The organism is Paenibacillus sp. J31P316, from assembly GCF_056269105.1.
This window is the reverse complement of sequence record NZ_JBWDNI010000019.1, coordinates 1-57,671: the sequence shown is the minus strand read 5'-3', so window position 1 is coordinate 57,671 and position 57,671 is coordinate 1. Positions and strand designations below refer to the sequence as shown.

The window sequence follows — 57,671 nt, the reverse complement described above, 5'->3', positions numbered from 1 at the left end:
ATCGACACGACGTCGGCGGATGAAGAAGAGCTTCGGCAACGACTGAAGAAGTTCTATTTCGCAAGCTGCAAGAAGATCGTGTTGGAGCGCATTCCGATGTATCAGAAACAGCTGAAGGCGACGCCGAAGTCGATCGAAATCGTCGAGTCCATCACCAAGTGGGGCAGCTGCAGCTCGAATAAGCAATTAACCTTCAATTACCGTCTGGCGATGGCGCCGATCGAGGTCATCGATTATGTCATCGTGCATGAGCTATGCCACCTTACGCATATGAACCATGACCGCTCCTTCTGGAGGCGTGTCGGGAGCGTCATTCCGGACTACAAGGAGAAGGAAGCTTTTCTGGCGCGGTACGGGCAGGCGATGACTCTTTAACGGGCTAAACCTTAAAGGCCGCGAACATTCAACACGGCGCAATAGTAGGCGCAACAGCAGGCGCAAAAAGCAGCAAGCCGGAATCCGTACGACCAGGATTCCGGCTTTTTAGGTTGGAGCTGCGAAAGCTGCCAGTTAGATTATTCAGACAAAAAATAATTTTTGAAATAGCAAGAAAATGGGATTGTATTATAAAACGCTTTCATTTACAATTTACCTATCAGACAGGCAGAGCATATGCTTGGATGATGAGTGCTTGTGTGCCAGTCTGCTTGGTGGCTTGTAAAAAAAAGGAGGCTATTTCAATGGCGGCAAAAAAAGAGAAAAAGATGTTGCTTGGCGCGGTTGCAGGCGTATTGCTCGTGGGTGTACTAGCGGGCTGCGGGGACAACAATAACAGCAGCAGCAGCAACGGGGGAAGCGATGCGGGCTCAGGGAAGAAAGTCACGCTTCGCATGATCGAGAGCTTGACGAGCCCGGCTCGAACAGCGGTATTGCAAGAAATGATAGCCAAGTTCGAAGCAGCCAATCCGAACATTAAAGTCGATTTAATTTCACCTCCTTTTGACCAAGCCGACAACAAGATCAAAACCATTCTTGGCGCCAAAGAAGAACTCGACGTATTGGAAGTGCGCGACTCCACCGTAGCCGAGTTTTCCAATAACGGCTATCTGGAGACGTTGAACGATTACGTGAAGAGCTGGCCGGATTACGCAACCGTCGTTGACGTTGCCAAATCGGTAGCCTCCTTGAACGATAACCTGTATTTTATTACGAACGGCATGTACCAACGCCAAATGTTCTACCGCAAAGACTGGTTCCAAGAGAAGGGCATTCAGCCGCCGACCAACTATGAAGAGATGGTGGCAGCCGCAGTCAAACTGACGGATCCAAGCAAGAACCGTTACGGCTTCTCGTTCCGCGGCGGCGCGGGCGCGAACGGCGTTCCGGATACGATGATTCAGAATTACAACTTCGACAACATCGATCAGGCGGATTCGACGTTCTTGAAAGACGGCAAATCGATGTACTCGACGCCGGAAGCGAAGCAAGCGCTGGATCTTTACGTGAAGCTGTATAAAGAGGGCTCTCCGAAGGATTCGATCAACTGGGGCTACCAAGAGCAGGTTCAAGCGTTCACGTCCGGCGTAACCGGCATCTTGCTGCAAGATCCGGATGCGATCCCGGCGTTGATGGAGAAAATGGATGTCAACACGATCGGTACGGCTCCGATGCCGAAAGGTCCAAGCGGCAAGGCGTTCACGGCAACGGGCGGCGCAGGCTGGGGCATTACCAAATACTCGGAGCACAAGGACGAGGCGTTCAAGCTGATCGAGTTCCTGTCGAGTCCGGAACAAAACACGTACTTCGCGATCAAAACGGCACTTATTCCGATCCATACCTCGGCAAGCAAAGACCCGTTCTTCCAAACCGATTTGTATAAAACGCTGCTCGATATGGCCAGCAAACCGGATGAATTCGTAAACCTGAAAGCCAACACGAAATACCCAGGCATCGGCCAATGGGGCCAAATCGCGATGGAAAGCGGCCAATCGCTGCTGCTCGGCAAAGCGACGGAAGAAGATACGCTCAAGAAATGGGATCAATTCTGGGCGGATCAAAAAGCAAACTTGAAATAAAACATGAATGCAAGAAGGACGATGGGTGGCGTGCAGCCACCCATCGTTACCATTTCTCACGTAAAAGGTGGTGCGGTTCATGAAAGATGATCGGCCTTCCGTTATCGGGCGATTGCAGACGAGCTTCCGCAATTCTCCGCGTGGATTCATTTTTTTCAGTTTGTTGCCCACGCTGGTGCTGATGTTGGTTTTTACATACTATCCCTTCTTGCGCGGCATTGTCATGGCATTCCAGAACTATCAGCTCTTCGATCTGACCAACGTTCACTTCATCGGCTTGGATAACTTCAAGAACATGTTCGAGGACGACAAATTCAAGCATGCCTCGATCAACAGCTTGTATTGGGTGTTTATCTCTTTGATTTCGCAGTTCGCGATCGGACTGACGGTCGCGCTGCTATTAAACAAGCGGTTCCGCGGTCGCGGATTTTTTCAGGGCTTTGTTTTCTATCCCTGGGCATTGTCCGGCTTCCTGATCGGCCTGATCTGGAAATGGATGTTCAACTCGCAGATCGGCGTTATTAACGATTTGCTGCTGCGCAGCGGCATTATTCATGAACGAATCGGCTTCTTGTCGGATCCCGACTGGGCGATGACGTCGGTCATTATCGCGAACGTATGGTACGGCATCGCCTTCTTTGCGATTATGCTGCTGGCGGCGCTGCAATCCGTACCGTCGGAGCTGTATGAGGCGGGAAGCATGGACGGCGCGAACGGCGCGCGCAAGCTGCTGAACATTACGCTGCCCTACATTATGCCGACGGTCATCACGACGACGCTGCTTCGCGCGATCTGGATATTCAACGATCCGTCGATCATCTACGGGCTCACGAACGGCGGACCTGCCGGCTCGACGCATATTCTGTCCTCGCTCATGCTCGACAAAATCATGTACAGCGGCGATTACGGCGCGGCTTCGGCGATCGGCATTCTCATGATCGGCATCCTTCTGCTCTACACGATCTTCTACTTAACCGTGACGAGATCAGCGAAATTGGGGGACTTCTAACATGCAGAGGCACCTATTTAAAGGATCGAAGGTCGTCTTCTTGGCGCTCTATTTGATCGTGATGGTATTTCCGCTCTATTGGATCGTCATCACGTCGCTCAAGCCGCAGAAAGAAATTTTCTCCTTTCCTCTGAAATATTGGCCCACTCATTTGACCTTCCAGAACTATATCAATATCATTAAAATATCCAAATTCCACATCTACATCTTCAATAGTGTGCTCATCTCGATCAGCGCCGCCGTCGTCGTCGTCGTCATTGCGGTTCTGAGCGCCTATGTGCTGGCCCGTTTCAAATTCCGCACCCATAAGCATGTCATGCTGGGATTTTTCCTGACCCAGATGCTGCCCGGGTTCGTGGCGCTCGCGCCGCTCTATCTGCTGATGTCCCGGCTCGATTTGATCAACACGCGGGCATCCCTGATCTTGATGTATACCGTAGGCTTGATTCCGTTCTCGACCATCCTGCTCAAAGGGTTCTTCGAACGAATCCCGTCCAGCCTGGAAGAGGCGGCGATGATCGACGGCTGCTCCCGCTTGTCGGCGCTTATTCGCGTCATCATGCCGGTCATGCTGAACGGGATCGCGGCAACGTTCATTTTCGCCTTCGTGCAGAACTGGAACGAGTTGTTCATGGCGGTATTGTTTATCGATGACGAATCTTTGAAAACGCTTCCCGTCGCGATGAACTCGTTCGTGATGAAGTTCGACGTCGATTGGGGCGCGATGTCGGCCGGCACCGTGCTGTCCGTTCTCCCGACCATCGCCTTGTTCGCGATCGCGCAGCGTTTCATCGTCGAAGGTCTGACGCAAGGGGCCGTCAAGGGATAAACGCCTCGCATAACGAAGAAAGGAGCATCAACGATGACAGAGAAGAACGACCGGGAGTGGCAGTACACATCGGCAGCTCACGACGCTGTCGATGCACGGCATCACGGTTCGATTAATATGCCGATCTACCAAACCAGCTTGTTCGCCTTTGAGACGTACGAGAAATTCGCCGCGGCCGGACAGAACCAGCAGAACCTTCACGTGTATTCGCGAGGGAATAACCCGACCGTGCGGTATCTGGAAGATAAGCTGGCCGAGCTGGAGCAGGCGGAAATGGCAAAGTGCTTTGCTTCGGGCATGGCCGCGATCTCGGCGGCGATCCTCTCGACGGTCAAGACCGGCGACCATATCGTCTGCATGGATCAGGCATACGGTCCGACGCGAATGCTTATCACCCAGTACCTGCAGCGGTTCGGCATCGAATCGACGCTCGTGGATGGACGTTCCATAGACAACATTCGCTCGGCGATTCGCCCGGAGACGAAGCTGCTCTATCTGGAAAGTCCGACCTCGGGGATGTTCCAGCTGCAGGACTTGAAGGCTTGCGCGGAGCTTGCGAGCAGCCGCGGCATCATAACCATCGTCGACAACTCCTGGGCGACGCCGGTTTTCCAGCGCCCCTTGGAGCTGGGCATCGATCTCGTCGTTCACTCCTGCACGAAGTATATCTCCGGGCAGAGCGACAGCGTCGCCGGCGTCGTGCTGGGCTCCGGGCGTCTGGTCAGCCGAATTGCCGAGGATGAGTATATGCTGTTCGGCGGCATCATGACGCCCGCTACCGCGGCGCAGATTACCCGCTGCCTGCGGACGCTGCCGCTGCGGATGGAGCGGCATGAGCGCAGCGCCCTGAAGGTCGCGAATCACATGCTCAGCCAGCCGTACGTAGTGGGAGTCAACCATCCCGCGCTTTCTTCGCATCCGCAGCACGAGCTGGGCATGCGGCAAATGAATGGCGCAAGCGGGCTGTTCTCGTTCGAATCCTCAGCGTCGACGGAGAAGATGCGGGAATGGGCGAACCGGCTGAAGTACTTCAAAATCGGGGTCAGCTGGGGCGGCTTCGAGTCGCTCGTCACGGTTAACCCCGCGGGCGGAAGCTGCAGGGCGGGTGCTTGCAGCTTAATTCGTCTGCATATCGGTTTGGAGAGCGCCGACGATTTGATCGATGATTTGGATCGGACCTGGGCGGCCGTGCGCGATCTGGAGCTGTAAGCCTGAAGCCTATGAAGCGGATTAGATTCGCGTAATCGAGGAGTGATGCGATGTGGCTAAAATCCAAAGACAGTCGATGCCCGAGTTGGTCTCGCAGGAAATTCAGAACTATATTGAAGAAAAAGAGCTGCAAGAAGGAGATCGGCTGCCATCGGTCGAGGCGATGACGGAGATGTTCGGCGTCGGCCGCTCTTCGCTCCGCGAAGCGCTGCGTTACCTGGAGGCGATCGACGTTATTACCGTGTCCAACGGAAAAGGAATCTACGTCCGCGACGTGGGCACGTATCGGTTTGCCGGCAAAATCAAAATCGAAAAAGAAAAGCGCTTCTTGCTTTCGATACTAGATGTACGCCGGGCACTGGAGGGCAAAGCGGTCGAATTGGCGGCGGAGCGCATTACGCCGGCGCAAATCGACGAATTGACGGCATGCTTGCAAGAATACAGCCAGCTGAAGGAAGCGGGCAAACCGACCTCCCAAATCGACCTGGCGTTTCACCGCGGCGTCATGCGGGCAGCGTCCAATCCGATCCTGGCAAGCGTGCTCGAGTCGATATCCGCCCTGTACGAGAAGTTCTTCAATGAACCGCTCGGCGACCAGAAGCTGTTCGACGAGACGTACGAATTTCACCATACGATGTTCGCGGGCATTGCGGCCCACGATCCGGAGCAGGCGCTGAACGAATTCAATAAGATGATGAATTGCATCGAGACGATTATTCGAACGTATTAAAATGGAAGCGCATTAACCGAACCGTCATACCGGTAAGCATGCCGGGCGTTGCAACCCATTCAGCCGAAAGCCAGCCGAGAAGGCTGGCTTTTCTGCATGCATGTGCCGGCTTGCTCCTTGAATAGAAGCTGAAATTTGATAGACTTCATATAAAGAAACTTCTGAAGGAGCGATCATCATGCCGTTTACCATCGTCCGAAACGATATCACCGCGATGCGGGTCGATGCGATCGTCAATGCCGCGAACACGTCGCTTCAAATGGGCGGCGGCGTATGCGGGGCGATCTTCAAAGCTGCCGGGACTCGCGAGCTGCAGCAGGCATGCGAACGTATCGGCGGCTGCGAAGTCGGCCATGCCGTCATCACGCCGGGCTTCAAGCTGCCTGCGAAGTTCATCATTCATACGCCAGGTCCGGTGTGGCGTGGCGGCAGCAACGCAGAAGAGGCGCACCTGCGCGGTTGCTATGTCAATTCGCTCCACCTAGCCGCGCAGCAGGGCTGCGAAACCGTCGCATTTCCGCTCATCTCGTCAGGGTTGTACGGGTATCCGAAGGCAGATGCCCTGCGTGTCGCAACGGACGCGATCCAAGATTTCCTGCAAGGCAGCGACATGGACGTGTACCTCGTCGTGTTCGACAAGGCAGCGGTCGAAGTAAGCGAGCAGCTGCTCGGTAACGTGGAAGCGTTCATTGACGAGCATTACGTGAACGTACTTGAAAGTGTCTCGATGCGCCGCGGTATCCTGGATGTCGAACGCCGTGCCATTGATGAAGATCGGGACGAAGGACGTTATGAAGAGGATGCAGATGGCGTAGAGGAAGCAGATAGCAGGGCGGAAGAAGCCAAAGCGTCGCCCGCGATCTTCGGATCCATATCGCTCCCGCCCGAGCTGGATGATGTCATCGGTCGTCTCGACGAGCCGTTCGCGTTGACGCTTCTGCGGCTGATCGACGCCAAAGGCCGGTCGGATGTAGAAGTATACAAGCGCGCGAATATCGATCGGAAGCTGTTTTCCAAAATCCGCAGCAACACCGCTTATATGCCCAGCAAGAAAACCGCCATCGCGCTGGCCGTCGCGCTGGAACTGAGGCTCGACGAAACCGCCGACTTGCTGGAACGCGCAGGATATGCCCTGTCCCGCAGCCAGAAGTTCGACGTTATTATTGAGTACTTCATCCTTCAGGGCAAGTACGATATTTTCGCCATTAACGAGGTCCTCTTCCATTATGACCAGCCGCTGCTGGGTTCATGAGGCGCAACCACGAGTGCGCTAGCTGCTGCGGCTCTATCTCGCGGCCAAGCGAATCCATTGTCGCTCTCGAAGCGACCTCGCCGTTTCCGTGTTCAGGTATCCTGAATTCTCGAACGATAGGAATGGAGGAGCTTAACATGAAAACGAACCTGACGGAATTGGTGTTTATTTTGGACAAAAGTGGTTCGATGAGCGGACTGGAGGCCGATACGATCGGCGGATACAACGCCATGCTTGCGAAGCAAAAGTCCATGGAAGGCGAAGCGCGCATCACGACCGTGCTGTTCGACAACAACGATGAACTGCTGCATGACCGAATCGACCTGAGAGCCGTGTCGCCGATTACCGAGAAGGAATACGCGGTTGGAGGCTCGACGGCGCTGCTGGATGCCATCGGCATCACGATCAACAAAATCGGCAGCGCCCAGAAGCATACGGCCGAGGCTTACCGGGCAGACAAGGTACTGGTGGTCATTACGACGGACGGCATGGAGAATGCCAGCCACGAATACGACTACGGCAAGATCAAAGCCATGATCGAGCGGCAAACGAGCAAGTACGGCTGGGAGTTTATCTTCCTCGGCGCGAACATCGACGCGCCGGAGGTTGCGGGACGATTCGGGATCGCCCCGAGCCGGGCGCAGAACTATCACGCCGACAGCGAGGGAACGCTTTTGAATTACGAGGTCGTCGCGGATGCGATAGCGGATTTCCGAAGAAGCGGTGCATTGGCGGAGAATTGGAGCGAGCCGATCAAGGCGGATTTCGCGGGACGCGGCGGCAATCGGAATGTCCGCAAGCCGAGAGCATAACGAGTAGGAGTTAGGATTGGAAATCAGCCACATCCGCTTAGGGATGTGGCTGAAAGCATGCTGTATGTATCGCTTCGAATTCGGACGGTATATCGAATCGATGGTTCCCTGTCGGCATTACCCTACGCGAAAGGAAGCTTGAGGCGATTGACGCGGCGTTTCCTGAGGCGTTTTCTGAGGCGTTTCCTGCGATGCTTCCGGTAGGTACGCAATCGCCAGTCCGCCAGTCACGGGATTGGTATAGACCTCGCATTCGACCTCGAAGAGGTTGCGAATGTTGTCCTTCGTCAGCACGGCTTCGGGCTTACCCTGATAGACAATGCGCCCTTTGTTGATCATGTACAAATAGTCGCAGTAGACGGCCGCCAGACTGAGATCATGGATGGCCGAGAGAATGCCGATTCCGAGCGATTTGACGATCGAGAGAATTTGCAGCTGATACTTGATATCGAGATGGTTCGTCGGTTCGTCGAGAATCATGAAGGAAGGCTGCTGGGCAATCGCCCGCGCCAGCACGACCCGCTGCTTCTCGCCGCCGGACAACGTCTGGTAGCTGCGCTCCGCATAGTCAGTCAGGTTAACGCGTGCCAGCGCATCCGCTACGATGCGATAATCCTCCGGCGTGTCGCGCTCCATCAGCTTTTTGTGCGGGGTGCGACCCATCATGACCATTTCCTGTACGGTAAAATCAAACCCCAGCTCGTTGAACTGGCCGACGACGCTCATTCGCTTCGCGATCGTCTTGGCATTCGCATTGATTACATCGTAATCATCAAGGTACACCGTGCCGTTCGACGGTTTGAGGACGCGATAGATACTCTTGAGCAGCGTGGACTTGCCGCAGCCGTTCGGTCCGATAATGCCGACGAAGCGGCCCGGGGCAACGTGCAGGGAGATATCTTGCACGATATCGTTTCCGCCAAGCGAGACGGATAGATGGCTGGCTTTGAGCTCCATGTTACTTCCCTCCGAATCCGTAATTTTTGCGAATCAGCAAGTAGATAAACAATGGGGCGCCGATGAATGCCGTAATGACGCCAATCGGAAGCTCGGTCGTCTTGAGGGCGATTCTGGCGATAATGTCGGTCCACACGAGGAACACGGCTCCGGTCAGGACGGCGGCGGGCAGCAGCCGTTTATGGTCCGTGCCGACGAGGCTTCGGACAATATGCGGAATGATGAGTCCGACGAATCCGATGATGCCGCAGGTCGCGACGATCACCCCGGTCACGATGGAGGTAATGATCATATACACCCTGCGGTAGGTCGTCAGATTAATGCCGAGCGTAACGGCGGTCTCATCGCCGAGAAGCATCGTGTTCAAGATCCGGGATTGCACGAGCATAAGGGCAAGGGAGATCACGACCACGATCGACACGAGCGGCAGAGAGCCCCACTTGGCAGCCGCCAAGCTTCCCATCGTCCAGAACGTGAGCGTGCGGATTCCTTCGACATCGTTGGCGATCGAGATAATGAAGTTGGAGAAAGAACCGCATAAAGCATCGATGACCAGTCCTGCCAGTATGAGCTTGACCGGCGAAGTCCGCCCGCCGATGCTTGCCAGCGTAAGCACGATCGCGGCGGCGATCAACGCTCCGCTGAACGCCCAGAAGGCAATGCCCATGTTTCCAAGCCATCCGGATTGGCCAAAGCCAACCAAGATCGCGAAGGTTGCACCGAGGGCAGCGCCTGCGGAGATGCCCATTAAATATGGATCCGCCAACGGGTTCTGGACGCTTGCCTGCATGACGGTTCCGCACATGGCGAGTCCCGCGCCGACGACGAGCGCCAAGAGCACGCGAGGAAGCCGGATTTCCCAGATAATGTTTGATTCCATCCCGCCGATCAGATCGGCCATATTTCCGATTTTCCATCCGGTAAGATTATAGGCGAGGATACGGAAGGATTGGGCGAACGGAATGCCCACCTGCCCAACCGATACGGCGATTATAGCGGATACAAGAAGTACTAGCACCATGATCAAGAGCAAGGAATTGAATTGCATGCGGGTATGCAGCAAACCGCGCGATGCTAAAGCAGGTTTTCGTCTAACAGGTTCAGACACGACAGCAGCCTCCAATAAGTTGAATACACAGCAAGTTGACGCAAGCCCCTTGTCAACGGAGCGGTTCCATTGTATCATCATTCATTGAGAATGAAAATCATTATTATTTAGAGGGGAATGAAATTGAACGTGCTTAATAAATCTTTGCGTTCCAGCCTTGTTGTCTGCCTCCTGGCACTTGTATGGCTCGTCTCTGCGTGCGGAAACAGCAACAATCCCAATTCGAATGGGGACACGGCAGGCAACGCCAACACAGAGACCGCGCAGCCGGCGGAAGGCGAAAGCAATGCAGCCGGTAATCAACCGGCGAATGATTCCGCTGCCAACGATGCCGCAGCTCCTGCGGCAACGCAATACCCGTTGACGGTTACGAATTTCGACAGCGCATGGGAGAAGCTCGATCAGACTTTCGATAAGACGCCTGAACGCGTCGTGGCGAATACGCAAGGCGTGACGGAGCTGCTGCTTGAGCTCGGCCTCGTGGATCGTCTCGTCGGAACCGCTGCTACCTACGGTGATCCGTATCCCGAAGTTGCGGCCGATTACGCCAAGGTACCGATGATTTCCAAGGATTATGCCAGCAAAGAGCTCGTCCTCGGCGCGAAGCCGGACTTGGTTATCGGACGCGGCGAGCTGTTCGCTGACGAAGAATGGGCGCACGGGACGGTTAAGGATCTGAATGCGCTCGGCGTGAAGACGTACCTGCAGCATGCCAGCAAGCCAGGTTCGGTATTGAATGACCTATTCACGGACATCGACGAGATGGGACAAATCTTCAATGTACAGGAACACGCCAAAGCATTCGGCGATGGCCTGAAGACGCGCCTGTCTGCGATTGACGATAAACTGGCAGCGGTTGATCAAGAAAGCAAGTTCATCTTCATGCTCGATTACAAAGGAAACAGCAGCAGCATTTTTGCCGGACCGTTGTTGGCTTACCAGGATGATGCCGTGAAGCACTTGAAGCTTGTTCCTGCGACGAACGAGCTTGCCAACGAGATTGGCGCGGAGAAGCTGCTCGCGGTGAATCCGGATGTTATTCTGTACGTCGATTACCGCGGACAGGACAGCAAGAAGATCGTGTCGGATATCTATGCGGACAAAGCGCTGGCCAATCTGACCGCCGTCAAGAACAAGCAAATCTATATCATCAGCTACAATACGTTCATGACATACAGCTTCAACATTGTCGACGGACTTGAAGAGCTGGCGAAGGAGCTTTATCCGGATCAAATGAAGTAAGCAGCTGTGCGGAGAACCCGGCTCGATCAAGAGCCGGGACTATATTTCATAGGGTAAAATAAGTCTGGAAAGCCGATTATGTTGGACAGGTTGATAATTAACGCCATTCGTATTATAATATTGAATATTGCAGGTCCGTAGCTCAATGGCAGAGCAACCGGCTCTTAACCGGTAGGTTGTGGGTTCGACCCCCACCGGGCCTATATGATTATCCGAGATCCCTCGCTAGCGGAATTCCGCGGCGGGGGATTTTTTTGTTCGTAACCCTTTTTTCTATCGACCTGTGCGGAACCTGCGCGGACCTGTGCGAACCTGCGCGAGCCTGCGCGGACTTGTACGAGCTGTGCGGACCAATGCGAACCTATGCTAACCCCCGACCTCACGAGATCGGGGGTTTTTGCGCGGATGCAGGATAGGCTGCGGCCCCAACGGCATGCGGCGGAAGCGCAAACTGGCGGCTGTTTTTACTCCCTGTGCTTACAAACCATGGAAGTTTCTAGCAATATCTTTTAAGATAGATTCATATCCTAAATTATACAGGGGGTGGGGGTATGGATTTGCTGATCATGGCGCTGCTGGCGGCCGCGTGCGCCTCGGGCCTGGTCTTATTCCGCCGCAAGACGATTCCCGTAAGCCGTCACAGTCGTCCGCCTTCTCCGGGGAAGCTGTCCGTCATTATCCCGGCAAGGAATGAAGAATGCAACCTCCCTCATTTGTTAAGCTCGCTTCAATCGCAAACCTATCAACCGTTCGAAATCATCGTGGTGGACGACGGCTCGGAAGACGGAACGAGGGCCATCGCGGAACGGTACGGCGTGAAAGTCTTGGCCGGCACGCCGCTCCCGCCGGGCTGGACAGGCAAGAACTGGGCCGTGTGGAACGGTTATAAGCAGGCGTCCGGCGATCTGATCGCGTTTCTGGATGCGGATGTCCGGCTTGCGCCGCAGGCGCTGGAGTCGCTGACAGCGGCAAGGGAACGGGCGGGAGGCGTCGTCTCCGTCGTCCCGTATCATCACACGGAGAAGCCGTACGAGAAGCTGGCGCTTATCGTGAATCTCTTGGGCTTGTTCGCTTTTACGTCGCCTTTCGAGCGGACGAATCCGACGAAGGGGCTTTACGGATCCTGCATCCTGACGACTCGGAGCGATTACGAGCAGGCGCAAGGGCATGAAGCGATCAGGTCCGAGCTGCTCGACGACCTGAATCTCGGCGCGAAGTTCATGGAAGCAGGCATTCCGGTCACGAATTATATCGGCCGCGGCATGGTCGAATTCCGGATGTACCCCGGCGGCATCCGCAGCGAGATCGAAGGCTTCGGCAAAGGAGCCGTGCTGAGCACGAGCAGGCTGAACCTGGGGACGACGCTGCTTGTTGCCGTATGGCTGGTCGGTCTAATCGCAGCGGAGCTCGCGCCTTTCGTCCTAGCTGCTTCTGCTTCCTGGTCGCTGCCGCTTATTGCCGGCTACGTGCTGTATACGGCGCAAATCTATTATTTCGTACGCTATACCGGACGGTTCGGCAGATGGATGCCTGCGCTTCATTTGCTGAGCACCGCGTTCTTCCTCTATATCATGCTGTACTCGTTGTACCGGGTCTTGTTTCTGGGACGCGTCGCGTGGAAGGGCAGGCAAATCGAAGTGGGAGGCCGGAAACGTTGATCATCCTTGCGTGGACGCTGCTGTCGTGTCTATCCGGTTCCCTGATGTTCTCGTATTGGCTCGGCCTGGCCGCCAATCATAACCTGAAGACGGTCGGCGACGGCAATCCCGGAGCGCTGAATCTGTGGCGGGCAGCGGGATATACGTATGGCTTGAGCGGAATCGCGCTTGATTTTCTAAAAGGCTACGTGCCGGTATTCTGGCTGATTGCATCCGGCTCCGTTGGAGGGATGGGGATCGTGCTTCCGTCTGCCGCCGCCGTACTGGGCCATGCGTTCTCGCCCTTCATGCGAGGCAAGGGGGGCAAAGCGATTGCCGTTACGTTCGGCGTATGGAGCGCGCTGACGGGATTCGCCGCTTCGCTTGCCTACGCCATCATTCTGGCGGTGCTGCTTGCGGGCTCCCGCCTGTTCACGAAGGGCAGGCCGACCACGCCCGATGCCGACGGCTTCCAAGTCGTGCTTGGGATGCTGCTGCTGTCGGTATTCTTGATTGTCGCTCAATATTCGCGCACGATTCTCGTCTTCTGGCTGGTCAGCTTCCTGCTGCTGGCCTACACCCACCGCAGGGAACTGCGCCGGTTCTTCGCAATTGCCGGCCGGCAACGGTCGTGAGGTGCGATAAGCCGTCCAAGTCAAGCGCGGCGTCCGCGGAAGAGGAGCAACATTAAATTCGGTTCTCCTAGCGGCTTCCAATTGTTTGCATTTCCGCTCGTCCCTATGGTAAGATGGCTTTACTTCAAATGGAACGGAGGGTTACGTGTGATAGACTTTATCCGAGTTCGCACTTTGCGCGGCTAATTGAATAGCGCCCAAGGCTCTGCCTGCGTGCAGAGGACTCAGGATAGGTCTGTCCGTTAAAGGTAACCCAGCAGCAACTGACGCGAGAAGAACAGAACCGGAAGGGTTCGGTTCCCGTGTTGCCTTTAAAGCATTCGTATAGCGCATTGCGATCGCAAGCACCTGCCGTACAGCGGGCTTCTTTCGCCGTATGCGCTCCGAAGCGACCTGCCTCCCGGAAGACTAGGAGTGATGGCTTGCATTTGACCGGCAATGGTCGTCAATGCAGCCCTCGCCGCCGATTCGAGAAGGAAAGCCCAGCGGCTTTTCGTCCGGGAGAATCCGAGTTCCTCTCTTTCGTATCCGCGAAACGCACAGGCCCGAGCGCCCGTGCGTTTTTTTATGCTCATTTTAAGCGATACTCATGTCAAAGCGTTTATCGCCATTCACGAAGGAGGAATTCCCTATATGGAAGAACAACAAGCAGCCATCAATCATAAAGCCGTTATCGTCGGCGTGAACCTGAACGACAGACCGGACTTCGCTTATTCGATGGAGGAGCTGCGCAGTCTTGCCGAAGCCAACAACATCGAGGTCGTAGGCGAGCTGACGCAAAATTTATCCAAAATCAACGGTCCCCACTATCTGGGCACCGGCAAAATCCAGGAGCTTGCCGCGCTCGCGGAGGGGCTGGACGCTTCGACCATTATCTTCAACGATGAGCTGTCGCCTTCTCAGCTGCGCAACCTGGAAGGCGCCCTGGATAAAAGAGTCATCGACCGGACGATCCTGATCCTCGATATTTTCGGTGACCGGGCACAGACTCGCGAAGCGCAGCTGCAGGTTGAAGTGGCGCAGCTGCAGTACATGCTTCCGCGGCTCGTGGGCCTGCGGGAATCGCTCGGCCGCCAAGGCGGCGGCTCGGGCCTGAAGAACCGGGGCGCGGGCGAGACGAAGCTGGAGCTCGACCGCCGGCGCATCGAGGAACGGATCTCCGGGCTGCAGGACGACCTGGAGAAGCTCGTCTCGAGGCGTCAAGTACAGCGCAAGCAGCGGCTGAAAACCGGCGCCGCCGTCGTCTGTCTCGTCGGCTACACGAATGCGGGCAAATCCAGCCTCATGAACGCGATTCTCGACCGGTATATGCCGGATAACAACAAACAGGTATTGGCCAAAGACATGCTGTTCGCCACGCTGGAAACATCGGTCCGCAGCATCGAGCTGCCGGATAACAAGTCGTTCCTGCTGACCGATACGGTCGGCTTCGTCAGCCAGCTGCCGCATCATCTCGTCAAGGCGTTTCGTTCCACGCTGGAAGAAGTCGCCGAAGCCGACCTGCTGGTTCAGGTCGTCGACTACTCCAATCCGGAATTCGAACGTCTCATCGAGGTCACCAATGCGACGTTGAAGGAGCTGGGCGCGGGTCATATTCCGATGGTCTACGCGTACAACAAGACAGACCTGACCGGCGAAGCGTACCCTCGGACGGAAGACGGCCGCGTGTATCTCTCCGTCAAGGATGGAGCGGGTCTGGAAGAGCTGGTCACGCTCGTGAAGGATCGGATCTTCCAAGACTACGTCCAGTGCGAGGTGATCATTCCGTTCGAGGAGGGCCGGTTGGTCTCGTACTTCAACGCCAATGCCCATGTGCAGGCAACCGACTATGAGCCGAACGGCACGCGTCTTACGATGGAGTGCAGGAGAGCCGACTACGAGAAATATAAGCATCTGTTCGCGGAGCCATTGGCGGCGGAATAACCGAATGGGTTATCCACTGGAGGAAGCGTTGCCGGTCAGGAATGCTTTAGCGAACGATCGATCGAATGAGCGTCACGTTCCGCGTAAAGGGGTATTAACGAACAAGAGGAGCTATGCCATGCCGGCATAGCTTCTTGCTTTGTCCAGTTGAAAGCTTAAACGCGTTCTATCGTCGTACCCGACTGGCATTCAACTCGGCATTCAAATCGCCATTCAATTAGGCATTTAAGTCAACTTCCCTGACCATCGCCGGGCGATCTTGCAAGTTGTTGCTCCAATTCCCCGTATGCTACACTTATAAGCATATGGACTCGTATAGCGGCAGAACGGCAAGGAGCCGCGGGTGGCATACGGAATTGGCGGCGCCGATGATGCGCGAAACCGTGCCGGCCCAATGTTCGCACCCGATGAAAGGGGAATGGAAACGCAGATGAGTCACTCCCAGCCTGGCGGGCATCATTACGAGCACGAGCATGGTCACAGTAACGGCCACGGTCACGGTCACAGCCATAATCATGGCGATGTATTTCATACGCATGCGCCGATCGGCAAGATGAAGCTGGCGTTTTTCCTCAGCTTCTTCATCCTGGCCGTCGAGGTTGTCGGCGGCATCATCTCGAACAGCCTGGCGCTGCTGTCCGACGCGGGTCATGTGCTGACCGATATCGCGGCGATCGGCCTGTCCTGGTATGCGATGAAGCAGTCGCTCAAGGCGCCTTCGGTCGGCTATACGTTCGGGTATCACCGATCGGGCATCCTGGCGGCATTCATCAATGCGCTGTCGCTGATCGTGATCGCGGTCATTATTTTGTGGGAGGCCGTCAGGCGGCTGCAAGCGCCGGAAGAGGTCGGCAGCACGTGGTTGTTCATCAGCGCCGGCGTCGGTCTTATCCTGAACTTGTACCTCGGATTCGGCCTAGGCTTAAATAAGGAAGACAATATGAACGTCAGGAGCGCCGTGCTGCACATGGTGGGCGATGCGGCGGCTTCGGCGGGCGTCATCGTCGGCGGACTGATCATTCATTTTACGGGGTGGTACGTGGTCGATCCCATCCTCAGCGTGGGCATCGCCGTGCTGATTGCGTTCGGGGCCTTCGGCATTGTAAAACAGACCATCCATATCCTTATGGAGGCGACGCCGAAGGACGTGGAGCTGCAGAAGGTCGCGGAGACGATCTGTTCCATACCCGGCATCCATGCCGTTCATGATTTGCATGTATGGAGCATCACGAGCGGCCGCAACGCGCTCTCCTGCCATGTGACGCTTGACGCCGCAATGACCATCGGACAAAGCCAAGCGCTGCTGAGGGAGATCGAGCATCGCCTGCTGCATCTGAACATCGGGCACTGCACGATTCAAATGGAGGATGACGGTCATCCGCATCCCAACTCGATGTTATGCGACGGATCGGAGCCTGGTCATGACCATCATCATGGGACAGACGAAGGCCATGAGCATAAATAGAGCAGAGCCCGGGCTATTAGCAAGTTGATTATCAACATCGTAAGAGATCTACGGGGTTAAATGGTAGTTGCGGATTGCTGTACGCTGCACGCAGCGTGCTCGCTTGCAAGGGAGCTGTTCCAGTGTCATGATTCCATGGCGCGCGGGGCAGCTCCTTTTCATTGGCGGCGGACAGGCTGCCAAACACTCGTTCATCTGCAGGCAATATTTCGACAAAAGAATACAATATATGATCAACGTATATTTTGTTGTTAATATTATATAATTAGTATATTATAACTAGTGCAAGAATACTTTGTGGAAGGGGATTTGTAATGAAACCTTTATTTCGCAGTTTTACGGTCTTGCTTTGTTTGGTTGTCTTGTTATCCGTATTGCCCGGTCCCGCGCCGGCGAAGGCTGTTGCCCTATCGACGGACCTGGGTAATTTCGAATCGGGAACGGATGGCTGGCAATGGGGCAGCAATGTCTCGGCTTTATCGAATGTGACGAGCAGCTTGAACGGGCCTACGACGCCGTTCGAAGGGAGCCGTATGGGCGAGCTGACGAGCACGGCCGTTCCGGGCACGACGTGGCGTTCGATCTATCAGAATTTTGCAAGCGCTCTCAATATGTCCTCGACGCCTTATTTCCACGGTGCATTCAACACCTACGGCATCAATTCCTCCCATACGCAGTTCGAAGTCAGGCTCACCTTCTACAGCAATGCCCAGACCTTCGTATCCACGCAGAACATCAGCGGCGATCAGTGGAACGAGCTCACGGTCGACCTTAGCGGCTGGAGCTACGTGAATAACATTACGAAGATCGAGATCGCATACCGCTCCGTCACGTATACGAGCAATTGGACGGCGAAGCATCAGCTCGACAATGTCGGCTTCATGCCTGCTCCGGTCGCGGGAACGATCAGCCAGGTCTCGGCCGACGCGACGCAGATTTCCGTGCAAGGCTCCTACCCGGCAACCGCGAGCGTCCAGTTCGACTTGATCGAGCTGCAGACGTACGAACAGTACAATATCGCCGGGACCTATACGGCGCACGCCACCCAGACGGTCACGCCAAGCGGCGGAACGGCGAGCTTCAGCTTGACCACGGCGCGCTACGCCTCCTCGCGCGATAAAGCGTATTCCAAATTCGCCGTCATCAATCACGCGACCAAGGCGCTCGTCGCCGCGCCGACTTACCTCACGCAATTGACGAGCTCGACCAATACGTACGCGTTCCCGGCGGCCAAGACGATCAAGGGCCTGCAGGTGCAAATGGTGGACGACGCGCAGAAGCTCGGCATCGGTCACGCGGCGCTGAACGTATCGTTCAACGAGATGTTCATGCCGGATGCGACGAACGCGATTCCGTTCGTCATGGACGGCACGACGTATTATTTCAGCCAGTCTTATATCGGCGGTCTGGATCACGACATCAAGACGCTGTCGGACGACGATATCATCGTCACCCTCATCCTTCTGATGTATAACGCGTCAGGAACGATCAATTCGAAGCTGATCCATCCGGATTATTCCGGGGCCGGCACCGTAGCGGCCGTCAATTCGACGAACGCGGACGGCGTGCGGTATTGGAAGGCGGGCGTCGAATTCCTCGCCAGCCGCTACACGAGAAGTGACGAGCTGTACGGCCGCGCGGTCAATTACATCGTCGGCAACGAAGTCGATTCCCAGATTTATTGGTACGACATGGGCAACAAGACGCTGCAGGATTTCGTCGAGCAGTACGCCCGTACGTTCCGGATCGTGAACACGGCGATCAAGAAATATTACAGCAACGCGAGAGCGTACATTTCGCTCGATCATTTCTGGAACGGCAGCGTAGGCTCGAATCCGCTCCAGACGTACAAGGGCAAGGATCTGCTGGATGAGTTCAACCGGCGCATCGCGGGCGAAGGCAACATCGGCTGGAACATCGCGTACCATCCGTATCCGGAGGATCTGTTCGATCCGACGACGTGGAACGATACGACGGCGACCAACTCGCCGACGACGACGCGGGTCACGTTCAAGAACCTGCAAGTGCTGACGGATTATATCGGGGCAAGCAATTATCTCTATAACGGGAACAAGCGGAGAGTCATCCTGTCGGAGCAAGGTTTCCATTCCTTGAGCAATTCCGCGGCGGATCAGCAGACGCAAGCGGCTGCTTATGCCTATGCGTATTACAAGGCCAGATTCACGGACGGCATCGATGCGTTCATTCTTCATCGCCATGTCGACCATGGGGGAGAAGGCGGGCTGAACCTGGGCTTATGGACCCGGGATCCGTCGAAGTCCGCTCCGGCCGCGCCGCTTGCGCAGAAGGCGATGTATAACGTGTTCAAGAAAATCGATACGAGCGAGTCCGTAAGCGTAACGGCATTCGCGAAGAGCATCATCGGCATCGCGAATTGGTCCGATGCGATTCCGGGCTACAATGCTTCGGTGCTCGACAACGGCAATGCGCCGGTGGCAGGCGTTCTGTCCTCGGTGGCTTCGATCTCGCCTACGCTCGGCGTATCCGGGTTCGAATCGTCGGCGGACGGCTGGGCGATCTCCGAATACGCGCAGTCCGCGGCCGTCGTCTCATCGTTTGCGAATGCGCCAACCACGCCATTTGCCGGAACCAAAGCGCTGGAGGTCAACACCAACAACAGCGTCACGGGCGACTACGAGGGCGGAGCAAGAGCGGAGAAGGGAATTACGAAAGTGTTCTCTACGCCGGTCAACGCGACATCCGCGCCGAAATTCCAGTTTGCGATCGACTCGTACGGGGCTGCCCCCGGCGCGACCTCCTATCAGGTGACCGTCCGCCTCTATAGCGGAACGCATGTCATTCAAGGCATCGCCTCGATGACGCCGGATTCCTGGAACAAGTTCTCCATGGATATCAGCGGTTGGGCGTACAAAGGCAGCATCGACAAAATCAAGATTTGGCACAGCGCCAACTCGACGTCGATCTGGAATGGCCGCTATCAAGTGGATCAAATCGGTTTCGGCGTCTAGAGCTAGAGTCATAAGCGTCCGAGCCGCATCAAACCGTGCAAAGCTGCCCCTGCGGGCAGCTTTTTCATTGCCTAGATATACGCAATATATTTCGTGGACAAAAAAGTATATTTTGTTTATATTAATGTATACATAATACTAATAATAGAATGAGCTTGGAGGCATAAGTGATGAAAGCAGAGAATTGGCGCGCACAATGGATATGGGCCGAAGGAACCGAAGGGGAGAATGACGTTTACGTGGAGGCGCGAAAAAGCTTCCATATCGGGACGCAGGCAAGCGCGGCGAGCGTGCGGGTGTCGGCTAATCAATCCTACTCCCTTCGCATTAACGGCACGGTAATCGGCAGAGGGCCGGCGCCGTCCGATCCGGAGTGGATCTCTTACGACGAATACGACGTTGCCTCGCATCTCCGCGGCGGCGAGAACGTGATCGCCATTCTCGCGCATAACTTCGGCACGGCCAAGATCGTTACCGAGCAGCTCCAAGGACCCGGCGGACTCATTTGCCAGTTGGATCTCACGCTCGCGGATGAGGCGGGCACGCTTCGGTCACAGTCGATCGCGACGGACGCCGCATGGAAGTGCCGCCGTTCGCCCCGCTGGATGAAGGGAGCAAGCCGCCTGCATTTATGGGGCGGTTATCGCGAAATCATCGACCAATCGAAGGAAGACGGCTGGGAACACGCAGACTATGAGGACGAAGCTTGGGCGAACGCTGTCGTCCTTGCGGATGCCGCGCAGCCGGACTCCCCGTGGCCGCGCCTCCTGCCGCGCGAAATCCCTTTTCTGCGCGAGACGCCGGTGCGGCCTGCATCCGTCTTGTCGGCGGAAGGGTTTCTGGGAGCGATTCAGTCGCCGGAAGCTATCCTTGCCGGCAGCGCCGCCGGCGGAGCCGTGACGATCGATGCGTCGGTTCCCGGCTCCTATCCGCAAATTACGTATGATTTCGGCAAGGAGATCGTCGGCTATACGACGCTTGAAGTAGAGGCAGAGGAAGGCGGCGTGCTTCAGCTGTATTATGGGGAGTCGCTCGAGGTGGCGTTGATGGATACGTTCCTTCTTCGCAAAGGATCCAACTCCCTGTACGTCCATGGGCGACGCGCGTTTCGCTACTTGAAGGCGGCGGTGCTGGCGACTCCCGTTCCGATTCGGCTGCGAAGCCTGGAGCTGGGCTTCGTTCATTATCCGTTCCCGGAAGGCGGGCGTTTCGCGAGCAGCGACGAACGGTTGAACCGGATATGGGAAACGGGGCGTTATACGACCCTCGTGAACAGCCAGCAGCATTTCGAGGATTGCCCTTATCGGGAGGCTTCGCTGTGGGTCGCGGATTCGGTCATCATGGCGAAGGTCGTCTACCAAACCTTCGGCGATACCGCGCTCGTGCGCAAATCGCTGCTGCAGGCTGCCCGCATTCAGAACGCGGACGGTTCCATCCCGGGAACCGGGCCGGGGCGCAATCAGTTTATGCTGCCGGATTTCTGCGCGCACTGGCTGTTCGGCGTCGGGGAGTATTACCGCCAGACAGGGGACATCGAGTTTCTGCGGGAGGTTTGGCCCTGCGTCGTGAAGCTTGCGGAATGGTTTGCGGCCCAAGAGGACGAGTCATCGTTGTTCGCCAATGCCGATCGCGAAGGCTGGTGGTGCTTCATCGACTGGACGGACGATATCGAACGCAGAGACCGCGTAACCGCGATCTCGTGTTTCTACTATAAATTCCTGAACGAGGCGGCATCGCTCGCCGCCCAGCTGAATGAAACGGAGCAGGCAGAGCGCTTAAGTGCCAAAGCGGCAAAGGTGCGGACGAACGTACGCGCGCAGCTTCGCGTGCCGGGAACGGTCGTCTACGCGGATTGCTTGTCCGGCAGCGGGTTGTCGGCAAGCCTGACGGCGCAGACGAATTTCGCGGCCGCCTGGTCGGGCATCATGGATGACGCGGAGACGATCGCTTTCATCGAAGACTATTACTTGAAGGAACGGCTGCCGCGCATCCGCGGCGCATTCTTCTATTTCATCGTGCTCGAGACGCTGTTCGACCATGGATTCGCGGATGAGGCCTGCCGGCAAATTCGCGACTATTGGGGAGCGATGCTCGATCGGGGGGCGACGACATGGTGGGAGACGTTCGATCCGACGCTGCCTTTCCCGACCGTGCCGAGCCCTTACTTGGGACATACGCCGACCTATCTGCATGATGCCATCCCGGTCAGCTTCTCGCATGGCTGGGGAGCTTCGCCCACGTACCTGCTCACCAAAGAAGTGCTTGGCGTAGACGTCTCGCGGATCGGAACCGGCGTCGTCGTTCTGAAGCCTGCGGCGGTCGCGGATGTGGAGTGGACGGAAGGCGTAGTCCCTACGGTATTCGGCGATATCGAAGCTTCATGGACGCGCGCGGTGGACGGCGAGATCCGGTTCCGCGCGCTGCTGCCGAACGGATTGGCTTGGACGGCGCCTAATCTGACGGAAGTCGTCTCGTCCGTGGAGGGAGACCGTGTCGTCGTAACGGGCAATGCCGCCTCGGTCAGGAAGCGGGCTGTCGAAGCGCGGTAACGGAAAGCGGACAGCCGAAGGAGCCTGCGATGCGGAAGCGCAGCATTCTACCATTGCACAGTGATTCCCATTTAACGTATACTTAATCCGAAGTAAAGGGGGGAGCACAGACGTATGACAACGGATAAGTCGGCTAAAGCACCGATGTATCAATTTATCATGGACGACATCAAGCGCAAGATCGAAACAGGCCAATTAAAGCCGCATGATCAGCTTCCGCCCCAAATTGATTTGGCCAATCAATACAATACGAGCGAGATTACGACGCGGCGCGCGCTCTCCGACCTTGTGCTGGCCGGGTACGTCTACCGAATCCGGGGCAAAGGCAGCTTCGTGCAGGAGCAGCCGGCATCGGCCGGCGTGAAAGCGATGCGTTCGATCTACTTCGTGAATAGGGATCATGTAGTCAGCAGCTTCAATCATCCTTTCTTCGCGGACATGTTCCGGGGCATCAGCGGCGTGTGCGAGAAGAACGGGATCGATTTTCATATTTGGGATATGGGCGAAGAGTATACCTTGCCCGAGGACAAGCAGGCAGGCATCGTCCTGCTTGCGAACCCCACGTTCGACCTGTCGCGCCTGACGAAATGGCAGCAGGAAGGGCGGCGTATCGTAACGGTTCATTTCTATTACCCGCATCTCGGCATTCCGTATGTCATCGTGGACAATTTGACTGGCGGTTATCTGGCGACCCAGCATCTGATCGCCCTTGGCCACCGGAGGATCGGCATCATTCTGACCGGGAAGTCGATTTTGGAATTGAACCAAGAATTCTCGCTCCGGCTGCAGGGGTACAAGCTGGCCTTGTCGCAGCACCAGATCCCGTTTGAACCGCAGCTCGTCTCCGTCGTAAACGGCGGCGTGGAAAGCGCGGAAATGGGCGAAGAGGGCTTCAAGCAATTAATGGCGCTGCCGGAGCCTCCGACGGGCGTATTCGCGACAAGCGATTATAAGGCGATGGGCGCGTTGAACGCGGCCAGGGAGCTGGGATTCATCGTGCCCGACGATGTCAGCATTATGGGGTACGACGACGTGCTCACCGGCGCTTATACCTATCCCGGGTTATCTACCGTCAATCAGAATACGCGTAAACTGGGAGAGCGCGCCGCGGAGATTCTGCTGTTCGAGCTGAAGGACTCCGATAACCGGCCGGTCAAGGATGAAATCGTGCCGACGCTGATCGTCCGGGGAAGCACGGGGCCGGCAGCGGAGTAACGGAGAAGACTAACTTGCAGGCTGAATAAGTTCGACCTATTTTCGACCCGTAAGCTGGTAATGATCATTGTTGATCATTGCCGGCTTTTTTGCTGTTCATTCGCTCAATAAAAGTATACAAAATAATGACAAAGCACGAAAAATAGGGCGAAACCGTTTAATATAGCTTGGACTAAAAAATCGTTGCAATAATTTCCACCACTATGTATACTGTGTCTTATAAAGTATACGAAATTAGTTTCCTGTACTTTGTTTGGGGGAGTGCTCGCCATCAATGTTCAGAGCAGAAAGACAAAGATGAACAAAACTAAGATGAATTGGGAGCGATTCAGGTGAAGAAAAGAAAAGTGATTGCCGCTTTCTCGAGTGCCGTGATGTTGATGTCTCTAATGGCGGCCTGCAGCAAGAACGACAATGAGGGCTCCACCAATGCGGCGAATAACGCGAAGGATTCGAACGCGCAAACGAACGGCGACACCTCGGCGAACACGCCCGCAAACACAAGCACGGACGAACAGAATTCCGCAGCCCCCGCCCGTACGGGTACGATCAACATCTCGCTGCCGAACGCTTCGGCTTCCGTTTGGAACGCTGTTGCAAGCGGTTACATGGCGAAAAACCCCGGCGTGAAGGTAACGGTCGACAATAAACCGAGCGATGGCTATAAGGAATGGCTGACGGCGCAGCTCGCGGCCGGCAAACCGGACGTCGACCTCGTCGTGAACAACGAGGTTGCGGGCTTGATGTCGAACGGTTCTTTCATGGACTTATACCCTTACTTCGATAAACAGAACCCGTATACGAACAAAGCCTGGAAAGACAGCTTGGATCTGGAGACGATGGGCATCAACATGGACGGCGTCGGTCCGGATGACCACCTGTACAACTTGAACTTCGAATCCGTGCAGATCGTATGGGTCTACAACAAGGAAATCTTCCAAAAGGTCGGCATCGCCGAAGCGCCGAAAACGTTCAACGAGCTGATCGAGGACTTTAAAAAGCTGAAAGCCGCGGGCTACACGCCGCTAGCGCTCGGTGGAGATTCCAACTCGATGTGGAGCGGACAAGCAGGCTGGCTCGTGCGGATCTACGCGGACCAATACTTGCGCGATTACATCAACACCTCGCATTCGCAAGAGCAGGATTTCACTTACCTGCCTGACATCGATAAGACATGGCAGTTCAACGCCGCAGACCCGTTCAACGATGCCAACAGCAGCGTCACCAAGAACGATCTTCGCGCGTGGAAAGCGATCAAGGATAAGGTCGGCCCTTACAAAATCGCCGGCAATCCGAAGTGGGAAGCGTACGCGGACAATCTGAAGCAATTGTTCCAGTACGTGCCGGAAGGATTCTTCGGGATGAAAGAAGACCAGGCGTATAACCTGTTCCTGACCGGCAAAGCGGCAACGATGGTCGGCACGCCTTCGTCCTACTGGCAGCTGCCGAAGGACTTCCAGGACGAGACCAAAACAGGCGGCAAAGGCGCGGTGAAGCCGTTCGACTACGGATTCTTCAACATGCCGACGATGGAAGGACCCGAAGTCATGGCTCCCGTCCGGACGATTCAAATTCCGATCGGCTTCTACGGCTTCGTGAACAAGGATGCCGCGCAAAATGAACTCGATGCGGATTTCATGATGTACGTAACGAGCCCCGAAGGCTACGGCGTCTACCTGAAAGCCATCCAGGACAGCACGGACGCGGCATTGTCGGGTGCGCCTGCACTGAAGGATATTACGCTTCCGGACGAGATGGGCAAAGCGTTCGCCGATTTCAAACCGATCGGCAACACGGAAGGCTTCTCGAGCCCAGGCAACAACCTTGCCCGCGGCCTATGGGATTATCAGCCTTCCGTTCAAGAGTGGGTCGGCACGGTTCAACGCTTCTTCGGCGGCCAGCTGACGACGCAGCAATATTTGGACCAGCTGCAAGCGAACGTCGACAAGAACTTCAATGCGGTGTTGAAAGAGCGGAACCTGGAGCTGACCGACTTGGAGAATCCGGAGCGCAAGCCGCCGGAACGCAAGAAATAAGATCCGAACCGCAAGCTGAGATCTGAACCTGCATGCAAGAAACACTGAATGCAAGCTAAGCTAACCGATCGTACGGCAGGACTTCGATCTGCATGGGCATCCGCCTGTGCAGATCGAATTTTATTCGGGCCGCATGCATGCGCGCGTTGCGCGGCGGTTCGGGTCGTTCGATCTTGAACGGATAAGGAGGGCAGACATGAGAAGAACCTTGTATACGCTGTTCGCGCTTCTGCTGCTGGCCGGACTTGTTCCGCAAGCCGCGTCGGCTGACGGCAACTGGTCCATTGACGGCGCCGGCAATATTACGTCGATTTCGATCGCGGAGGACGGGGGCCGATTGGCTATCGGAAGTTACGGGGCGGCAGCCTACGTATACGGTCCGGACGGGAAAGAGCTGTTCCAGGCCAAAGCCAACAATGTCGTGAACGGAGTAGAGCTGCTCGCGGACGGCAGGCTGCTCGCGGCATCCGACGATCGGCATGTGTATGCCTACGATGACAAGGGCGGCAAGCTGTGGGACGCCGACTTGGAACGCCAGGTCAAATCGATCTCCGCCTCCCGCGACGGCTCGGTGGTCGCGGTCGTCGTGCAGCGCGCGAGCGACGTCCAATTCCTGGACGGCGCGACGGGCGAGGTGACGGGCAAAGGAACGATCGGCACGACGATGAGAACGGTCGACGTATCGCCGAACGGGCAATGGGTCGTCGTCGCGACGACCGATCAATACCTGTACGTGCTCGACGCGCAAGGCAAGCTGCTGCACAAGATGGGGGCCTCTAACCAGATCGGGGCCGCTGCCGTATCCAACGAAGGCATCGTTGCCGCGGGGACGGCATCGAACGACGTCGAGCTGTTCGACGCCAAGGGCAAGCTGCTGAAGAAGATCGCTACGCATGACAATGTCACGGACGTCTCTTTCTCGGAGAACGCGGATGTGCTCGGTGCCTCGGATTCATCGGGCAACTATTATATGTTCGACCAAGGCGGCAAGAAGCTGTGGGAGACGAAAGTAACCAGTCCGGGGAGCAACGTGGAGCTGGACAAGGAAGGCAAGACGCTGTATGCCGGTACGGCTGACGGGCGCATGTTCGAATACGATACGGGCAAAGTGATCGAGCAAGCGCAAAACAAAGCCAAATGGACGACGATCATTACGATCGCCGCCTCGGTGCTGGCGCTGGCGATTCTGCTCCTCGTGCTGCGCACGCTGCACAAACGGAACCGTCTGGGCGTATTCAAGCTGATTTGGCGCTCCAAGCTGATCTATCTTGGTCTCGCGCCGACGTTCGTGCTGCTGCTCGTGTTCCTGTACGTGCCGGCTTTCTCGGGCCTGTTCCATTCCCTCTACGATTGGCAGCCCGGAGGCAGAACCGTCTTCGTCGGCTTGGACAATTTCAGAAGGATGTTTCATGACACGTACGTGACGAAAGGACTTGGCAATCTGGCGATTCTCATCGTAACGGGGCTGATCAAGTCGATTCTGCCGCCGCTCATTACGGCCGAGCTAATCTATCATCTCCGCAGCAAGCGGCTGCAGTACGTATACCGTACGGCATTCACGACGTCCATGATTATTCCGGGCGTGGCGCTGCTGCTCATCTGGCAGAATCTCTACGATCCGAATGTCGGGCTGATCAACAACTTCCTGCAATTGATCGGTCTTGGCGGCTGGGCGCATGGCTGGCTGGGCGATCCGGATTCGGCGCTGTGGTCGGTCATCTTCATCGGATTCCCGTTCGTCGGCATCCTGCAGCTGCTGGTGCTGTACGCCGGTTTGCTGTCCATTCCGAACGAGCTGATCGAATCGGCCAAGATGGACGGCGCGAGCCTGGCGCGGATCATTCGCTCCATTCACCTGCCGCTGCTGGCCGGGCAGTTTAAATTCCTGATCATCCTGACGCTGATCGGCACGGTGCAGGATTTCAACGGCATTCTGATCGTGACCGGAGGCGGACCGATGGATTCCACCTACGTTCCCGCGCTTCAAATGTACTACGCGGCCACGAAATTCAACGATTTGGGCTATGCGTCGGCGCTTGGCGTAGGCATGTTCGTCGTCATTCTGGTCATTACGGTCATCAATCTGAAAGTCATCAAAACGGCGAACGAGTAAGGAGGACAGGACTATGATAACACCTGCGAAAGGTGCCGAGACCGCGCGGCTCGGAAGCGTAACGCCGCTATCCAAGCGCAAGCGATGGCACCGAAACGTCGCAACGCTCAATCAAGCGATCATTATTGCATTGCTGGGGCTGCTCGTCCTGCTGACGCTCGTTCCGATTCTGTTCATGGTGTTCAGCTCGCTGAAGAGCAATGCGCAGATTCTGAGCAGCTTCTGGTCGATGCCGGACCCGATCCGCTGGGGGAATTACCACGAGGCGTTCATGAGCATTTGGCGCTACATCGTCAATACGCTCGGGTATGCCGTCGTCGCCAGCTTCGTCGTCATCCTGCTGTCGGCGTTATCCGGCTATTTATTCGCGAAGAAGACGTTTCCGGGCAAAGAATTCCTGTTCGTCATGATGCTCGCCATGCTGATGATTCCGGGCGTGCTGACCTTGATTCCGTCTTACGTGCTGTACGAGAACATGGGCTTGACCAATACCCCGTGGGTCATCATTATCGCAAGCGCCGCCGGGGGCCAAATCTTCGGTACGTTCCTATGCCGCAGCTATATGGCCGGCCTGCCCGGCGAGCTGTTCGAGGCGGCGCGGATCGACGGGGCGACGGAAGCGCGCGTCTTCTTCCAGATCGTCATCCCGTTGTCGCTGCCGATTCTGGCCACGTTGTTCATCATGCATTTCATGGGCGTGTATAACGATTATATTTGGCCGCTGCTGACGATTCAGGACAGCAAGCTGCAAGTGATCGCGGTAGGACTGACCATCTTCAAGAAGCAGTTCGGCATTACCGATATGGGCATTCAATTCTCCGCGTACGCCATCTCGGCGATTCCGCTCGTGCTGGTGTTTACGTTCGGGATGAAATATTACATTCAGGGAATGACGCAGGGCGCACTTAAGATGTAGCCTTGCAGTCGACGCAGTCGTACATTCGCGCAGTCATGCAAGAAACGTTTGGCTTCAGGCCGGGCGGGGGGACAGCCGTTCCATACGGCATGGTTGCCGCCGTCCGGTTAACAATAGGGTTCCGAAAAAAAGGAGGCATCCCGATTATGAAGGCCAGAAGAAAAAGTTTGGTTTTTGCAATTGTAACCGCATTCATGATTCAGCTCTTCGCTCCGATCGGCGTATTCGCCGGCGCCTACGATCCGGATTTGGCGGTGAAGGACGCATACGGAGGCAAGGCGATTTATCCGGAACAGGTCATCAATGATTTCAACACGCCGGACCAAGCGGCGCCATGGAGCGCCGGCCTTAACGTCAAGACGGTGAACGTCGCCACGACCCTTCTCAATTCGCCAGGCTCGCCGTTCGAAGGAGCGGGTGCGCTCGAAGTGACGCCCGAGCAGGTCAAAGCGTATGAATGGCGGACGATCTCCCGAACCTTCGCCGCCCCGCTTGATCTCTCGAACGATAACTTCCTGTCGTTAGCAGCGAACATTTGGGGCTGGAAACAAGACGATTTCTATCTTCGGATCACGCTTACAAGCGGTGCGGACACGTTCGAGGCCGTCTCGGGCTTAGGCGCGAACAAATGGAATGTTCTGTACTTCGACATCCATGATTGGGCCCATAAGAACGCGATCGACCGCATCGATATCTCCTATATGAAGAACTATGATCTGGACGGCATGTCTCCCGGCGATCCGGGCTACGATTTCTGGGACGGCAGGCTGCAGCTGGATCAGCTGAGCGCCACGCAGGCAGCCGGGCTGGAATTCAATATTCCCGGCGTCGCGGAGGGATTCACGGCATCCGGCGGAACCGCCGACGTGGCGTCGACGCCCGGCGTCGATTCCTTGCGCTATACGGTGACGGATACGGGGAATACGTATCTGGAATCCCCGGCTTTGAATTTGGATGCTTCCAAACGCAACGTCGTCGATCTTCGCATGATGAACGATACGGGCGCTTCGAAGCTGAAGATCGCTTGGACAACCGATCAGGATCCGAGCTGGAATGAGGCCAAATCGATGTCGTTCGACATCGCGGATTCGGCGGTTTACGCGGACCATTCGTTCGTCATGGCCAACAGCTTGTGGAAGGACCGGATCGACCGCATTCGGATTACGCCGGTAACGGCTTCCGCGCCGGGGACGATGCTGGACGTGGACCGGGTCGACTTCTCGCTGCAGAATGTGGATGCGTATTCCTATCAAGGCGATGTCGAGCATGCGCTCATCGACGCCGGAGGCGCTTCGATTACGGTCGACGGCAGCGTGAATGCCGACTATCTAAGCGCGAATGCGGGCGCTGTCGTAGAAGCGTTCGAGCTTCCCGTCTATATGGACGAGAAGACGGCGGATTATGCGGCGATGACGCCATTGGCATCGGATGCGGCGGCAGGTACGTTCAGCCTGAGCTTCAATACGGCCGAGAACGGCAAGAGCCGGATCTATTCCAAATTCGCGGTCGTATTGAAGAACGGCAATGGCGATTACGCCCTCGCCGATACGGCCCAATACGTGACGAACCCGGAAATTCTCGCGGCCAACAAGGAGCCGTACACGCCGACCAAGAGCATCAAGGGGCTGCAGGTGCAGCTGCCGGCGGATGCCGAGCGGCTGGGCGTCCAGCATGGCGCGATCAACATTGCTTACGACCAGCTGCTGACGGTGAGCGATCACGGCGCGGCTTCCATTCCCTATGATTTTAACGGCAAGACCTACTACTTCAGGAAGTCTTCGATCGCCGACTTGGACAGTCAGATCTCGTCCATGACGAACAACGGCATGGCGGTGACGGCGATTCTCATCATGTACCGCACGGGCATGACCGACCCGGACTCGCCGAACAAGGACATGATTCATCCGGACAGCACGCCTGACGGCACGGTATTCGCGCCTAATCTGACGAACGATACGGGCGTCGATTACTACGAAGCGATTACGAGCTTCATCGCGGATCGCTATTCGAGAGCGGACAACGCTTACGGCAGAGTGATGGGCTATATCGTCGGCAACGAGGTCGGGCAGAATAAAGTATGGAACAATATGGGCCCTAAGCTGCTGGACGATTACATCGATCAATATGAGCGTACCGTTCGCGCCACCTACAACATCGTGAAGAGCAAAATGGAAAACAGCAGAGTGTACATCTCGCTGGATCATTTCTGGAATTCCGGCAACTCTCCGGAATCGCTATGGGTCTACGACAATAAAGCGGTTATCGACAAGCTGAACAAGAAAGCCCAAGCCGGCGGCAATTACGACTGGAATATCGCGTTCCACCCGTATCCGGAGGATCTGTTCAACCCGAGAACGTGGAACGACGCAACGGCCACGAACAGCTTCGATACGTACCGCATTACGTTCAAGAACCTGCAGGTGCTGACGGATTATTTGCAGCAGGCGAGCCTCAAGTACGACGGCGAACAGCGGCATGTCATTCTCTCCGAGCAAGGCTTCCACAGCGGCGGGAATACGCAGGCGGAGCAAGAAGTGCAGGCTGCGGCGTACGCGTACGCTTATTACAAAGTGAAGTCGCTGCCCGGCATCGATGCTTTCATCCTGCATCGTCACGTGGACCATGCCGGGGAAGGCGGGTTGAATCTGGGGATCTGGACGCATACGCCGGACCAAGTGAGTCAACCCGGCACGCAGAAGGTATTGTATGACGTTTTCAAGAACATCGACACCGTCGATTCGCTCCAAGTCGCGGATTTCGCCAAAGAGATTATCGGCGTGGATGCGTGGGCGGATGCCATCGCCGGGTTCGATGCTTCCCAATTGGAACAGCGACCCGTGCAGGAATCGGCCCCGATGGGCTTGCCTTCCTCCGTTGCGGGCGAAGTGCCGCTTAGCAGCTTCGATACGGACATAACGGGCTGGTTCGCCACGGACAACGTCACCGGAGCCGAATGGAATGCGGCCGATGCCGCGGCCGGAGCAGGCAGCTTGAAGGCTGGCGTGACCGGATCCTGGGTTCAGGATTACAAGGGCGTGACCCGCGTGTACGATACACCGTTGGACTTGTCCGCAACGCCGGTCATTCAGGCTGCGGTCAAGGCTGTCGGCATCGGCACGGGCGAGAAGGCGAGATTCATGATCCGCGCCTACAGCGGCGATCGCGTCATCGAGGGCACGGCCGTCGCGGACGCGGAGAAGTGGGACACGGTCGCGATCGACCTCGCGGGATGGGCGGGCCTTGGCAGCGTCGACCGGATCAAGATTTGGGCGCAGCCGGAGAAACCGGTCGTCTGGTCGTCCGGTTCGCTCGGAGTGGATGAAGTGACGGCTGCCGCTTCCGCGGACATCAAGCAATTATCGGTCACGTTGGATCCTCATGCGGCGGCGGTCAAGGTTGGCGATACGCTGACCGTGCACGTGCGCAACTCCGGCAACGAAAGCTTCTCCGGCGACGTGAAGGTAGAAGGATTGAACGGCGTTGCCGTCGACAAAAGCACGGTGCCCGTTACGATTCCGACCGGCGATGAAGCGGTGATTACGACCGCGATTACCGCGATAACGCCAGTCGATTACCAAAACGGCCAGCTGCAAATTACCGTCGGCGGGGAAACGTACCGCTTTCAGCTGACGGAGGCCGGTTATCCGGACTATACGACGGATGCAGGGAATCTGGTATTCGGCGATTTTGAAGGCAAACGCACGGACGGATGGGTTGCGGGGAGCGAGACGGCCGCGGCGACTTCCGTTCAGTCGGATACGTTGAATCATTCTCCATCGGCCGCGCATCACGGCTCGTACATGCTTGAAGCGGTGAAGTCGTCCAATATTGCGACGACGGAGAGCAAAGTGGTCAAGACGTTCAAAACGCCCGTGGATATGAGCGGGTACGTCTCGGTCAAGGCCGATATGTACGGTTGGGGCGGAACGTCGTCCGCATACGTGGCGACCATGAAGCTGATCGCGGATGACGGCACGTCCGTGATCGTGGAACAGGAGATGAGTCCGGATACGTGGGTCACTCTATCCGCGGATCTAACGGATTTTGCCGGCAAGAACCAAGTGAAATCGATCGAGCTGTCGTACAAGGGCAAAGATACCGTGTACTTCTCGGGCGCTTGGGGCGGACATTTCTACGTGGATCACGTGAGAACCGAAGGAACGGTTGATTCCGGCGGTAATCCGGGCAATGGAGACGGAAATGGAAACGGTAACGGCAACGGAAGCGGGAGCGGTGCCTCCGGTAGCGTGAACATTTCCGTTGGCGACAACGGGGCGAGCGCTGCCGCAACGCTGGATGCGGCAACGGGCAGCCTGACGGTTAACATGACGGCTGATATGCTGGCAAAAGCTTTCGCCGGCGCCGATAGCGACGCGCACGGCATCAAGAATGTACGGGCGGATCTTTCTTCGGTCGACGGCGCGAAATCGTACGTGCTGGAATTCTCGCCCGACAGTCTGGCTTCCGGAAAAGCGGCACGGACGGTTAGCGTGGTGACGCCGCTCGGAACGGTCGCCATTCCTGAAAATCTGCTTCATAACCTTGGTATCGAGGCCTCCAGCAAGGTCGGGATCAAGGTGGAGGCAGGGGACAAGAACGGTATGAAGCTGACGCTGCTGGTGGACGGCAAGGCGATGGCGCTACGCAATCCCGGCGTTCGGATTATCGTCACCCTTCCGTATGAGCCATCCGCGGAAGAACTGAATGCTCACGCGCATATCGTCGTTGTCGCAATTGACGACACTGGCCATACCGCTGCCGTTCCTAACGGCAGATATGATAGCAAGTCAGGGACCATTACGTTTACGGTCGATCGGTTTGGCCAGTACGTCGTGTCGTTCGTGCAGAAGCATTTCGACGACTTGAGCAAATTCGCCTGGGCCAAGGACAGCATTGAAGTTCTGGCATCCAAGGGCGCGTTCCAAGGCGTATCGGAGACCTCTTTTGCTCCGGCAAGAGCCGTCACGCGTGCCGAGTTTCTCGTTATGCTGCTTGGCACGCTGGGCATTTCCGCGCCGTTCGATTCGAACTTCAGCGACGTGAAGCCGTCCGACTTCTATTATGAGGCGGCCGGCATGAGCAAAGCGCTGGGCATCGCGAACGGGACCGGAAGCAACGCGTTCCGTCCGAACGAAGCGATCTCCAGGCAGGATATGATCGTCTTGGCTGCAAGGGCCTTGCAGCTGGCCGATCAATCGAAGCCGTCCTCGGGCGGCGGGAACTTGAACCCATTCAAGGATCGCGACCAAGTCTGGGATTACGCCGCCGCAAGCATCATTCAATTTGCGCAGGCCGGGTACATTCAAGGCGCGGGCGGACTTTTGAACCCGAACGGGATGACGACCCGTGCCGAGGCGGCCATGCTGCTGTATAGAATCTATCAGAGCTAAACAGTGGGTAGATAAATAATGAAGTGCCGGGAAGAACTCTGGATGCCGCTTGTTATAAGCGGTGTCCGGGGTTCTTTTTGGTTTGTCCGGCGGGGCGTGCGACTGCGCAGCGGGCCGAGGGGCTTGGCCGCACCTATGCGAAAGGTGGAGCAGAGATGCGCCCAGTTTTAGGAGCTCGATGAGCTGAAATTGGGCTGGAATTGTGCGATAGTGCAGCTTTTGGAGTTCGATAAGCTGAAATTGGTCTGAAATTGTGCAATACAGCAGCTTTTGGAGCACGATGAGCGGAGGTTGGGCTGAAATTGTGCGAAATTGCAACTTTTGGAGTTCAATGAGTCGAAGAAGTGTTGGATTTGTGCGATAAAGCAGCTTTTGGAGCCCGGTGAGCGGAGGTTGGGCTGAAATTGTGCGAAATTGCAGCTTTTGGAGTTCAATGAGCCGAAGAAGTGTTGGATTTGTGCAATACAGCAGCTTTTGGAGCACGGTGAGCGGAGCTTGGGCTGAAATTGTGAGAAAATGCAGCTTTTGGAGTTCAATGAGCCGAAGAAGTGCTGGATTTATGCGATAAAGCAGCTTTTGGAGTTCAATTAGCCGAAGGTGGGCTGAATTTGTGCGATCGTGCAGCTTTTGGAGCACGATGAGCCGAAGGAGGGCTGAAATTGTGCGAAAATGCAGCTTTTGGAGTTCAATTAGCCGAGGGTGGGCTGAATTTGTGCGGGACAGCAGCTTTTGTTCAATGGCTTTGCAGCGGCGGCTCACCAAAATGAACAAAAATTATTATTTATACAATGAATAATAGTTTTTTACCAAACCTCCATATAGGAGTAACATGCCGCTTACAATTCGGACTTATAGTCATGGAGGAGATGAAAAAAACCATACAGATGCGGCGCGTTAACGCCCATCGCCCAGGAGGATAACCAACCATGTTGAACCGCCTACATCAGAATAAGCCCGCGAAGACGGTGCTCGCGCTCGCTGCGGCAGCGATGATCATGACCGCTTGCGGACAGAACGCCGACAACGGCAATGCTTCCGCAAACGGAGAGTCCGGCACGAACGCCAGCACGAACGCGAACGCTCAAGCAGCTGGAAACGAAGCGAGCACCAACGCCGCCGCGGGCAACGGTAGCGGTAATGCAGCGGATGCAACGGCGTCCGCGGAATCGGTCGACGCCCTGTATGCCAAGGCCAAAGAAGAAGGCAAGGTCATCGTTTACTCCACGTCCGGACGCGCCAACGACGCCGCCGAGACCTTCATGAAGCAGTATCCGGGCATTAAAGTCGAAGTGAGCAAGGTAAAATCCGACGAGATGATGGATAAGGTCATGAAGGAACAGGATGCCGGCCAATTCAACCCCGATGTCATCGTGACGAAAGAAGTCAGCGGCGCCGTCGAGGAAGAAATGGTGAAGCCGGGCCGCTACATTAAATACTTGCCGGAAGATATTGCGCCGAACGTCGACGAGCCTTACCGCACGCAAGCGGAAGCTTACGCCAACTACGTGGAATTCCGGACGATCTTCTACAACGCGAAGCATTATGCGAAAGCGCCCGTGAGCAACTGGTGGGACCTGACAACGCCGGAATTCAAAGGAAAAGTCTATACGGCCGATCCGCTTAGTTCGCCGGCCTTCATGGATTTGTTCACGACGATGGTCACGAACAGCGACGACATGGCAGCCGCGTACAAGGAAAAGTTCGGCAAGGATATCGAGCTGCACGGCACGGAGAATGCCGGTTATGAATACATACAGGAGCTGTTCGACAACGGCCTGATCGTGCTGAAGGGCAGCGACGACGTCCTGGATGCGATCGGCAAAGCGGACAGCGAAGCGGTCGGTCTTGCGGTATCGGGCGACGTTTCGAAGAACGAAGAGAACGGCTGGACGATTCAGCCGATCTACGACATCAAGCCGAAGACGGCGGTTCCGGATGCCGGCTACTTCTTCCTGGCGAACAAAGCGCCGCACGAAGCGGGCGCGAAGCTGTTCCTCCGCTGGATGATGGGCGAGACGGACGCCAAGGGAGCGGGCCTGGATCCGTTCAACGAAGTGGGCTCGTGGGTGCCGCGCTCCGACGTGAAGACGAAGAACGACGTTTCGTTCGAGTCGCTCAACCTGTGGCCGTTCGACGGAGAAGCGCTCTATAATGCCGCTCCGAAAGTACGTGATTTCTGGATCAAGCAAAAGTAATGCAATCGTAATTCACAGCAAGGGCGGAGAGAGCAGTGGCGAAAATAACGGCGTCGATCAACCAGCGGCCGCGTTGGCAAAACATCATCTTGAATCGGCTGCGGAATCCCGTTCATCTGATCGGGGCCGCGGCCCTTCTCTTCTTAATGTACACGGTCATTTGGCCGGTGCTGCGGATCGCCTGGTCGACGTTTATTTGGCGGCAGCAGGATATGCGATTGACGGGCGAAGCGAATCCGGGTCACTTCACGCTCTACCATTGGATTCGCGTGCTGGTGAGCGACATGAGCTTCTCCTTGTTCTACAAGCCGCTTCTGAACTCATTGGCCGTAGGCGCGACCGTGTCCGTGCTTTCGATGGCAATCGGGTGCGGGCTCGCTTGGCTCGTAACGAGGACGGATATTCCGCTGAAGCGGACGATTTCCTTCCTGGCGGTCATCCCGTATCTGCTGCCGGCGTGGATTCTGTCGCAAGCCTGGCTGACGTTCTTCAAGAACGGCAAGATCGGCGGGACGCCCGGCATTCTGCAGTCGCTCCTCCATGTGTCGCTGCCGGATTGGCTGTCGTACGGCTTCGTGCCGATCGTCATCTCGTTGTCCATTCACGACAGCGTGTTTTTCTTCCTGATCGTCGGCGCCGCGCTGAGCTCGATGAACAGTCAGCTGGAGGAAGCGGCGAGCGTGGCGGGGGCGAGCCGGCTGACGATTCTGCGCAGAATCGTCATGCCGCTCGTGCTTCCGTCGATTTTGTCCGGCTTTATCCTGATCTTCACGAAGGCGATCAGCTCGTACGGCGTCCCGGCGCTGCTCGGCACGCCCGTCAATTTCTACATGATCTCGACGATGCTCTATTCCAGCATGCGCTCAAGGCTGACGACGGAAGCGAACGTGCTCAGCCTGACGCTCATGCTCATCTCCATGCTGGCGATCTACCTCAACCATCGCGCCATCGGACGCAGGAAGAGCTTCGTGACGGTGACCGGCAAGGGCAGCGCGCGCACGCTGACGCCGCTCCGCTCGTGGAAATATCCGGCGGCGACGCTTGCTTCGCTGGGGATGGCCATGGTTGCCGTCGTTCCGCTGCTGGTGCTGCTCGCGCAATCGTTCATGCTTAAGGAAGGCACATACAGTCTAAGTAATCTTACGATGCATTATTGGTGGGGCGGCTCCGACCCGGATATCAACACGGGGGAGAAAGGCGTGATGCAGAATCCGATCTTCACGCTGGCGCTCAAAAATTCGCTCACCATTGCCGGAGCTGCGGCGATCGTGGCTGCCGTGGTTGGGGTGGTACTCGGCTATGTCGTGGCGCGAGGTCGGCAAAGCTGGCTGGGACGAGCGGTCGACCAGGCGTCGTTCCTGCCGTATCTGATTCCGGGCATCTCGCTGGCCGCGCTGTACATCTCGATCTTCGCCAAGCCGACGTTCTTCCTGCCTGCGCTGTACGGCACGATGACGCTGCTCATCCTTATCACCGTCGTGAAGGAGCTGCCGTTTACCGTCAAGGCCGGCAGCGCCTCGATGCTGCAGATCGGCACGGAGCTCGAAGAGGCCGCTCAGATCAGCGGCGCCTCGTGGTTGTCGCGCTTCCGCCGGATTTTGCTGCCGCTGAATCGCAAGAGCCTCGTATCGACGTTCCTGCTCGTATTCATCGGCGCGATGAAGGAGATGGAGCTGATCATCCTTCTCGTCACGCCCCGCACGGAGACGCTGACGACGCTGACGTTCTATTACGCGGAGAAAGGCTACGAGCAGCTGACCAATGTCATTCTCATGATCATTATTTTCATCGTCATTGCGGTATACGCCGCGGCGGTCAAGTTCGGCAAAGCGGATCTGACGCAAGGGATAGGAGGGCAATGATGACAGCAATCGAGTTAAACAATATCCAAGTTCGCCTGCAGCAGAAACAAGTGCTTAACGGCATTGACCTTGTCATCGAGCAGGGTGACTTCATCACCTTCCTCGGTCCTTCCGGCTGCGGCAAGACGACGCTGCTGCGCACGATCGCGGGTCTTCAGCAGGCGGATGCCGGCACGATTCGCATCGGCGGCAAGGAAGTGGCTAACGGGGAGAGGTCTTTCCATACGGAACCTTCAAAACGCGGTCTCGGCCTCGTGTTCCAAAGCTATGCGCTATGGCCGCATATGACGGTTTTCGAAAATGTCGCCTTCGGTCTGCAGGTGCGGCGGATGAGCAAGGCGGATATCAAACGAAGCGTGCAGGCGGCGCTCGATAATATGCGCATTCCGGAGCTGGCGAGCCGGTATCCCGGCGAGCTGTCGGGCGGGCAGCAGCAGCGCGTGGCGATCGCGCGCGCCATCGTCACGCAGCCGGAGATTCTGCTGCTCGACGAGCCGCTGTCCAACCTGGACGCGAAGCTGCGGGTGGAGATGCGCGCCGAGCTGAAGCGGCTGCACCAAGAGCTGCATACGACGATCATTTATGTCACGCATGACCAGCAGGAGGCCTTGTCTCTGTCGACGCGGGTCGCGGTATTCTTCGGCGGGCGCATCGAGCAGACGGACAGACCGCGGCAGCTCTACAAGCATCCGAGAACGCTGCAGGTCGCCGATTTTATCGGCAATTCCGGTCTGTATATGAATCGGCTGGACGGCGTCATTGTGCATCATGGCGGACGGGCAAGTTTGAAGACTTCGGTGACCGCGATTCCCTTGGAAGGCTGCGGAGCTGAGACGAACGACATGAAGGTCGTCATGACGATCAAGCCGGAAGAGATCCGCTTGTTCGACCAGCAGGAACCAGACCGTATTCCGGTTACGGTGGAGGCCGTGTTCCCATCCGGTTCGGAGACGCTCGTGCAGCTGCGGGCCGGAGATACGGCCATGACGGCGCGCGTCATGGGCGACGCCGAGTATGAGCCGGGGACCGCGCTTTATGCCGACCTGCGCAAGGAACACATGAATATTTACGACGAGCAGACGGGCACAAGGCTCGAGAAGCTTCGTCCACTATCGAACCTATCGGAGGAATCACATCATGAAAATCGACATGCACTTTCACGTTAAACTGTCCAAGAAAACAAACTTCGAGCGGGAGCACTTCGACAGCATGATCGGCGAGGCGCGGGCGAACGGCCTGGATGCCATCACGCTGACGGAGCATTTCAACACGCACCGGTTCGAGGACGTATACGGCACGCTGGATACGATGTATCCGTGCAACAACCACTACTACGATGCAGACGGCTTCCGCATCTTCACGGGCATGGAGGTCGACGTTGCCGAAGGCGGACATATCCTCGTCAGCGGCCCGAAGGATAAGCTGCTGGAGGTTCGCGCGGCGCTGGATGACCACACGACGCCTGACCGCTTCATCGGGTTGGCCCGGCTGTTCGAGCTGTGCGAGCCGCGGGGGATGCTGGTCATCGGCGGCCACCCGTTCCGCGAATCCAACCATCTCTACCATATCGATCGCGAGCTGCTGCGGCGCTTCGATGCGTTCGACCTGAACGGGAAGGACCTGCACGAGATCGGCATCCAGGAAAATATCGCGAAGGTGCTGCAGCTTGGCACGGAGCTTGGCGTTCCGGTCGTGGCAGGCAGCGACGCGCATCAAATGTTCCAAGTCGGATGCGTGCACAATGCATTCGCTAGCCGCATCGAGACCATCGCGGAGCTGAAGGAAGCCATCCGCTCGGGTACGTACAAGCGCGAGATCTCTCCTTCGCTGCATTTGCAGGTGCGCGCGGCGAACATGGTGAAGAAGCTGCTCAAGAAGAAGAAGGAAGTCGTCTAATCGCCGGAGGGAGAACGGGAATGCGCGTGGAATCGCTTTGGGCCGGCAGGGCCTTCACGAAGGGCCATCAGCGGCTCGCCGATTATATCAGCAAGCATATGGACGATATCGCCTTCATGGTCGAGGAAGACCTGGCGCAGGCATGTCAAGTGAGCATATCGACGGTGTCGCGCTTCTGGGCGGAGATTGGGTTCAAGAATCTAAAAGAGTTCAAGCAGCGGGTGAAGGACGAGTTGCTGATGTCGCCGTCGCGCAAGTTGCAGTCCGCGTTCGTGAAAGTCACGGACGGCACCGCGGCCGCGTCGCATGTCATGGCGGCGGCCGATTATCTCCGGCAGACGGCGGACCGGCTGGAGCAGGCCGACTTCGAAGCGGCTGCCGGACTGCTGGGGACGGCGGGAACCGTTCATATCTACGGTCCGGGCTCCGCCGAGGGCCTCGCCGCGCTCATGGATTTTCGCCTTACTCGCTTCGGCGTCCCCTGCCGCCGATTGACCCGCGGCGGACATGAGCTGTTCGACCAGCTCATTCATGTCCGGCAGGAGGATGCGATCGTCATCTTCGGCTTCGTGTCCGAATCGCCGGAGATGGCGGTGCTGCTCGCGTTCGCGAAGGAGCGGGGCTGCCGGACCCTGCTGATCACCGATCTTGCGGTCAGCGGCATGCTGGGCAAAGCGGACGTCTGTCTCTATACGGCCCGGGGCGAATTGTGGGAGTTTCATTCCATGGTCGCGCCGATTGCCGTTATCGAGGCGCTCTTCGCCGCGGTCGGGAAGCAGCGGGAAGCGCAGGCCTTGCACAACGGCGAGGAACTGCACCGGCTGCGCCGGCAATACCGGGGTGTGTTGCCGAAGAACGTGTGAAAATTAACATTAATGCCGTTAATAATTAATGCCGGTGCTCACCAACCCGCGAAGAAATTATACGCGAGGGCGGGAGTCCCGGCTTTTTCTATCCATAAAAAATAGAGCCTCCCAAACCAGCATGGCACCATGGCGGATGAACCGCGGCAGCATGTGTGGGAAAGCTCGTAAGCAATGTAAAAGGACTCTTATTCGCTCTCGCCGTTCAAGGCAGCTACGGCACGCTCCACGAAAGGCGACAGATCGGCGATCCGCTTAGACACGCTTCCGGCGGATACTTCGTAGCGCTTCGCGACCTCGGTCTTGGTGATGTCCGTGCGTCCGGTCATCTGGGCCAAGCCGTACTCCAGCGCGGCGAACACGACGCCGGGCTTCGGCACGACAGGCTCCTGCTCGCGCGAATAGGCGAACCAGAGGAGAATCGTTGCGTTAATCTCGTCCCACGTATAGCGTTCGGACAGGTGTTGAACCAGGGATCTAGCCATAATGCCATATTGGGAATTGGACCAGGACATCCGTTCGATGGCCCCGTACATTTCTTCGATCGTTTCCGGTACGACACCGTATAGGGCAGCCTCCGTGCTCGGCTCGGCGCCAGCCGCAGTCAAAACGCTGACGTTTGCCGTGCGGGCTGCTTCGTCTTGAGGGAGGCAGCATTTCTTGTATTTGATACCGCTGCCGCAAGGACAGGGGGCGTTGCGGCCCACTTTTGCTTTGTTCGTCATCGGGTAAATCGCTCCTTTACGTTAATCATGGTAACAGAAAGGTTCCCTTGTCATCAATGATATGCCCAAAAAGACATAAATATTGGGCAAGCGGAGCAGAGTGCGATATGGCATAATGATCGAGGGTAAGAAACGCGCAAACGTCAGTGTTCATCATGAGAACGAAGGAGATTGACCTTTTTATGAAACTGGGGGAACTGCAGGGGGAAACGATTCCAACCTGGAAAAAATTAAGTTTATTCGCGCTCACGTGGCCGATCCTGATCGACTCCATTTTGCGGATGCTGCTGGGCACCGCGGACGTGTTCATGCTAAGCCGTATATCCGATAACGTGGCCGGCGCCGTCGGTTTGGCCAATGAATTGATCGTGTTCTGCATCCTGATGTTCGGTTTCGTCGCGATCGGCACGAGCGTCGCGGTCACGCAGCATTTGGGCGCAGGGAAGAAGGAGACGGCCAGCCGGATCTCCGCGCTGGCGATTACGCTGAACGTGATCTTCGGCCTCTTTATCAGCCTGCTGTTATTCGCGTTCAGCAAGCAGCTGCTGGAGATGCTCAACCTGGAACCGGCCCAAATCGCGATCGCGAACAAATATTTGAAGCTCATCGGCGGCTTTATCTGGGTCGAAGCGATTTCTTACGCCGTATCTTCGATCCTCCGCGCGAACGGCAGAACGCGGGACGTCATGTTTGTCACGCTTGGCGTCAACTTGATTCATGTCGCAGGCAATTACATGCTCATCTTCGGGCATTTCGGAGCTCCGGAGTGGGGCGTGACGGGAGCGGCCGTATCGACCATCGGCAGCCGGGTCATCGGCATTATCGTGCTGATCGCGCTGATGTACCGCAGGATTCCGAGCCCGATCCGGCTCAAGGATTACGTGTCGTTCGATAAACGGCATATGAGTACGATTCTGGGCGTCGGATTGCCGGCTGCAGGCGAGCATATCGCTTGGCAGTCCCAATATATGATGATCATGGTGTTCGTGAATATCATCGGACAGCAGGCGCTAAGCGCGCATATCTACGTGTACAATATCAGCATGTATTTCATGGCCCTGTCCACGTCGATCGGCATGGCGACGGAGATCATGGTCGGCCATATGGTCGGCGCGGGCGAGAAGAAGGCGGCGTATCACCGGCTGCTGCGGAGCCTGCGTATCAGCATCCTGCTGACGGCCTCCGTGGTCGGCATCACCGCTTTGTTCCGCTACCAGCTCGTCGGCTTGTTCACCGACGATCCGAAGATTATCGCGATGGGGGCGGGCATCTTCCTCATCTCGCTCATTCTGGAGCCTGGGCGCGTCTTCAACATCGTCGTCATCAACTCGCTCCGGGCGGCAGGCGATGCGAAATTCCCGGTGCTCATGGGCGTGTTTTCGATGTGGGGCGTTTGCGTGCCGCTGGCCTACTTCCTCGGCGTGCATCTGGGCTGGGGGCTGCCGGGCGTATGGATCGCCTTCACCGTCGACGAATGGCTGCGGGGGCTGATCATGCTGGCGCGTTGGAAGAGCGGCGTCTGGGCGAGAAAATCGTTCGTTCAACCCGCGACCGTCGTGCAGGAGCCGGTCGAGGCAGTTATCAGCGCGTGAATGAAGGCAGCTTTGGGCGACTTTCGCCCGAGGCTGTCTTTTTATTTTTTCGTAAAAGAACGGAATTCACTCCCATCATCAACAACTCGTTTGCTGCGGAAACGTGGATTCATGAGGCCCGTCCATATTATAATTGCTATATCTTTACAGGGGGCGGCTGATCGTGCGTGTAAGCGACGAATGCTGCATGTCAGACCTTAGGGTTGAACGCGCCAACCGATCGTTGGACGTTGTCGATATCGCCCCGCTGCGTTCGTCGTCCTTATTGGAGGCCACTATAGGCTCACAACCGAAATCAGGAGGAGAAGACCGATGCGATTTATGATGGTCGTGAAAGCGACGAAGGATTCCGAGGCGGGGGTTATGCCAACGCAGGAACTGGTGGAAGCGATGACGAGGTACAATGAGGAGCTGGCGAAAGCCGGCGTGCTGGTGGCGGCAGACGGCCTGCATCCGAGCTCTGGCGCGGTGCGGATCTCGTATCCCGAGCCGGGCGGCAAGCCGAAAGTAATCGATGGTCCGTTCGCGGAAACGAAAGAAATTATCGCGGGCTATACGATGATCGAGGTGAAATCGCGGGAAGAAGCGATCGAGTGGGCCTTGCGCATGCCGGATCCGCATGGTTTCGGCGAAGGGGAGATCGAGCTCCGTCAAATATTCGATTTCGCGGATATCACCGTCGATCCGGAGCTGCAGGCACGGGAGAGCGCGATTCGCGTGCAGCTCGGTAAGGATAAATAAACATGGCGCAGGCGATTGATGCGCATCGCACGGTCGAGGCCATATGGCGGATCGAATCGGCCAAGCTGATCGCCGGGCTGGCAAGAATGGTCCGCGATGTCGGCATGGCCGAGGATCTCGCCCAGGATGCGCTTGTCATCGCGCTGGAGCGCTGGCCCGTCAGCGGCATTCCGGACAAGCCCGGCGCCTGGCTGATGACGGCGGCCAAGCGGCGCGCGATCGATCTGCTGCGCAGAAGCAAGACGCAGGTCCGCAAGTACGAGGAACTCGGCCGAACGGCGCCGACGTACGCCGAGGACGATCTGGAGCAGGTCATGGAGGAGGGGCAGATCGGCGACGATCTGCTGCGCTTGATCTTCGCGACCTGCCATCCGATTCTCTCGCGCGAAGCGCGCGTCGCTTTGACGCTGCGTCTGCTCGGAGGGCTCGCGACGGACGAGATCGCGAAGGCGTTCCTGGTCGCGGAGTCCACCATCGCGCAGCGAATCGTGCGGGCGAAGCGGACGTTGAGCGCCGCGCAGGTAGCGCTGGAGGTGCCGGAAGGCGAAGCCCTCAAGGAACGGCTGTCGGCGGTCCTCGAAGTCATCTATCTCATGTTCAACGAAGGGTATGCCGCCACCTCGGGCGATCAGTGGATTCGTCCGCTGCTATGCCAGGAAGCGCTGCGGCTGGGGCGCATGCTGGCGGAGCTCGCTCCGGGGGAGTCCGAGGCGCACGGGCTGGTGGCGCTGATGGAGATCCAATCATCGCGCTTCAAGACGCGGGTCAACGCCGCGGGGGATCCCGTGCTTCTGCTCGACCAGAATCGGGCGCGCTGGGATCATCTGCTCATCCGCCGCGGCTTGGCTGCGCTGGAGCGGGCCCGCAAGCTGGGCCGTCCGCTCGGTCCTTATGCGCTGCAGGCGGCGATCGCGGCTTGCCACGCGCAGGCGAGAACGGCGGACGAGACCGACTGGGTGCGCATCGCCGCGCTGTACGAGGCCTTGTCGCGCGCGGCGCCGTCGCCAGTCGTGGAATTGAACCGCGCCGTCGCGGTCGCGATGGCCTTCGGGCCGTCCTTCGGCTTGCAGCTTGTCGATGCGCTGAGCGCCGAGCCGTCCTTGCGGGACTATTATCTGCTCCCGAGCGTGCGCGGCGACTTCCTCGTCAAGCTGGGCCGCAGCGCGGAAGCGCGCGCCGAGTTCGAGCGTGCCGCTTCCTTGACGCGCAACGAGCGCGAGCAGGCGCTGCTGCTGAAGCGTGCCGCCGAGTGCGGCGGGTGAACACGCTGCGGTGCTGATCCACTCCGGAGCGGAGCGATACGGCTTGGGTAACACGCAATACACTGTTTACATTGACCTGCTGCATGCCGCGCCCGCGTAATCCGGGGCGCGGCATTTTTTTATGGCGATCTGAATTGTGCTGACCCGAATACACCAAACAAGAATTTCTCTCGTCCATGTCGATTCCGTCCTTTCCCGTTCGTCGATGAATCAGATGGGCATGAAGGAGGCAGCTGAAGGAGGCAGCCAAGGCTGCCGATCCGAATGACCGGTCCGATCGACGAATGGGGGATTGCCATGAGGTTTATGTTGTTGTTTAAAGCGACGGGACACTCTGAAGCCGGCATCGAGCGGGGGGACGACTACGACTCCGCGATGACATCCTATCGCGAAGCGATCGCCGGGGCCGGCGTGCTGCTTGCGGAAGAACGGCTGCTGCCGAGCGCCAGCGGCGTGAGAATTTCGTATCCGGCTTCCGGCGCCGCGCCGGAGGTGACGGCGGGGCCTTTTGCCCCCGAGACCGAACCGGTAGCGCGCTGCATGCTGATCGACGTCCGTTCGGTGGACGAAGCGATAGCCTGGGCCTTTCGCATGCCGAATCCAAGCGGCTGCGGAGCGCGCGTCATCGAAGTCCGAGAAGTAGCCGAGGACGAATTCGCGCTGCGCAACTTGCGATCGCTGGTCTTGACGGCCGATCTTGCGGATGGGATCGCGAGATTCAGACAACGATCATTCTTTTTTTAATAAAAGATGAAATCTTTTCCGGCAACCGTCGATCTGCGATTCAGCCGTTCGTCGTAAGAGTAGAACCAACGAAAACGAATCCTACCCAAACCAAAACGAGAGAGGTTGTTGAACATGGGAGCACAATTAACGGCGTACATTATATCGGCGAATGCAAGAGAGCAGGCAGGGTTTTATGCGCAGGCACTGGGCGGGGAGATTCTGTCTACGATGACGTTCGGGCAGATGCCCGGCGCGCCGGAAGAGATGGCGGATAAAGTCATGCACTTGGCGATGACGGTGGCGGGCGGCAATGCGCTCTTCTTCTCCGACTATACGCCGGTCGAGTATACGCGCAGCATCTCGTTATCGTTGTCGTACGACGAAGAAGCGGAGGCTCGCGATGCGTTCGCCGCGCTGAGCACCGGGGGCGAAGTGAAGTTTCCGTTAGCCCTGCAGCCATGGGGCGCGTATTACGGCGAAGTGCTGGACAAGTTCGGCATCAGCTGGCAGATCGTGAAGCAGCTGGCGTCCAACGAATAGCAAACCAAGAGGAGCGATGAAGATGAACCAGGAAGTGACGGATTTTATCGGCGCCGTGAAGGAGCCTTGGCAGCATGAGCTTTGCGCGGGCCTGCGCGAAGTCGTGCACGGAGCGGTGCCTGAGGTGACGGAGCGCATCCAGTACAAGAAGCCGCATTTCCTCAAGAACGGCAAATACGCCGCCGTGATCAGCACGTCGAAGGATGCGGTCAGCTTCACGATTTTCAACGCGGAAGGGCTCTCGCTACCGGACGGCCTGTTCGACGGTCCGCCGGAGCGTAAGACGATCAAGCTGAAGAAAGGCCAAACGTTCGATGCGGCGCAGCTGTCCTCGCTCGTCGGTCAGGCGTCGTCGACGCTGTAGGTGCGCAGGCTGTAGGTGCGCAGCTGTGGGTTCGTAGGACAAGATACGATGAAAAGCGAAAAGGGCAGCTCGCCGGTCATGAAGATGACCGGATGAGCTGCCCTTTTTTCAATCACAGTAGAACTTGTCCGAAGCGCGATTCGCCGCTTATGGCAGAATGTTGCCCGCTGCGCGGTAGATGGCGTACCATTCTTCGCGCGTCAGGTGGATGTCGCTCGCGCGGATGCAATCTTTGATCCGCTCGATGCTCATCGTGCCTGTGACCGGCTGCATCTTCGCCGGGTGGCGAAGCAGCCAAGCGATGGCGATCGTCGTGTTGCTGACGTCGTATTTCTTGGCAACCTCGTCGATCTGCGCGTTCAGCTCAGGGAATTTCGGGTTGTCCAGGAAGACGCCCTCGAAGAAGCCAAATTGGAACGGCGACCACGGTTGAATCGTGATGTCATGCAGTCTGCAGTAATCCAGAATGCTGCCGTCGCGGTTAATGGCGGACTCGTTCACCATGTTCACGTTGACGCCGTTCGAGATCATGTTGGCGTTCGTGATGCTAAGCTGCAGCTGGTTCGCGACGATCGGCTGCTTCACGAATTTCTTCAGCAGCGCGATTTGGTTCGGGTTTTGGTTGGATACGCCGAAGTGGCGAACTTTGCCCGAGCTTTCCAGCTTATCGAATGCTTCCGCGACTTCCTCCGGCTCCACCAGCGCATCCGGACGGTGCAGCAGCAGGATGTCGAGGTAGTCGGTTCTCAGACGCTGGAGGATTTTATCGACGGACTCCAGGATATGCTCCTTGGAGAAGTCGAACTGTCCTTGGCGAATGCCGCATTTGGACTGCAAAATGATTTTTTCGCGCACAGCGTCGCTCATATGGATGGCGTCCGCGAAAATTTCCTCGCATTTTCCGCCGCCGTAAATATCGGCATGATCAAAGAAGTTCGCGCCTTCCTCAAGCGCGGTTTGGACGAAACGCTCCGCGCCGGCTTTATCCAGCGAATTGATGCGCATGCAGCCGACCGCGACTACGGGTACCTCCAAATTGCTGGTTCCGAGCTTCATCGTTCTCATGATAACAATGCCTCCTGTTCATTCAAAAAGATGGTTTTGGCCTGTGGCCGGATCGTGTAATCAAGCATGAATACGCTATGTATCCCTTAAAGATTGTGACATACTACACGTCCCGTTTCAAGGCGGCGGAGGGCCTGAAAAAAATGAAATTATGATTGAGTTTATCGCTTCTCCCCCAACTTGTCTTCCGGATCGCTCCAGTTCGGCGCGGACCGCGCCAGGAACATTGCCAGCAAACGACCGCCCCGATTCTGTCGATCTTTGCTATAATAGGTTCTACAATCGACGTTGTTTCGATGATGTAAAGACGCTGTCCTACCGATTGAATGAGTGCCGCCAAGAAGGCGGAGGCTTCACCAAATCCGACAAAAAGAATGTGATGACGTGGTTCAACCGGCCTACCGAATCCGGAAGCAGACCATCCTTGCGAAAATCCAAGCTGGCGTATCGGTCGACGATTACCGCCGGCTTCTTGCGCTGTTTCTCCCTATTTTGATCGACCAGGCGTTCATCGTTTGCCTCAGTCTGGTGAACACGGCGATGATCAGCTCCGCGGGCGTATCGGCGATCAGCGCGGTCAATATGGTCGACTCGCTTAATATTTTTCTGATCAGCGTCTTCGTAGCCGTATCGACAGGCGGTACGGTCATCGTCGCGCAATATAAAGGGAGCGGGAACGGCCTGATGGTGTCCAAGGCGGCCGCCAGCTCCGTCGCGTCCGTGTCGCTGTTCGCGCTCGGCATCAGCCTGGCGATGATCGCGGCCCACGGTCCGGCGCTCCATCTGCTGTTCGGGTCGGCGGCGCCTGACGTTTTCGCCAATGCGAAGACGTACTTCATCGGCAGTTGCTCGTCCTTTGCCGGCATCGCGATGGTGGAGGCGGTGTGCGGCGCGCTGCGGGGCATCGGGCGTTCGCGGGCGTCGCTCGTCCTTTCCCTGATCATGAACCTCTCGTACGTGCTGCTGAACATCTTGTTCATCAACGTGCTGGACATGGGCGTGCTCGGCATGAGCATCGCGGTGAACGTGGCGCGGTACGGGGCCGCGGCGTTCGCGCTGTACTATCTCGTCAAAATGGATACGAACCTGCATCTGCGTATCAAGGATATCGTCGCCGTCAATCTCGCCATGCTGAAGAAGATATTGTACGTCGGGCTGCCGTTCGCGGCCGAGCAGATGTTTTTCAACGGCGGAAAAATCGTGACGCAAATTTTCATCGTTCATATGGGCACCAACGCCATCGCGGTTAACGCCATCGGCGGCTCCTTTGCCGGGCTGCTCCAAATTCCGTCCGCCGCGCTGTCGCTTACGGCAATTACGGTCATCGGGCAGTGCATGGGGCGGCAGAACGTCGAGGAAGCCCGGCGATATACGCGCTTATTCCTATGGATATCGTCCTTATTCCTGCTCATTACGGCGCTTATTATATTGCCGCTGTTCCATCCGCTCGTGAGCCTGTTCCACCCGCCGGACGAAATCGTGCACGACATCTTCCTGATCGTGCTTATCAATGCCATCGCCCAAGTGCCGCTCTGGTCGGCCAGCTTCATCATGCCGTCGGCGCTGCGGGCTTCGGGCGATTCGAAATTCACGTCGATCGTATCGCTGCTGTCCATGTGGCTGTTCCGGATCGTGCTCGGGTATACGCTCGGCATCGTGCTGGACGGCGGCATCGTCGGCGTCTGGCTGGCGATGAACATCGAATGGGGCGTGCGCGGGGCGATCTTCCTGTGGCGCTTCCGAGGGAAGAAGTGGTATCAGCATCGATTGATCTAATGACTGCGGCAAGCGAATGATTCACTGCTATACGGTCTTAGACTCTAATGAACTGAAAATAACGTGGCGGAACGATGGAGGAACTGCGGATGAAGATTCTGGTATTCAAACATTTTTCCTTCGATGACGAGAGTGCCATTGCGGCTTGGGCCGAGGCGAATGGCCATGCGCTTGAAGTGCTCGATCCTGCCGAACCAGTAGCATGGCCAGCGGTTGGAACATTCGATCTGCTTGTCGTTCTGGGCGGTCCCATGAGCGTATATGAAGAAGAGAAGCATCCATGGCTGTCCGGCGAGAAGCGTTTCCTCCGAGCCTGCATCGACGAGGGTATGCCGGTGCTCGGCATTTGCCTTGGCGCTCAAATGCTGTCCGAGGTATTGGGGGGCACCGTGTACCGCAGCGAGAGGAAGGAGATCGGCTGGCATGCCGTGCGGCGGACGGAGGAGTGGCATTCATGCTTCGACGGTATACCGCCTGCGTTCGTCAGCTTCCAATGGCATGGCGACACTTTACGCTGCCGCCGGGCGCGGTACGGCTCGCCTCCTCCGAAGCTAATCTCAATCAGGCATTCGCGTACGGAGATTCGGTGCTGGCGCTGCAATTTCATCTCGAGACGACGCCGGCCTGCATCGACACGATGCTTGAGACGTGGGTCGGCGAGCTTGTAGATGCGCCGTTCATTCAGCCGGCAGCCGAGATCACGGAACAGATCGAACGAAGCGCCGCGTCGCACGCGATGCTGGCGGATATTCTAGACCGCTTGGCGGCGACAGGCAAAGGTCAGTCGGGGCAAGCGGCGCGCCTGGCGTGAACGCGCAGACACGGAGAATTGGTGAAATGCCGTTCGCATTCATTATTGAAGCAGAGGAAGAATAAGCCCGGATTGGGGGCGTTTTCATCGTGCCCGGCGCCGGTAACCTGCATGGTTGCTGCGCTGGGCAATTTTTCTTTGCATGATTAATTATTTTTATTGTGACAATAAAAATAATTTTATAAATAACCTATAGTCGAGCCGACCAAAAAGCGATACAGTAGAGGAAGAAGAAAGGCTGCTTTCATCCTCGAAGCGTCTTGTGATTTATTTCACATTTCTCCCTTTTTTGCGATGGAATGCTTTACCGCGTTGCTCGTTTAATGGGATTAAGCCTGGCCTGCCGTCCATCGGCGGCAAGGGGGTTCATCTTGCAAGATGATCGCAGCTGAGTGACTACATCTGAAGGAGGCAATACAATGAGTGAAACAATGGTAACGAACCTGGAGCAGCAGGATTCCGCATCGGCTCTTGCAAAATCGGACGTGCTTGATCAACTGCTGAAGCCGGAAGTGCAAGAAGCGCTGACGCAGCTGGTGGATCAACTGCCGAAACTGTCCGAAATGATGAGCTTAATGACGAAAACGTACGAATTGGCGCAAAAGGTCGCTTCAGACCGCGTCCTGATCCAAGACACGGTAGGCGGCATTCAAGAAGTCGTTAAACCGCTGACGGAGAAAGTAAAAGGCTACGCATCCGCAGCAATCGAAGCAAGCGACCGTGCAGAGAGCAGCGAGAACGTCATCGGCCTGTTCGGCATGATTAAGCTGATGAAAGATCCAGAATTGCAAAAGATGCTTCGTTTCGGCCAAGCGTACCTCGACATCCTGGGCGAAAGAAAAAAAGGCTAAACGACCGAACCGATATCGACGAATCATCATACTAAGCGAAGCACGGAGGATGAGATCCCATGAGAAAAGAAATACTGATTCTAGGCGGCGGCTACGGCGGCTTGCTGAGCGCGCTGTCCGCACGTCAGCATCTGTCGACCGAAGAAGCGGGCATCACGATCATTAACCGCGTCGGCTCACACCAAATCATTACGGAGCTTCACCGTCTTGCCGCTGGCAACGTAGCCGAGAAAGCCGTTGCTTTGCCGCTTGAGAAGCTGCTGAAAGGCAAATCCATCAATGTCGTCGTTGGCGAAGTACAAACGATCGACGTTGCAGGCAAGAAAGTCGCTTTGAACGACGGTTCCTCGTACCGTTACGATAACCTGGTGCTTGCACTGGGCAGCGAAACGAACTACTTCGGCATCCCGGGCCTGCAAGAAAACAGCCTGACGCTGAAATCCGTCCATGACGCTAACCGCGTATTTAACCATGTGAAAGACCGCATCAAGGCTTATGCGGCAAGCAAAAACAAAGCAGACGCTACGTTCATCATCGGCGGCGGCGGTTTGACCGGCGTCGAGCTGGTGGGCGAGCTTGCCGACGAGCTTCCGGGCATCTGCCGTGAATACGGCGTTAACTTCGCGGACGTTTCGATCTCGCTGGTCGAAGCTATGCCTACGATCCTGCCGATCTTCTCGCCTGAGCTGATCCAGCGCGCGGTTGCGAGCTTGGAAGCACGCGGCGTAGAATTCCTGACAGGTCTTGCGATCACGGAAGTGAACGGCAACGTCGTTACGCTGAAGGACGGCAGAACGATCGAGACGAATACGCTTGTATGGACAGGCGGCGTTCAAGGCAGCACGCTCGTAGGCAACAGCGGCGTAGAAGTTAACCGCGGCCGTGCAACGGTCAACGAGTTCCTGCAATCGACTTCGCACCCTGAGGTATTCCTGGCTGGCGACTGCGCAGTCGTATTCGCTCCGGAAGGTCGTCCATACCCGCCGACTGCCCAACTGGCATGGCAAATGGGCGAGCTTGCGGGCGCAAACATCGCGGCATCGTACAAAGGCGCTGCAATGGGCACGTTCAACCCGGTATTCTCCGGCACGCTGGCAAGCCTTGGCCGTAAAGACGGCATCGGCGCGATCGGCGAAAGCGGCATCGAGCTGAAAGGCACGCCTGCTTCCTTGATGAAGAAAGCAAGTAATGCCCGCTACCTGTCGCATATCAACGGCTTGTTCTCGCTCGCTTACTAAGCCAAGTTAGGCGTTAAGCGCAGTTGGAACCTGTTCCGCGAATTATAGGACAGACAACGACCAGCCCCGGCTCTTATTGAGCCGGGGCTGGTTGGCGTTCGATTCGATAGCTGACTTCGATTACTGGCATCACACGTGGGGGCTGTGAATAGAGCCAGCTAGTTACGTGAAATTGCGTCCACTTATCAACATAGTTATGCACAGTGCTAACAAGCGTAGAATCAAGGAAAATCGTCAATACAACAATTTTTATACACATATCCACAGGTAAATTTGTACACAAGTGGACAGCTGATTCCAGCCTGAGAGGCCTGTTTTCTGGCTGCGGGGAATTGACCGTCTCCGAACAAGCTGCGTCCGCTTATTCTTCTTCTTCGTTAATCAGAATCGTGACCGGATTGGACTGCACGACGCCCGGTACGCGCTGTCCGTTCGGCGCGACGTATTCGAACGTCAGGCTTGCCGTATTGACCGCGAGCAGATTGTGCGGCTCGCGGACGGCTGTCGCTTCGAATGTAACGGAGACAGCGCTCTTCGGCGCAATGAATCCGATCAGGATGCCGAGCGCCGGATTCGCTCCGGGCACGGGACTGCCGCCGACCGTCACGCTGTTCGGCACGAATTCGAGTCCTTCCGGCACGACATCGAGCAGCGTGGCTCGGTCGAACGGCGTCGTTCCCGGATTCGATACGGCGACGGTGAAGACGACCTTGCTGCCGACGAGCGCTTCGGTCACGTTGGCGGACTTGACGATCGTCGGCGGCGCGAGCACGGGGACCGTGACGGGATTCGTGAATACTCGTTCCGCGAAGATGCGGCCATCGCGGAGGATGAAATCCAGCAGGATGTTGCCTTGGTTGACCAGTACCCCGGAAGGGGGATAGAATTCGACTCTCAGCTGGAAGGTGACGAGGTTCGTGATGTCCGGCAGCACCGTGCCAAGAACGGTGCCCGTATAGCGGTTGGCGCCTGGGACCGACTGGCCGTTCAACGTGACGCTGTTCTCGACGAAGGACGTTCCTTCCGGGAGGATATCGAACCAGGTGGCCAGGGCATTGAAGTTGCCGTTGTTGGTGACCGTCGTCGTGTATTGAATGACGTCCCCTACGAAGGCGAACGGCTGAAGCGCGGCTTTGACAGCGACAACCATCGGCTGCGACACTCTCACGCGAACCGTATTGGACATGGCCGACTGTCCGATGCCTCCGCTGGTGTACGTGACGGTCGCGAAGTCGTCGATGATGCCCTGCGGCGGCGGATCCGATATGATCAGCACGTCGAACGTGACGGTGACCGACCCTCCTGCCGGAACGGTGCCGATGTTAACGCCGGTCCTGATGCTGCCTGCGACCGGGACGCCGTTCACACGCACGCTGCCCGCGACGAATTCTCCGCCCTCGGTTGCGGTATCGGAGACGATCGTGTTCAGCGAATCCGCGATGCCGATATTGCTCACGACGACGGTATAGGTGATGGTGTCGCCGATCAGGACGGAATTGCTCGATACGCTCTTCTCGGCAAGGAGCATGAACTGCGGATTGCGCACTTCGACGATGTTGGACGTCGTGCTGCCGGACAGCGGCGGCCGTCCCGGCGGCGTGTACGCAAAAGTGGCATTCGCTTGGTTGATATAGAATTGGGTCGGCGACGGCGCGTTAATCTGCACGTCATAGGAGACGACGATGGTGCCGCCCGGAGGGATAGGGCCAATGGGAATGCCGGTCAGCGGACTTATTCCAGGCGTTAATACGCCATCGATTCGGACCGAGTTCGGCACGAAAGAACCGAACGCGTACAGCGGGTCGAAGATGACGGCGCTAAGAGCGATATTGCCCGTATTGAGGGCGGATACCGAATAATTGACGACGTCCCCGACGTTCGCGATCGCGACGCCGGCGCGCTTCACGAGCGTAAGGCCCGGCGCCACGACGGGGATCGTAACCTGATTGGAATTCGAAGACTGCGTCACCGAGCCGGATGTGAACGTCACCGTCGCTTGGTCCGTCAGCACGGCCGGATCCGGGAGGAACTCAACGACGATCTGGAACGTGACGAGCACGGTTGCCCCGGGCGCGAGCGTGCCGATCGGAATGCCCGTCAGGGGATTCGCGCCCGGAACGGGAATGCCGCCGACCGTGACGCTGCCCGGCACGAAGGCGGAGCCGGTCGGGATATTATCCGTTAAGCTTACCGCCGTCAACGCGGAGGCGTTGTTGTTCGTCACGTTGACCGTGTATTGGACGACGTCGCCGACGACCGCGCTAGGCAGATTAGCAGACTTGACCGGCGTGAGCATCGGCGAAGATACCGGGATCAGAACCTCGTTGGAAGGGATGAAACCGGGAATGTTGCGGCCGTCGGGCAGCATGGCCACGAATGCCGTTCCGAATCGATTGCGAACGAGGTTCTCCGGCGGTATGGAGGTGACGAGCAGCTGATATTGAATGGTGGTCGTCTGAACGAGATTCAGAATGCCGACATTGATGCCGAGAAGCGGGCTGTCGCTCGGCTGGCTGACGCCGTTGACGATTACGGAGCCGAGCACGAAGAGCGTTCCCGGCGGAAGCGGATCCGTTACGACGCCGGACACGTCGATGTTGCCGACGTTCGTGACCGTAAGCGTATACGTGATCGTATCCCCGACGAGGGCATTCGTTAGATTGGCTTCTTTATGAACCGCCAGCAGCGGCACGAAGACCGGGATATCCACGATGTTGGACGGAACGACGGTGGAGATGGGCGGAGCCTCCGGCGTCGGAACGAAAGTATACGCGGCTGTGGCTTGGTTGCGGAGAATATTGGGCATCGGCAGCGAGACGACCAGTTCGTCGAACGTGACGGTGACGCTCATGCCTGCCAGGATGGTTCCGATCGGCACGCCGACTACCGGGTCTGCGCCGGGCTGCTGCACGCCGTTGATCGTGAAGCTGCCCGGCACGAAATCCGAGCCGTCGATATCGTTGTCGAAGAACTGGACGGCGGTTGCGCTGACCAGTCCCGTGTTTCGGATGACGGCCGTGTAAGTCACGGTATCTCCGATGACGGTCGCCGTTCGGTTGGCGGACTTCTCCACCTCGATGAGCGGTTCCAAAATATCGATTTGAATCCCGATACCATCGACGAGGTACCCATCGCCGTTCGTCGTCAGTCTGAAGACGGCACTCGTCTGGGAATTCAGCAGCGTGGGGGAAATCGTCACATTCGTAATGTCCCAGCCTTGCCGGCCGCCGACAATGTTGGAGCCTGGCGTTCCATTAATCTGATTGCGGGTACCGAACGTTCCCGTCGTATCCAGTAGGCCGGCATCGTTATTGATTTGGGAAGCGAAGAAGTTGTTGACGAAATTGTTCGGTCCGGACAGCGCGGTCAAGCTGACTACCGTCGGACCGAACAGGAACCGGTCGCCAGTTTTGTTGGCATCCCCTTCCTGCGCGCTGATCTGCGACCTTCCGTTCAATACGCCGGCGAACGGCGTTGCGAAGCCCGTGAGCACGGTGTCGACGGGCCCGGAAGTAGCTTGAATGACCGTGGCCCCTACCCGCAGCGACAAATTGCGCAGCGGTGCCGCCGGATCGCGGTAGAAGACGGCGAGCGTCCAGCCCGCATGGTTGGATGTGGGGTCGGGAATGACGATCGTGCCGACGACGCCGCTCGTCGTATACGTGCCTGCTCCCGCTGCTGCGACGATGGCAGTGACGTCGGCCGTTCTCACGTAGGCTTGGGTCCCGACGCTGAGCGTCACCTCTTGGGCGGTCGCCGGGGCTGGCGAGATGCTGAAGCTGCCCGTAGGAGTCGCGAGTCCCACTGCATTGTTGATGAACGCGCTCAGGTCGACGCCGTTGTTGATGTACGTGCCGCCCCATATGAGCTCCGCATAGATGACGGTAGATCCAGGGGGAAGCACGAGCACGGCCGATGAGCTGTTCAGCGTGTAGTTGCCGGTCGTCCCTGCCGGATAGGTGCCGAAGGTGAGTGCCGTGTTCGTCGTCACGAATCCCCCGATGCTGTCTACCGTACCCGGGACGCCAACGGTTTCGGACCGGCTGAGTCCGAGCGTATTACCCGTAAAAGTCGCACCGCCATTCTCATTGAGAAAGAAACGGTTTACGAAAGGCATTGTCGGTATCCTCCTTTGTCGCAAATACTGATATCTATGCGCCCTAGGGGGAAATAGAATAGCCCTCTCGTTAGAGAGGGCCATCATTTTGATACTGCTCGTCAAGAGTGAAGGTGCTGGCACGGCGGGTAGCACGGACGTCGGCCTCAACACCGCTGTGAACGGACTCTTGCCACCAGCACCGCTCAGGTCGGGACTCAGCCCTTCCGCAAACGGCGCCGTGCGTGGAACTGCTTGTATTGAAAGTACATGAAGCATCCCAGGCAGAAGCCGCATAACGCGAGCACGACGGCCGCCGTCAGCATGCCGATGCTGATGTAGGTCAGCGCGTCGATGCCGAACGCGGCTCCGATCAGCGCGGCTGCCAGGAACAGAATGGCCAGCAGGTTGTTGAAGCGCAGCAGCTCGCGGCTCTCCGTCTTTGCGCTGGCGGGCAGCAAGGGAGAAAGCAGGCGGACGAACAAATTGTACCGGACGCCGTACGTGCGGCCGACGAGCTGCACGGCGAGCGGCAAGAGGAGAATCCAGTACTGCTGGGTAATGAGCGTCGCGATCACGCTCAAGAAGATACCCAATTGATTGCCGCGTACCCGGTGGAGCGGAATTTCGTCCACGCAGGCATAAGAGTCAAGCTTGATAGGCTTCGTCATAAGGAGGCCTCCATCCGAATTGAAGTTATATCACGATTATACAACTAATTCTTAGTATTTGGGTAGGGATAAGGTGATTGGTTTGCGTGTACTGGCGAAGGCCAGGACATGCAGCATTCACCGGCTTCGTGGAATAGATTGGTTTGCGTGTACTGGCGAAGGCCAGGACATGCAGCATTCACCGGCTTCGTGGAATAGATTGGTTTGCGTGAACTGGCGGAGGCCAGGACATGCAGCATTCGCCAGCTTCGTCGAATAGATTGGTTTGCGTGAACTGGCGGAGGCCAGGACATGCAGCATTCGCCAGCTTCGTCGAATAGATTGGTTTGCGTGAACTGGCGGAGGCCAGGACATGCAGCATTCGC

43 protein-coding genes and 1 tRNA gene (1 of these 44 running past the window's edge) are annotated in these 57,671 nt (G+C 57.0%); 37 read left to right on the top strand and 7 right to left on the bottom strand.

Annotation, left to right across the window (positions count from 1 at the left end; all coding sequences use genetic code 11):
- From AC0YNU_RS29175 to AC0YNU_RS29140, 8 genes are all read left to right on the top strand, one after another.
- A protein-coding gene (locus tag AC0YNU_RS29175) for a M48 family metallopeptidase (RefSeq protein ID WP_475762911.1) crosses the window boundary here: on the top strand, positions 1-375 show its 3' portion. 285 nt of this gene lie to the left of the window's left edge; only the last 375 of its 660 coding nucleotides appear in the window; the start codon falls outside the window, past its left edge; its stop codon occupies positions 373-375.
- Positions 376-680: 305 nt separating this feature from the next.
- A complete protein-coding gene (locus AC0YNU_RS29170) occupies positions 681-2,015 on the top strand; it encodes an ABC transporter substrate-binding protein (protein ID WP_475762909.1) in 1,335 nt (444 codons plus the stop codon).
- 79 nt (positions 2,016-2,094) lie between these two features.
- A complete protein-coding gene (locus tag AC0YNU_RS29165) occupies positions 2,095-3,024 on the top strand; it encodes a carbohydrate ABC transporter permease (RefSeq protein WP_475762907.1) in 930 nt (309 codons plus the stop codon).
- 1 nt (position 3,025) lies between these two features.
- Positions 3,026-3,853, top strand: a complete 828-nt coding sequence (locus tag AC0YNU_RS29160; RefSeq protein ID WP_475762905.1) for a carbohydrate ABC transporter permease — start codon at positions 3,026-3,028, stop codon at positions 3,851-3,853.
- A 33-nt stretch (positions 3,854-3,886) separates the two neighbouring features.
- Positions 3,887-5,062: a trans-sulfuration enzyme family protein gene (locus AC0YNU_RS29155; protein ID WP_475762903.1), complete on the top strand. Its 1,176-nt coding sequence runs from the start codon at positions 3,887-3,889 to the stop codon at positions 5,060-5,062.
- A gap of 52 nt (positions 5,063-5,114) precedes the next feature.
- Positions 5,115-5,792 (top strand): FadR/GntR family transcriptional regulator, encoded by a 678-nt coding sequence (locus AC0YNU_RS29150; protein WP_475762901.1) that lies wholly within the window; start codon positions 5,115-5,117, stop codon positions 5,790-5,792.
- 178 nt (positions 5,793-5,970) lie between these two features.
- Positions 5,971-7,044 (top strand): macro domain-containing protein, encoded by a 1,074-nt coding sequence (locus AC0YNU_RS29145; RefSeq protein ID WP_475762899.1) that lies wholly within the window; start codon positions 5,971-5,973, stop codon positions 7,042-7,044.
- Positions 7,045-7,181: 137 nt separating this feature from the next.
- On the top strand, positions 7,182-7,856 hold the full coding sequence (locus AC0YNU_RS29140) for a vWA domain-containing protein (protein ID WP_475762897.1): 675 nt from the start codon (positions 7,182-7,184) through the stop codon (positions 7,854-7,856).
- Positions 7,857-7,973: 117 nt separating this feature from the next.
- Here the strand turns inward: AC0YNU_RS29140 and AC0YNU_RS29135 are convergent, their stop codons facing one another.
- On the bottom strand, positions 7,974-8,813 hold the full coding sequence (locus AC0YNU_RS29135; RefSeq protein WP_475762895.1) for an ABC transporter ATP-binding protein: 840 nt from the start codon (positions 8,811-8,813) through the stop codon (positions 7,974-7,976).
- 1 nt (position 8,814) lies between these two features.
- Positions 8,815-9,921, bottom strand: a complete 1,107-nt coding sequence (locus AC0YNU_RS29130; RefSeq protein ID WP_475762893.1) for a FecCD family ABC transporter permease — start codon at positions 9,919-9,921, stop codon at positions 8,815-8,817.
- 129 nt (positions 9,922-10,050) lie between these two features.
- Here AC0YNU_RS29130 and AC0YNU_RS29125 point away from each other — a divergent pair, with 129 nt between their 5' ends.
- The 18 genes from AC0YNU_RS29125 to AC0YNU_RS29040 all read left to right on the top strand — a co-directional run bounded on the left by AC0YNU_RS29125 (position 10,051) and on the right by AC0YNU_RS29040 (position 40,848).
- Positions 10,051-11,163 carry an ABC transporter substrate-binding protein gene (locus AC0YNU_RS29125; protein ID WP_475762891.1) on the top strand — a complete coding sequence of 371 codons (1,113 nt, stop codon included), beginning with the start codon at positions 10,051-10,053 and terminating at the stop codon, positions 11,161-11,163.
- Positions 11,164-11,294: 131 nt separating this feature from the next.
- Positions 11,295-11,366: transfer RNA gene (locus AC0YNU_RS29120), tRNA-Lys, on the top strand.
- A 348-nt stretch (positions 11,367-11,714) separates the two neighbouring features.
- Positions 11,715-12,821 carry a glycosyltransferase gene (locus AC0YNU_RS29115; protein WP_475762889.1) on the top strand — a complete coding sequence of 369 codons (1,107 nt, stop codon included), beginning with the start codon at positions 11,715-11,717 and terminating at the stop codon, positions 12,819-12,821.
- Positions 12,818-13,435, top strand: coding sequence for a glycerol-3-phosphate acyltransferase (locus tag AC0YNU_RS29110; RefSeq protein ID WP_475762887.1), 618 nt, complete (start codon positions 12,818-12,820; stop codon positions 13,433-13,435). Before AC0YNU_RS29115 ends, AC0YNU_RS29110 begins: the two co-directional genes overlap by 4 nt.
- A 633-nt stretch (positions 13,436-14,068) precedes the next feature.
- A complete protein-coding gene (gene hflX / locus AC0YNU_RS29105; RefSeq protein ID WP_475762885.1) occupies positions 14,069-15,358 on the top strand; it encodes a GTPase HflX in 1,290 nt (429 codons plus the stop codon).
- Positions 15,359-15,788: 430 nt separating this feature from the next.
- Positions 15,789-16,823, top strand: a complete 1,035-nt coding sequence (locus tag AC0YNU_RS29100) for a cation diffusion facilitator family transporter (protein WP_475762883.1) — start codon at positions 15,789-15,791, stop codon at positions 16,821-16,823.
- Positions 16,824-17,137: 314 nt separating this feature from the next.
- The gene (locus tag AC0YNU_RS29095) at positions 17,138-19,813 is read left to right on the top strand and encodes a DUF5722 domain-containing protein (RefSeq protein ID WP_475762881.1); all 2,676 of its coding nucleotides are present in this window, start codon (positions 17,138-17,140) and stop codon (positions 19,811-19,813) included.
- 170 nt (positions 19,814-19,983) lie between these two features.
- The gene (locus AC0YNU_RS29090; RefSeq protein ID WP_475762879.1) at positions 19,984-22,362 is read left to right on the top strand and encodes a family 78 glycoside hydrolase catalytic domain; all 2,379 of its coding nucleotides are present in this window, start codon (positions 19,984-19,986) and stop codon (positions 22,360-22,362) included.
- A 114-nt stretch (positions 22,363-22,476) separates the two neighbouring features.
- Positions 22,477-23,577 (top strand): GntR family transcriptional regulator, encoded by a 1,101-nt coding sequence (locus AC0YNU_RS29085; protein WP_475762877.1) that lies wholly within the window; start codon positions 22,477-22,479, stop codon positions 23,575-23,577.
- A gap of 332 nt (positions 23,578-23,909) precedes the next feature.
- Complete coding sequence (locus AC0YNU_RS29080) at positions 23,910-25,613, top strand: ABC transporter substrate-binding protein (protein WP_475762875.1); 1,704 nt, start codon at positions 23,910-23,912, stop codon at positions 25,611-25,613.
- 196 nt (positions 25,614-25,809) lie between these two features.
- On the top strand, positions 25,810-27,726 hold the full coding sequence (locus AC0YNU_RS29075) for an outer membrane protein assembly factor BamB family protein (RefSeq protein WP_475762873.1): 1,917 nt from the start codon (positions 25,810-25,812) through the stop codon (positions 27,724-27,726).
- Positions 27,727-27,739: 13 nt separating this feature from the next.
- The gene (locus AC0YNU_RS29070; protein ID WP_475762871.1) at positions 27,740-28,642 is read left to right on the top strand and encodes a carbohydrate ABC transporter permease; all 903 of its coding nucleotides are present in this window, start codon (positions 27,740-27,742) and stop codon (positions 28,640-28,642) included.
- A gap of 146 nt (positions 28,643-28,788) precedes the next feature.
- Positions 28,789-34,032, top strand: coding sequence for a DUF5722 domain-containing protein (locus AC0YNU_RS29065; protein WP_475762869.1), 5,244 nt, complete (start codon positions 28,789-28,791; stop codon positions 34,030-34,032).
- 926 nt (positions 34,033-34,958) lie between these two features.
- The gene (locus AC0YNU_RS29060) at positions 34,959-36,227 is read left to right on the top strand and encodes an ABC transporter substrate-binding protein (protein WP_475762867.1); all 1,269 of its coding nucleotides are present in this window, start codon (positions 34,959-34,961) and stop codon (positions 36,225-36,227) included.
- Between the two features lie 35 nt (positions 36,228-36,262).
- Entirely contained in the window at positions 36,263-38,089 is a 1,827-nt protein-coding gene (locus AC0YNU_RS29055) for an ABC transporter permease (RefSeq protein ID WP_475762865.1), read from the top strand.
- Positions 38,089-39,255 (top strand): ABC transporter ATP-binding protein, encoded by a 1,167-nt coding sequence (locus AC0YNU_RS29050; protein WP_475762863.1) that lies wholly within the window; start codon positions 38,089-38,091, stop codon positions 39,253-39,255. The genes AC0YNU_RS29055 and AC0YNU_RS29050 overlap by 1 nt, the downstream gene beginning before the upstream one ends.
- On the top strand, positions 39,227-39,985 hold the full coding sequence (locus tag AC0YNU_RS29045) for a PHP-associated domain-containing protein (protein ID WP_475762861.1): 759 nt from the start codon (positions 39,227-39,229) through the stop codon (positions 39,983-39,985). The genes AC0YNU_RS29050 and AC0YNU_RS29045 overlap by 29 nt, the downstream gene beginning before the upstream one ends.
- 20 nt (positions 39,986-40,005) lie before the next feature.
- Entirely contained in the window at positions 40,006-40,848 is an 843-nt protein-coding gene (locus tag AC0YNU_RS29040; RefSeq protein ID WP_475762859.1) for a MurR/RpiR family transcriptional regulator, read from the top strand.
- Between the two features lie 188 nt (positions 40,849-41,036).
- On the opposite strand, the gene AC0YNU_RS29035 is transcribed toward AC0YNU_RS29040, so the two are convergent.
- Entirely contained in the window at positions 41,037-41,573 is a 537-nt protein-coding gene (locus tag AC0YNU_RS29035) for an SEC-C metal-binding domain-containing protein (RefSeq protein ID WP_475762857.1), read from the bottom strand.
- A 182-nt stretch (positions 41,574-41,755) separates the two neighbouring features.
- Between AC0YNU_RS29035 and AC0YNU_RS29030 the strand changes: the two genes are divergently transcribed.
- The 6 genes from AC0YNU_RS29030 to AC0YNU_RS29005 all read left to right on the top strand — a co-directional run bounded on the left by AC0YNU_RS29030 (position 41,756) and on the right by AC0YNU_RS29005 (position 46,798).
- Positions 41,756-43,165 (top strand): MATE family efflux transporter, encoded by a 1,410-nt coding sequence (locus AC0YNU_RS29030; protein WP_475762855.1) that lies wholly within the window; start codon positions 41,756-41,758, stop codon positions 43,163-43,165.
- Positions 43,166-43,477: 312 nt separating this feature from the next.
- Positions 43,478-43,906: a YciI family protein gene (locus AC0YNU_RS29025; protein WP_475762853.1), complete on the top strand. Its 429-nt coding sequence runs from the start codon at positions 43,478-43,480 to the stop codon at positions 43,904-43,906.
- A gap of 2 nt (positions 43,907-43,908) precedes the next feature.
- Positions 43,909-45,168, top strand: coding sequence for an RNA polymerase sigma factor (locus AC0YNU_RS29020; protein ID WP_475762851.1), 1,260 nt, complete (start codon positions 43,909-43,911; stop codon positions 45,166-45,168).
- A gap of 297 nt (positions 45,169-45,465) precedes the next feature.
- Entirely contained in the window at positions 45,466-45,912 is a 447-nt protein-coding gene (locus AC0YNU_RS29015) for a YciI family protein (protein WP_475762849.1), read from the top strand.
- A gap of 114 nt (positions 45,913-46,026) precedes the next feature.
- On the top strand, positions 46,027-46,434 hold the full coding sequence (locus AC0YNU_RS29010; protein ID WP_475762847.1) for a VOC family protein: 408 nt from the start codon (positions 46,027-46,029) through the stop codon (positions 46,432-46,434).
- A gap of 22 nt (positions 46,435-46,456) precedes the next feature.
- On the top strand, positions 46,457-46,798 hold the full coding sequence (locus AC0YNU_RS29005; protein WP_475762845.1) for a DUF1801 domain-containing protein: 342 nt from the start codon (positions 46,457-46,459) through the stop codon (positions 46,796-46,798).
- Between the two features lie 147 nt (positions 46,799-46,945).
- On the opposite strand, the gene AC0YNU_RS29000 is transcribed toward AC0YNU_RS29005, so the two are convergent.
- The gene (locus tag AC0YNU_RS29000; protein ID WP_475762843.1) at positions 46,946-47,863 is read right to left on the bottom strand and encodes an aldo/keto reductase; all 918 of its coding nucleotides are present in this window, start codon (positions 47,861-47,863) and stop codon (positions 46,946-46,948) included.
- Between the two features lie 405 nt (positions 47,864-48,268).
- Between AC0YNU_RS29000 and AC0YNU_RS28995 the strand changes: the two genes are divergently transcribed.
- The gene (locus tag AC0YNU_RS28995) at positions 48,269-49,639 is read left to right on the top strand and encodes an MATE family efflux transporter (RefSeq protein ID WP_475763000.1); all 1,371 of its coding nucleotides are present in this window, start codon (positions 48,269-48,271) and stop codon (positions 49,637-49,639) included.
- A gap of 44 nt (positions 49,640-49,683) precedes the next feature.
- On the opposite strand, the gene AC0YNU_RS28990 is transcribed toward AC0YNU_RS28995, so the two are convergent.
- Positions 49,684-50,001, bottom strand: a complete 318-nt coding sequence (locus AC0YNU_RS28990) for a hypothetical protein (RefSeq protein ID WP_475763004.1) — start codon at positions 49,999-50,001, stop codon at positions 49,684-49,686.
- Here AC0YNU_RS28990 and AC0YNU_RS28985 point away from each other — a divergent pair.
- The 4 genes from AC0YNU_RS28985 to AC0YNU_RS28970 all read left to right on the top strand — a co-directional run bounded on the left by AC0YNU_RS28985 (position 49,891) and on the right by AC0YNU_RS28970 (position 52,539).
- Entirely contained in the window at positions 49,891-50,307 is a 417-nt protein-coding gene (locus AC0YNU_RS28985) for a type 1 glutamine amidotransferase (protein ID WP_475762998.1), read from the top strand. The genes AC0YNU_RS28990 and AC0YNU_RS28985 overlap by 111 nt on opposite strands.
- The gene (locus AC0YNU_RS28980; protein WP_475762841.1) at positions 50,277-50,450 is read left to right on the top strand and encodes a hypothetical protein; all 174 of its coding nucleotides are present in this window, start codon (positions 50,277-50,279) and stop codon (positions 50,448-50,450) included. The genes AC0YNU_RS28985 and AC0YNU_RS28980 overlap by 31 nt, the downstream gene beginning before the upstream one ends.
- Before the next feature lie 419 nt (positions 50,451-50,869).
- A complete protein-coding gene (locus AC0YNU_RS28975; RefSeq protein WP_475762839.1) occupies positions 50,870-51,301 on the top strand; it encodes a DUF1641 domain-containing protein in 432 nt (143 codons plus the stop codon).
- Between the two features lie 59 nt (positions 51,302-51,360).
- Complete coding sequence (locus tag AC0YNU_RS28970) at positions 51,361-52,539, top strand: NAD(P)/FAD-dependent oxidoreductase (RefSeq protein ID WP_475762837.1); 1,179 nt, start codon at positions 51,361-51,363, stop codon at positions 52,537-52,539.
- A gap of 361 nt (positions 52,540-52,900) precedes the next feature.
- On the opposite strand, the gene AC0YNU_RS28965 is transcribed toward AC0YNU_RS28970, so the two are convergent.
- Entirely contained in the window at positions 52,901-56,656 is a 3,756-nt protein-coding gene (locus tag AC0YNU_RS28965) for a hypothetical protein (RefSeq protein WP_475762835.1), read from the bottom strand.
- A 197-nt stretch (positions 56,657-56,853) separates the two neighbouring features.
- Positions 56,854-57,306 carry a DUF4395 domain-containing protein gene (locus tag AC0YNU_RS28960; RefSeq protein WP_475762833.1) on the bottom strand — a complete coding sequence of 151 codons (453 nt, stop codon included), beginning with the start codon at positions 57,304-57,306 and terminating at the stop codon, positions 56,854-56,856.
- Positions 57,307-57,671: the final 365 nt, after the last annotated feature.

Excerpts from the sequence above, each read along its gene's own strand:
- AC0YNU_RS29170 (WP_475762909.1), top strand. The coding sequence starts at position 681 with ATGGCGGCAAAAAAAGAGAAAAAGATGTTGCTTGGCGCGGTTGCAGGC.
- AC0YNU_RS29165 (WP_475762907.1), top strand. The coding sequence starts at position 2,095 with ATGAAAGATGATCGGCCTTCCGTTATCGGGCGATTGCAGACGAGCTTC.
- AC0YNU_RS29160 (WP_475762905.1), top strand. The coding sequence starts at position 3,026 with ATGCAGAGGCACCTATTTAAAGGATCGAAGGTCGTCTTCTTGGCGCTC.
- AC0YNU_RS29155 (WP_475762903.1), top strand. The coding sequence starts at position 3,887 with ATGACAGAGAAGAACGACCGGGAGTGGCAGTACACATCGGCAGCTCAC.
- AC0YNU_RS29145 (WP_475762899.1), top strand. The coding sequence starts at position 5,971 with ATGCCGTTTACCATCGTCCGAAACGATATCACCGCGATGCGGGTCGAT.
- AC0YNU_RS29140 (WP_475762897.1), top strand. The coding sequence starts at position 7,182 with ATGAAAACGAACCTGACGGAATTGGTGTTTATTTTGGACAAAAGTGGT.
- AC0YNU_RS29135 (WP_475762895.1), bottom strand. The coding sequence starts at position 8,813 with ATGGAGCTCAAAGCCAGCCATCTATCCGTCTCGCTTGGCGGAAACGAT.
- AC0YNU_RS29115 (WP_475762889.1), top strand. The coding sequence starts at position 11,715 with ATGGATTTGCTGATCATGGCGCTGCTGGCGGCCGCGTGCGCCTCGGGC.
- hflX (WP_475762885.1), top strand. The coding sequence starts at position 14,069 with ATGGAAGAACAACAAGCAGCCATCAATCATAAAGCCGTTATCGTCGGC.
- AC0YNU_RS29100 (WP_475762883.1), top strand. The coding sequence starts at position 15,789 with ATGAGTCACTCCCAGCCTGGCGGGCATCATTACGAGCACGAGCATGGT.
- AC0YNU_RS29095 (WP_475762881.1), top strand. The coding sequence starts at position 17,138 with ATGAAACCTTTATTTCGCAGTTTTACGGTCTTGCTTTGTTTGGTTGTC.
- AC0YNU_RS29090 (WP_475762879.1), top strand. The coding sequence starts at position 19,984 with ATGAAAGCAGAGAATTGGCGCGCACAATGGATATGGGCCGAAGGAACC.
- AC0YNU_RS29085 (WP_475762877.1), top strand. The coding sequence starts at position 22,477 with ATGACAACGGATAAGTCGGCTAAAGCACCGATGTATCAATTTATCATG.
- AC0YNU_RS29075 (WP_475762873.1), top strand. The coding sequence starts at position 25,810 with ATGAGAAGAACCTTGTATACGCTGTTCGCGCTTCTGCTGCTGGCCGGA.
- AC0YNU_RS29070 (WP_475762871.1), top strand. The coding sequence starts at position 27,740 with ATGATAACACCTGCGAAAGGTGCCGAGACCGCGCGGCTCGGAAGCGTA.
- AC0YNU_RS29065 (WP_475762869.1), top strand. The coding sequence starts at position 28,789 with ATGAAGGCCAGAAGAAAAAGTTTGGTTTTTGCAATTGTAACCGCATTC.
- AC0YNU_RS29060 (WP_475762867.1), top strand. The coding sequence starts at position 34,959 with ATGTTGAACCGCCTACATCAGAATAAGCCCGCGAAGACGGTGCTCGCG.
- AC0YNU_RS29050 (WP_475762863.1), top strand. The coding sequence starts at position 38,089 with ATGACAGCAATCGAGTTAAACAATATCCAAGTTCGCCTGCAGCAGAAA.
- AC0YNU_RS29045 (WP_475762861.1), top strand. The coding sequence starts at position 39,227 with ATGAAAATCGACATGCACTTTCACGTTAAACTGTCCAAGAAAACAAAC.
- AC0YNU_RS29040 (WP_475762859.1), top strand. The coding sequence starts at position 40,006 with ATGCGCGTGGAATCGCTTTGGGCCGGCAGGGCCTTCACGAAGGGCCAT.
- AC0YNU_RS29035 (WP_475762857.1), bottom strand. The coding sequence starts at position 41,573 with ATGACGAACAAAGCAAAAGTGGGCCGCAACGCCCCCTGTCCTTGCGGC.
- AC0YNU_RS29030 (WP_475762855.1), top strand. The coding sequence starts at position 41,756 with ATGAAACTGGGGGAACTGCAGGGGGAAACGATTCCAACCTGGAAAAAA.
- AC0YNU_RS29025 (WP_475762853.1), top strand. The coding sequence starts at position 43,478 with ATGCGATTTATGATGGTCGTGAAAGCGACGAAGGATTCCGAGGCGGGG.
- AC0YNU_RS29020 (WP_475762851.1), top strand. The coding sequence starts at position 43,909 with ATGGCGCAGGCGATTGATGCGCATCGCACGGTCGAGGCCATATGGCGG.
- AC0YNU_RS29015 (WP_475762849.1), top strand. The coding sequence starts at position 45,466 with ATGAGGTTTATGTTGTTGTTTAAAGCGACGGGACACTCTGAAGCCGGC.
- AC0YNU_RS29010 (WP_475762847.1), top strand. The coding sequence starts at position 46,027 with ATGGGAGCACAATTAACGGCGTACATTATATCGGCGAATGCAAGAGAG.
- AC0YNU_RS29005 (WP_475762845.1), top strand. The coding sequence starts at position 46,457 with ATGAACCAGGAAGTGACGGATTTTATCGGCGCCGTGAAGGAGCCTTGG.
- AC0YNU_RS29000 (WP_475762843.1), bottom strand. The coding sequence starts at position 47,863 with ATGAGAACGATGAAGCTCGGAACCAGCAATTTGGAGGTACCCGTAGTC.
- AC0YNU_RS28985 (WP_475762998.1), top strand. The coding sequence starts at position 49,891 with ATGAGCGTATATGAAGAAGAGAAGCATCCATGGCTGTCCGGCGAGAAG.
- AC0YNU_RS28980 (WP_475762841.1), top strand. The coding sequence starts at position 50,277 with ATGCTTGAGACGTGGGTCGGCGAGCTTGTAGATGCGCCGTTCATTCAG.
- AC0YNU_RS28975 (WP_475762839.1), top strand. The coding sequence starts at position 50,870 with ATGAGTGAAACAATGGTAACGAACCTGGAGCAGCAGGATTCCGCATCG.
- AC0YNU_RS28970 (WP_475762837.1), top strand. The coding sequence starts at position 51,361 with ATGAGAAAAGAAATACTGATTCTAGGCGGCGGCTACGGCGGCTTGCTG.
- AC0YNU_RS28965 (WP_475762835.1), bottom strand. The coding sequence starts at position 56,656 with ATGCCTTTCGTAAACCGTTTCTTTCTCAATGAGAATGGCGGTGCGACT.
- AC0YNU_RS28960 (WP_475762833.1), bottom strand. The coding sequence starts at position 57,306 with ATGACGAAGCCTATCAAGCTTGACTCTTATGCCTGCGTGGACGAAATT.